General features: G+C 41.5%; 53 protein-coding genes and 2 tRNA genes (1 of these 55 running past the window's edge). 15 read left to right on the top strand and 40 right to left on the bottom strand.

Annotated features, from left to right (window positions below; translation table 11 throughout):
• Window positions 1-1,291 carry the 5' portion of a S9 family peptidase gene (locus AB5217_RS06165; protein ID WP_032843071.1) on the bottom strand. It extends 920 nt beyond the left edge of the window, so 1,291 of the gene's 2,211 nt are visible here — the first part of the coding sequence; its start codon is at window positions 1,289-1,291; the stop codon falls past the left edge of the window.
• A gap of 154 nt (window positions 1,292-1,445) precedes the next feature.
• Here AB5217_RS06165 and AB5217_RS06160 point away from each other — a divergent pair, with 154 nt between their 5' ends.
• The 3 genes from AB5217_RS06160 (at window position 1,446) to AB5217_RS06150 (ending at window position 4,397) form a co-directional block, all read left to right on the top strand.
• Complete coding sequence (locus AB5217_RS06160) at window positions 1,446-1,748, top strand: hypothetical protein (protein ID WP_004304524.1); 303 nt, start codon at window positions 1,446-1,448, stop codon at window positions 1,746-1,748.
• 139 nt (window positions 1,749-1,887) lie between these two features.
• A complete protein-coding gene (locus AB5217_RS06155) occupies window positions 1,888-2,256 on the top strand; it encodes a BlaI/MecI/CopY family transcriptional regulator (protein ID WP_009000503.1) in 369 nt (122 codons plus the stop codon).
• Window positions 2,257-2,279: 23 nt separating this feature from the next.
• Window positions 2,280-4,397 carry a M56 family metallopeptidase gene (locus AB5217_RS06150; RefSeq protein WP_032843072.1) on the top strand — a complete coding sequence of 706 codons (2,118 nt, stop codon included), beginning with the start codon at window positions 2,280-2,282 and terminating at the stop codon, window positions 4,395-4,397.
• A gap of 6 nt (window positions 4,398-4,403) precedes the next feature.
• Here AB5217_RS06150 and miaA read toward each other — a convergent pair whose 3' ends face one another.
• The 19 genes from miaA to AB5217_RS06055 form a co-directional block, all read right to left on the bottom strand.
• Window positions 4,404-5,306: a tRNA (adenosine(37)-N6)-dimethylallyltransferase MiaA gene (miaA, locus tag AB5217_RS06145; RefSeq protein ID WP_032843074.1), complete on the bottom strand. Its 903-nt coding sequence runs from the start codon at window positions 5,304-5,306 to the stop codon at window positions 4,404-4,406.
• Between the two features lie 143 nt (window positions 5,307-5,449).
• Window positions 5,450-6,004 (bottom strand): IS1096 element passenger TnpR family protein, encoded by a 555-nt coding sequence (locus AB5217_RS06140; protein WP_008650842.1) that lies wholly within the window; start codon window positions 6,002-6,004, stop codon window positions 5,450-5,452.
• 21 nt (window positions 6,005-6,025) lie between these two features.
• Window positions 6,026-6,793, bottom strand: coding sequence for an acyl-ACP--UDP-N-acetylglucosamine O-acyltransferase (gene lpxA / locus AB5217_RS06135; protein ID WP_032843076.1), 768 nt, complete (start codon window positions 6,791-6,793; stop codon window positions 6,026-6,028).
• Between the two features lie 19 nt (window positions 6,794-6,812).
• Window positions 6,813-8,198 (bottom strand): bifunctional UDP-3-O-[3-hydroxymyristoyl] N-acetylglucosamine deacetylase/3-hydroxyacyl-ACP dehydratase, encoded by a 1,386-nt coding sequence (locus tag AB5217_RS06130; protein ID WP_004304529.1) that lies wholly within the window; start codon window positions 8,196-8,198, stop codon window positions 6,813-6,815.
• Window positions 8,199-8,209: 11 nt separating this feature from the next.
• The gene (lpxD, locus tag AB5217_RS06125; RefSeq protein WP_004304530.1) at window positions 8,210-9,250 is read right to left on the bottom strand and encodes a UDP-3-O-(3-hydroxymyristoyl)glucosamine N-acyltransferase; all 1,041 of its coding nucleotides are present in this window, start codon (window positions 9,248-9,250) and stop codon (window positions 8,210-8,212) included.
• 82 nt (window positions 9,251-9,332) lie between these two features.
• Complete coding sequence (locus AB5217_RS06120; RefSeq protein WP_004324970.1) at window positions 9,333-10,562, bottom strand: HD domain-containing protein; 1,230 nt, start codon at window positions 10,560-10,562, stop codon at window positions 9,333-9,335.
• A gap of 30 nt (window positions 10,563-10,592) precedes the next feature.
• Entirely contained in the window at window positions 10,593-11,417 is an 825-nt protein-coding gene (gene pyrF / locus AB5217_RS06115) for an orotidine-5'-phosphate decarboxylase (RefSeq protein ID WP_004304532.1), read from the bottom strand.
• Between the two features lie 76 nt (window positions 11,418-11,493).
• On the bottom strand, window positions 11,494-12,606 hold the full coding sequence (gene prfA, locus AB5217_RS06110) for a peptide chain release factor 1 (RefSeq protein ID WP_004304534.1): 1,113 nt from the start codon (window positions 12,604-12,606) through the stop codon (window positions 11,494-11,496).
• 3 nt (window positions 12,607-12,609) lie between these two features.
• Complete coding sequence (locus tag AB5217_RS06105; RefSeq protein ID WP_004304535.1) at window positions 12,610-13,776, bottom strand: AIR synthase-related protein; 1,167 nt, start codon at window positions 13,774-13,776, stop codon at window positions 12,610-12,612.
• A gap of 268 nt (window positions 13,777-14,044) precedes the next feature.
• Window positions 14,045-14,626 carry a LemA family protein gene (locus AB5217_RS06100; RefSeq protein ID WP_032843082.1) on the bottom strand — a complete coding sequence of 194 codons (582 nt, stop codon included), beginning with the start codon at window positions 14,624-14,626 and terminating at the stop codon, window positions 14,045-14,047.
• 48 nt (window positions 14,627-14,674) lie between these two features.
• On the bottom strand, window positions 14,675-15,592 hold the full coding sequence (locus AB5217_RS06095; protein ID WP_004304539.1) for a TPM domain-containing protein: 918 nt from the start codon (window positions 15,590-15,592) through the stop codon (window positions 14,675-14,677).
• A 72-nt stretch (window positions 15,593-15,664) separates the two neighbouring features.
• On the bottom strand, window positions 15,665-16,615 hold the full coding sequence (locus AB5217_RS06090) for an alpha/beta hydrolase (RefSeq protein ID WP_004301723.1): 951 nt from the start codon (window positions 16,613-16,615) through the stop codon (window positions 15,665-15,667).
• Window positions 16,616-16,633: 18 nt separating this feature from the next.
• A complete protein-coding gene (locus AB5217_RS06085; RefSeq protein ID WP_004304542.1) occupies window positions 16,634-17,380 on the bottom strand; it encodes a shikimate dehydrogenase family protein in 747 nt (248 codons plus the stop codon).
• Window positions 17,381-17,386: 6 nt separating this feature from the next.
• Entirely contained in the window at window positions 17,387-18,415 is a 1,029-nt protein-coding gene (locus AB5217_RS06080) for a hypothetical protein (protein WP_004320901.1), read from the bottom strand.
• Window positions 18,416-18,432: 17 nt separating this feature from the next.
• Window positions 18,433-19,170, bottom strand: coding sequence for a bifunctional demethylmenaquinone methyltransferase/2-methoxy-6-polyprenyl-1,4-benzoquinol methylase UbiE (gene ubiE / locus AB5217_RS06075; protein WP_004320899.1), 738 nt, complete (start codon window positions 19,168-19,170; stop codon window positions 18,433-18,435).
• Window positions 19,171-19,332: 162 nt separating this feature from the next.
• Window positions 19,333-20,277, bottom strand: a complete 945-nt coding sequence (locus tag AB5217_RS06070) for a phosphoribosylaminoimidazolesuccinocarboxamide synthase (RefSeq protein WP_004301731.1) — start codon at window positions 20,275-20,277, stop codon at window positions 19,333-19,335.
• A 71-nt stretch (window positions 20,278-20,348) separates the two neighbouring features.
• Window positions 20,349-21,365 carry a PhoH family protein gene (locus AB5217_RS06065; RefSeq protein WP_004301740.1) on the bottom strand — a complete coding sequence of 339 codons (1,017 nt, stop codon included), beginning with the start codon at window positions 21,363-21,365 and terminating at the stop codon, window positions 20,349-20,351.
• 101 nt (window positions 21,366-21,466) lie between these two features.
• A complete protein-coding gene (locus AB5217_RS06060; RefSeq protein ID WP_004301742.1) occupies window positions 21,467-22,144 on the bottom strand; it encodes a DUF5715 family protein in 678 nt (225 codons plus the stop codon).
• A gap of 84 nt (window positions 22,145-22,228) precedes the next feature.
• Window positions 22,229-23,089: a hypothetical protein gene (locus tag AB5217_RS06055; protein WP_004308557.1), complete on the bottom strand. Its 861-nt coding sequence runs from the start codon at window positions 23,087-23,089 to the stop codon at window positions 22,229-22,231.
• 191 nt (window positions 23,090-23,280) lie between these two features.
• On the opposite strand from AB5217_RS06055, the gene AB5217_RS06050 reads away from it, so the two are divergent.
• Window positions 23,281-23,718 carry a DUF6078 family protein gene (locus AB5217_RS06050; protein ID WP_004320897.1) on the top strand — a complete coding sequence of 146 codons (438 nt, stop codon included), beginning with the start codon at window positions 23,281-23,283 and terminating at the stop codon, window positions 23,716-23,718.
• A gap of 629 nt (window positions 23,719-24,347) precedes the next feature.
• Here AB5217_RS06050 and AB5217_RS06045 read toward each other — a convergent pair.
• On the bottom strand, window positions 24,348-26,000 hold the full coding sequence (locus AB5217_RS06045) for a flotillin family protein (protein ID WP_004304550.1): 1,653 nt from the start codon (window positions 25,998-26,000) through the stop codon (window positions 24,348-24,350).
• Window positions 26,001-26,020: 20 nt separating this feature from the next.
• Complete coding sequence (locus AB5217_RS06040; protein ID WP_004301750.1) at window positions 26,021-26,518, bottom strand: hypothetical protein; 498 nt, start codon at window positions 26,516-26,518, stop codon at window positions 26,021-26,023.
• A 129-nt stretch (window positions 26,519-26,647) separates the two neighbouring features.
• Between AB5217_RS06040 and truA the strand changes: the two genes are divergently transcribed.
• The 3 genes from truA to AB5217_RS06025 are packed head-to-tail and all read left to right on the top strand — an operon-like array spanning window position 26,648 to window position 29,078.
• Window positions 26,648-27,451: a tRNA pseudouridine(38-40) synthase TruA gene (gene truA / locus AB5217_RS06035; protein ID WP_004320895.1), complete on the top strand. Its 804-nt coding sequence runs from the start codon at window positions 26,648-26,650 to the stop codon at window positions 27,449-27,451.
• Between the two features lie 29 nt (window positions 27,452-27,480).
• Complete coding sequence (locus AB5217_RS06030) at window positions 27,481-28,383, top strand: DMT family transporter (RefSeq protein WP_004301754.1); 903 nt, start codon at window positions 27,481-27,483, stop codon at window positions 28,381-28,383.
• A 44-nt stretch (window positions 28,384-28,427) separates the two neighbouring features.
• Window positions 28,428-29,078, top strand: coding sequence for a DUF3256 family protein (locus AB5217_RS06025; RefSeq protein ID WP_368112665.1), 651 nt, complete (start codon window positions 28,428-28,430; stop codon window positions 29,076-29,078).
• Here the strand turns inward: AB5217_RS06025 and AB5217_RS06020 are convergent.
• From AB5217_RS06020 to AB5217_RS05980, 9 genes are all read right to left on the bottom strand, one after another.
• Window positions 29,070-30,158, bottom strand: a complete 1,089-nt coding sequence (locus AB5217_RS06020; RefSeq protein WP_004301757.1) for a phosphotransferase enzyme family protein — start codon at window positions 30,156-30,158, stop codon at window positions 29,070-29,072. The genes AB5217_RS06025 and AB5217_RS06020 overlap by 9 nt on opposite strands.
• Before the next feature lie 30 nt (window positions 30,159-30,188).
• Window positions 30,189-33,530 carry a glycoside hydrolase family 2 TIM barrel-domain containing protein gene (locus tag AB5217_RS06015; RefSeq protein WP_371260251.1) on the bottom strand — a complete coding sequence of 1,114 codons (3,342 nt, stop codon included), beginning with the start codon at window positions 33,528-33,530 and terminating at the stop codon, window positions 30,189-30,191.
• Between the two features lie 72 nt (window positions 33,531-33,602).
• A complete protein-coding gene (locus AB5217_RS06010; protein WP_004301761.1) occupies window positions 33,603-34,493 on the bottom strand; it encodes a YitT family protein in 891 nt (296 codons plus the stop codon).
• Window positions 34,494-34,607: 114 nt separating this feature from the next.
• Window positions 34,608-36,017, bottom strand: coding sequence for a Gfo/Idh/MocA family protein (locus tag AB5217_RS06005; protein WP_004304575.1), 1,410 nt, complete (start codon window positions 36,015-36,017; stop codon window positions 34,608-34,610).
• Between the two features lie 306 nt (window positions 36,018-36,323).
• Window positions 36,324-37,583 (bottom strand): Gfo/Idh/MocA family protein, encoded by a 1,260-nt coding sequence (locus AB5217_RS06000; RefSeq protein ID WP_004320892.1) that lies wholly within the window; start codon window positions 37,581-37,583, stop codon window positions 36,324-36,326.
• Between the two features lie 62 nt (window positions 37,584-37,645).
• Window positions 37,646-37,718: transfer RNA gene (locus tag AB5217_RS05995), tRNA-Gly, on the bottom strand.
• Window positions 37,719-37,726: 8 nt separating this feature from the next.
• Window positions 37,727-37,809: transfer RNA gene (locus tag AB5217_RS05990), tRNA-Tyr, on the bottom strand.
• A gap of 50 nt (window positions 37,810-37,859) precedes the next feature.
• The gene (gene ribH / locus AB5217_RS05985; protein WP_004301766.1) at window positions 37,860-38,354 is read right to left on the bottom strand and encodes a 6,7-dimethyl-8-ribityllumazine synthase; all 495 of its coding nucleotides are present in this window, start codon (window positions 38,352-38,354) and stop codon (window positions 37,860-37,862) included.
• A gap of 156 nt (window positions 38,355-38,510) precedes the next feature.
• Entirely contained in the window at window positions 38,511-39,194 is a 684-nt protein-coding gene (locus AB5217_RS05980) for a tetratricopeptide repeat protein (protein WP_004320891.1), read from the bottom strand.
• 160 nt (window positions 39,195-39,354) lie between these two features.
• On the opposite strand from AB5217_RS05980, the gene recF reads away from it, so the two are divergent.
• A complete protein-coding gene (gene recF / locus AB5217_RS05975; RefSeq protein WP_032843094.1) occupies window positions 39,355-40,473 on the top strand; it encodes a DNA replication/repair protein RecF in 1,119 nt (372 codons plus the stop codon).
• Window positions 40,460-40,747: a DUF721 domain-containing protein gene (locus tag AB5217_RS05970; RefSeq protein ID WP_004301769.1), complete on the top strand. Its 288-nt coding sequence runs from the start codon at window positions 40,460-40,462 to the stop codon at window positions 40,745-40,747. Before recF ends, AB5217_RS05970 begins: the two co-directional genes overlap by 14 nt.
• On the opposite strand, the gene AB5217_RS05965 is transcribed toward AB5217_RS05970, so the two are convergent.
• From AB5217_RS05965 to gap, 7 genes are all read right to left on the bottom strand, one after another.
• Window positions 40,734-41,525, bottom strand: a complete 792-nt coding sequence (locus tag AB5217_RS05965) for a histidinol-phosphatase (protein ID WP_368112664.1) — start codon at window positions 41,523-41,525, stop codon at window positions 40,734-40,736. The two genes, AB5217_RS05970 and AB5217_RS05965, sit on opposite strands and share 14 nt — an antisense overlap.
• Entirely contained in the window at window positions 41,470-41,997 is a 528-nt protein-coding gene (locus tag AB5217_RS05960; protein WP_004301771.1) for a 5-formyltetrahydrofolate cyclo-ligase, read from the bottom strand. The genes AB5217_RS05965 and AB5217_RS05960 overlap by 56 nt, the downstream gene beginning before the upstream one ends.
• Entirely contained in the window at window positions 41,975-43,723 is a 1,749-nt protein-coding gene (locus tag AB5217_RS05955) for a S41 family peptidase (RefSeq protein ID WP_032843098.1), read from the bottom strand. The genes AB5217_RS05960 and AB5217_RS05955 overlap by 23 nt, the downstream gene beginning before the upstream one ends.
• 30 nt (window positions 43,724-43,753) lie before the next feature.
• Window positions 43,754-44,203, bottom strand: a complete 450-nt coding sequence (locus AB5217_RS05950) for a dCMP deaminase family protein (RefSeq protein WP_004301773.1) — start codon at window positions 44,201-44,203, stop codon at window positions 43,754-43,756.
• A gap of 8 nt (window positions 44,204-44,211) precedes the next feature.
• Window positions 44,212-44,727, bottom strand: coding sequence for a DUF4847 family protein (locus tag AB5217_RS05945; protein ID WP_004301774.1), 516 nt, complete (start codon window positions 44,725-44,727; stop codon window positions 44,212-44,214).
• Window positions 44,728-44,751: 24 nt separating this feature from the next.
• Window positions 44,752-46,812, bottom strand: coding sequence for a M3 family metallopeptidase (locus AB5217_RS05940; RefSeq protein WP_032854618.1), 2,061 nt, complete (start codon window positions 46,810-46,812; stop codon window positions 44,752-44,754).
• 172 nt (window positions 46,813-46,984) lie between these two features.
• Window positions 46,985-47,995, bottom strand: a complete 1,011-nt coding sequence (gene gap / locus AB5217_RS05935; RefSeq protein ID WP_004301776.1) for a type I glyceraldehyde-3-phosphate dehydrogenase — start codon at window positions 47,993-47,995, stop codon at window positions 46,985-46,987.
• Window positions 47,996-48,137: 142 nt separating this feature from the next.
• Between gap and mscL the strand changes: the two genes are divergently transcribed.
• Complete coding sequence (gene mscL, locus AB5217_RS05930; protein ID WP_004301777.1) at window positions 48,138-48,584, top strand: large-conductance mechanosensitive channel protein MscL; 447 nt, start codon at window positions 48,138-48,140, stop codon at window positions 48,582-48,584.
• Between the two features lie 131 nt (window positions 48,585-48,715).
• The gene (gene guaA / locus AB5217_RS05925) at window positions 48,716-50,239 is read left to right on the top strand and encodes a glutamine-hydrolyzing GMP synthase (RefSeq protein ID WP_004304584.1); all 1,524 of its coding nucleotides are present in this window, start codon (window positions 48,716-48,718) and stop codon (window positions 50,237-50,239) included.
• A gap of 93 nt (window positions 50,240-50,332) precedes the next feature.
• On the opposite strand, the gene AB5217_RS05920 is transcribed toward guaA, so the two are convergent.
• A complete protein-coding gene (locus tag AB5217_RS05920; protein WP_004304586.1) occupies window positions 50,333-51,001 on the bottom strand; it encodes a Crp/Fnr family transcriptional regulator in 669 nt (222 codons plus the stop codon).
• Between the two features lie 137 nt (window positions 51,002-51,138).
• Here AB5217_RS05920 and AB5217_RS05915 point away from each other — a divergent pair, with 137 nt between their 5' ends.
• Window positions 51,139-51,738 (top strand): MarC family protein, encoded by a 600-nt coding sequence (locus tag AB5217_RS05915; protein ID WP_004301781.1) that lies wholly within the window; start codon window positions 51,139-51,141, stop codon window positions 51,736-51,738.
• A gap of 128 nt (window positions 51,739-51,866) precedes the next feature.
• On the opposite strand, the gene AB5217_RS05910 is transcribed toward AB5217_RS05915, so the two are convergent.
• Window positions 51,867-52,523, bottom strand: coding sequence for a rhomboid family intramembrane serine protease (locus tag AB5217_RS05910; RefSeq protein WP_032843106.1), 657 nt, complete (start codon window positions 52,521-52,523; stop codon window positions 51,867-51,869).
• 214 nt (window positions 52,524-52,737) lie between these two features.
• Here AB5217_RS05910 and AB5217_RS05905 point away from each other — a divergent pair, with 214 nt between their 5' ends.
• The 3 genes from AB5217_RS05905 to AB5217_RS05895 are packed head-to-tail and all read left to right on the top strand — an operon-like array spanning window position 52,738 to window position 57,428.
• Entirely contained in the window at window positions 52,738-54,675 is a 1,938-nt protein-coding gene (locus tag AB5217_RS05905; RefSeq protein WP_032843100.1) for a glycogen debranching enzyme N-terminal domain-containing protein, read from the top strand.
• Window positions 54,676-54,691: 16 nt separating this feature from the next.
• Window positions 54,692-55,957 carry a glycosyltransferase family 4 protein gene (locus AB5217_RS05900; protein WP_004309013.1) on the top strand — a complete coding sequence of 422 codons (1,266 nt, stop codon included), beginning with the start codon at window positions 54,692-54,694 and terminating at the stop codon, window positions 55,955-55,957.
• A gap of 16 nt (window positions 55,958-55,973) precedes the next feature.
• Complete coding sequence (locus tag AB5217_RS05895) at window positions 55,974-57,428, top strand: glycoside hydrolase family 57 protein (RefSeq protein ID WP_032843102.1); 1,455 nt, start codon at window positions 55,974-55,976, stop codon at window positions 57,426-57,428.
• The last annotated feature ends 243 nt before the right edge of the window (window positions 57,429-57,671 follow it).

The raw sequence follows: 57,671 nt of genomic DNA, 5'->3' as shown, positions 1-57,671 counted from the left end.
CTGCCTGTTGAGACAATTTAATCTTTTTGCCTTTTTTGTCTATTTTATAGACAGCCTTGCGCAGAGGACTCTCTTCGTTGCTGGTATAATAGAAAGAGCCGTCTTCCTCATCATATCCCAGAAAATCTTTCACTTCGAACTTACCGTTAGTAACCTTTTTAATCAAGTTACCTCCCATGCTATACCAATAGAGATGACTGTAACCGTCACGTTCGCTAAGCATGCTGAAATATTCCGGATAGAACTGGATATTATCGAAAATATTCTCCTTTATGTAATAAGGAGATTCATCACGGAGCATTAGTTTGCAAAGTGTTGAACGAGGATCGGCAAAGTAGAGATCGAAACGGTCTTGATGACGGTTTAATGTCATGATAGCCAATTTGTTGGCATCCTTTGTGAAGCGGATACGTGGAATGTATCCATCTGCATCCAGCGGGAGTTTCATCGTACGGGTGACATGTGACTTGATGTCATACGTGCGTACTTCTACTTTCGAGTTCGGGTATCCGGCTTTCGGATACTTGTAGGTATATTCACCCGGATAATCCTTTAAGGCATCAATACGGGGTGCCTGTCCGGCAAATACCGGAAAAGAGTAGGAGGGAACTTCTGATTCATCGAAGCGGATGAAAGCGATCAGTGTATTATCAGCGCTGAATTCCAAAGCACGGTCGAAACCGAACTCTTCTTCATATACCCAGTCGGGGATGCCGTTAATTACAGAGTTCTGTTTGCCATCCTCCGTAATTTGGCTTTCACTGTTGCCATAAAGCAACTTAACAAGAAATATGTTATTGTTGCGGACAAAAGCAATCATTGTACCGTCTGGAGAAAAGACGGGGACCTGTTGAGGTCCACCGTCAGACAGCCGTTCAATAATGTTGTTTGTCGTAACGCCCTTATCATTTCGTTTCAAAGGGTAAATGTAATGTACAGCTGTGTATGAATGCCTATATATAGGTGTCGTTTTAGTAGCAATCAGCAATTTCTGACCGTCGGGCGAGAACTGGTAACTGTCGAAGTTCTTGAAGTCACATTCGCGTGCAGTGCTTACATCGAAGATCACTTCTACTTTCTCGCCTGTCTTGAAAGAGTATTTAATGATTTGCGTGCCGTCAGCGTTCATCTGCGTGTAGTGTTCACCATCAGGCATAGGGATTACTCCCTGGATATTTTCCGGGCGGAAACGTCCGGAGGTGATATCTTTTAAATCGAGTGCCTTTTGTCCTTGTGCCATTCCGGTCAGACAGAGAAGGCAGAGTAATAAAGTGATGCTGATCTTTTTCATCTGCTTTTATAATCGGTTTTGGTTTTAATTCGTACTTGCAAAAGTAACAATAAACTTAGATTCAACAAAGCCTGACCGATTTTTATATAGATTTGATAAGGATTATTGGGTGAGATTCAATATCTTTGTGAAAAGGACTTTAAACATTACCACTATGAATTCAAAAAGAAAAGACTTGCAATATGCTTCTGTCTTCTTATTGGCCGTGGCATTGACATTCCTGTTGGGGAAGGGGGATAATCTGTGGTTGGTATCGTGGGGTGACTTGATACCGAGTTTGTTTGTGCTGTTCATAGCAGGTGATTGTTTGCATAGTTCCCTGCTTCGTATCAAACGCGGGGAAGAGGATGGAGGAGCCCGGTGGAGTACTTGTTTCACTTTTCTGGTATTCAGCATTGTTTTTATGGGCGACTTATTCTATATCGGCAACTTTATTGTGAATAAACTGTGGGGCTAAAGGGGTAGTAGAAATTCTGTTTCACAGGTATTTAATAGTAAGATTTTCTTCTTAACTATAGCTTTTAGTTTACTTTAACTAGATAAATTAGTTTATGAACTAAAACTTTTCGTTATTTGCAGTAAACAAAGTTGCAGATATGAAAGGATTAACAGCAAAAGAAGAAGAAATCATGGGCTTTTTCTGGGAAAAAGGCCCCTTGTTCGTGAAAGAAATGTTGGCTTTCTATGAAGAACCCAAGCCGCATTTTAATACATTATCTACGATTGTGCGCGGGCTGGAAGAAAAAGGCTTTTTAGCTCACTATACTTTTGGGAATACTTATCAATACTATCCTGTAGTCAGCGAAGAGGATTTTCGTAAAGGAACATTGCGAAATGTGATTAGCAAGTATTTTAATAATTCTTATCTGAATGCTGTTTCTTCTTTGGTTAAGGAGGAAGATATTTCGTTGGATGAATTGAAGCAACTCATTCACGAAGTGGAACAGGCCGATAAGAAACACTAATCTTTTTAACGAAAATCTATGCTATGGGAGTTTTCTTCATCTATATATTAAAATCGTCAGTTTGTCTTGTTTTGTTTTATCTGTTTTTCAGGTTATTACTTAGCAAGGAAACTTTTCATCGTTTCAATCGAATGGCTTTATTGGGAGTGTTGTTCTTTTCATTACTCATTCCTTGTATCGAAGTAACTACCCGGCATCAGGTTGAGGTGCAACAGGCTATGCTTTCCATCGAGCAGTTGCTACTGATGGCAGAATCGGAACCTACCCCTGTTGAAGTCGGTGCAGTGCAGGAGACGCCGGCCATATCTTGGGTACAGATTGTTCTGCTGGTCTATCTGGCGGGTATTCTGTTTCTTGTCTGTCGCAATATCTATTCTTTGATTTGTCTCTTCCGGTTGGTACATTCCGGCAAACATGAGAAGTTGGAGAAAGGGGTTACACTTGTGGTGCACAATCAGGAGATAGCTCCGTTCAGTTGGATGAAGTATATTGTCATCAGCCGGAAAGACCTGGAGGAAAACGGGAGGGAAATCCTTATTCATGAAATGGCTCATATCCACCATCGTCATTCAGTAGATTTATTGGTGGCGGATATTTGCATCTTTTTCCAATGGTTCAATCCTGGTGCATGGTTGTTGAAACAGGAGTTGCAGAACATTCACGAATATGAAGCGGACGAGACCGTCATTAATGAGGGTGTAAACGCGAAAGAATATCAACTATTATTAATAAAAAAAGCCGTTGGCACAAGGCTCTACTCTATGGCCAACAGCTTTAATCACAGTAAACTTAAAAAACGTATCACTATGATGTTAAAAGAAAAATCGAATCCGTGGGCACGGTTGAAGTATTTGTATGTACTTCCGTTGGCAGCTATTGCAGTAACTGCTTTTGCCCGTCCTGAAATCTCTGAAAAAATGGAAGAGATTTCTGCTGTCAAAGTTAATGATTTGGCGGAAATTGTGCAAGAAAAGGTGCTGCAAGATACAGTAAAAGTATCTAAAGACGAGAAGAGAGATGATTTGGTGGTGTCCGGTGTGAAATCGAAAGAGGAAGAAGAAATTGTTATTTTTGAGGTTGTAGAGCAGATGCCGGAATATCCTGGTGGTATGAGTGCACTGCAAAAATATCTGTCGGAGAAAATAGCTGGTTCTCCGATGAAGGGTAAAGCGGGCGGTAGAGTGATGGTAGGTTTCACTGTGGCTGAAACCGGGAAGATAAAAGATGTACGTACACTTCAGTCGGATGAAGCGTCATTAAATCAGGAAGCCGAAAGAATTGTCAGTGAAATGCCGGATTGGATTCCCGGAAAGCAACGAGGCAGACCTGTACCAGTGAAATATACTGTCCCTATAAGATTTGGGAATATCAGATTTGCAGAGAATAAGCAGCCTTTGATTTTTGCTGATGGCATGGAGATTAGTATGGATGCTATGGAAAAGCTGGACCCGTCAACAATAGAAAGTATATCTGTGTTGAAAGATTCTACTTCGATAAAAGTGTATGGTAAACGTGGTGCGAACGGGGTGATACTTGTAAATACTCAACGAGGCAGTAAGACTAAAATACAGAATAAGGAAATCAGTTTTTCACAAAAAACAACCAGTACAGATGCTGTTCCCGATTTTCCGGTTAGTGGAACTGTTGTTGACGAGCAGGGGCGTCCGAAGGCTGGAGTCAGCATTATTGTGCCTAATACAAATCATGGTACGATAACGGATATAAATGGTCATTTTAGTCTGAAAGCAATGAAAGACGGCAATCTGTGGTTCTCATTTATTGGATATAAGCCAGTAAAAGCTTCTGTATCTTCTACGATGAATATACGAATGGAGCAGGAAGTGGTTGACCTGTTTCCTGAACTTTCAGGCAGTGTGAAAAATGGAAATACAGGGTTTAAGGTGAATAATGGTGTAACTGTGCATGGGATAAAAGGCGAAGAGCCTTTAGTCATTATAGACGGGAAAGAAGCTATGGAGAAAGATGCGTTGTCTAAGCTTGCGCCGGACCATATAAAAAGTATTTCTGTGCTGAAAGATAAATCAGCACAGGTTGTCTACGGAGACAAAGGAAAGAATGGGGTGATTATTGTAGAAATGTTGACGGATGATGAATATCAGACCCGTCAGAACAAAAGATAAGAGAAATCATGTATTGATTTGTTGACGGAGGTACGCTAGTATCTCCGTTTCTTGTTCCGGGTGGAACCATTTTATTTCTTCATCTCTTTTGAACCAGGTCATTTGTTTACGCGAATAAATGCGGGAGTTTTGCTTGATTTTGTCTATAGCAAAGGGGAGTTCCCATTCTCCGTCCAGATATTTGAACAGTTCTTTATAGCCTACTGTATTGAGTGAATTGAGGTGACGATAGGGAAGTACGGAACGTACTTCTTCCAATAATCCTTCCTCCATCATCTGGTCTACCCGACGGTTGATACGGTCATAAAGTTCTTCCCGATCACGAGTCAGGCCGACTTTCAGAATACGGAAAGGACGCTGTTTTTTTTGTTGGGTGCGAAAAGAAGTATAAGTGCGTCCGGTCATATAGCAAATCTCCAACGCATGAATCACTCGCTTGGGATTCTTCAGATCTACAATCCGGTAATATTCCGGATCTAACAGTCGAAGTTCTGCGCAGAGTTGTTCAAGGCCTTCCTCTTCATACTTTTGTAACATGATTTGACGGGTTTCCGCATCAACGGTAGGAATATCGTCAATTCCCTTACAGATAGCGTCTACGTACATCATTGAGCCACCAGTGAGAATCACGACTTCGTGTTGCGTGAATAATTTCTCCAGAATCTCCAGTGCTTCTGTTTCGTATTGGGCAGCGCTGTAATAGTCTGTGAGGTGGAGCGTGCCGACCAGTTGATGGGGGACACGTTTGAGTTGGTCGGGAGTAGGAGCTGCCGTACCTATTTTTAATTCGGCATAAAGCTGTCTCGAATCGGCAGATACAATGCTTGTCTGAAATGTTTCTGCCAAGCGCAGGCTCAACTCCGTTTTCCCCACACCTGTAGGGCCTATAAGAACAATGAGAGTAGGCATAGATTTTTAAGTATTAAGTATAGAAATATTAAGTATTAAGTATAGAAATATTAAGTATTAAAGCGTACGGGACTAAAAAAATATTAGGTATTAACTGCTTGACACTACATAGCAATTAATACCTAATACTTGATGCTTAATACTTAAAATTTTTCTTCTTCGTATGGGCTGCTAGTGTCACCACCTATGTCAAATCCTTCCTGATCGAAGTCTTCCATGTCGAAGTCCTGGTCTCCATAGAAGTTTTCATCCAGATCAAGAGAACCGCTGGCAGCGGCCATTTCTTCAAAATCTACCGTTTGTTTAGGAGCATCTCCTGATTTCTTGGTACATTTGGCGCCATCCATATCTTTTCCGGTGATAATTTCGGATAGTTCGATGAAGAAACAACGTTCTGTTATGTAATCGAATACATATAGCAGTTTCTGTTTTTCATCTTCTACCAGTTCACTGATAGTAGTGTCTTTCATTACCCAGCTATCTATTTCCGGATTGTCGTCCATTTCTTCCAAGGTTACTTCTTTTCCTTTTTCCCAATCGTCATCGCAGATAAAGAAAGAAGTCATCTGGTCGTTTGTGTACCCTACTGATTTCAGTATTGCTTCATGGAAGTCATAAAAAGTAGCTTCCGGATCAATTTGTATTTCTCTGACAAAATCGTCAACTTCATCAGATATGATAGTAAATCTGTATATCATAATATGACTATTTTGAACTGTTTATTTAATGATACCACGTTCTGAATTACGGATGAAATCGATAATATAGTCAATTTCCGGACTTTTTTCAAATTCATCTTCTATTTTTTTCAATGCTTCTGTCGTGTTTAAACCACTTTGATAAATGATACGATATGCATTGTGAATACTTTCGATCACTTCATTGGCAAAACCACGACGACGCAGGCCGATGATGTTGATTCCACTAAAAGCAATCGGTTCGCGTCCTGCGATGATGTAAGGAGGAATATCTTTACTGAAGCGGCATCCGCCCTGAATCATTACATGACTCCCTACATGACAGAATTGGTGCATCAATACATTGGCGCTGACAATCGCGTTATCATCAATGACGATTTCGCCTGCCATCTTGGTAGAGTTACCGATGATACATCCGTTACCAACCAATGCGTCGTGTGCTACGTGTACACCCTCCATCAATAAATTGTTATTTCCCACAATCGTGCGCCCTTTAGCTGCCGTACCACGGTTGATTGTTACATTTTCACGAATCAGATTATTATCCCCGATTTCGGCTGTCGATTCCTCACCGCGAAACTTAAGGTCCTGCGGGATGGCTCCGATTACGGCACCCGGAAAAATAGTGTTTCTGTTACCAATACGTGAACCATATAAAATATTGGCGTTAGCCATAATTTTATTGTTGTCGCCGATAACTACGTTCTTATCTATAAATACAAAAGGCGCAATTTCTACATTTTCCCCAATTTTAGCTTCGGGATGAATATACGCTAAAGGACTTATCATGCTTTTAATATATCAATTATTACTTATTTTTCACTATTTGTGCCATGAACTCTGCTTCGCAAACAACTTTCTCGCCAACAAATGCATATCCTTTCATAGTAGAGATGCCACGGCGGATAGGTGCCAGCATTTCTACACGGAAGATAATAGTATCTCCCGGCACTACTTTCTGGCGAAATTTTACTCCATCTATTTTCATGAAATAGGTAGAATAACGTTCAGGTTCGTCTACTGAATTCAAAACGAGTAAACCACCGACTTGTGCCATTGCTTCTACTTGAAGTACTCCCGGCATAACAGGTTCTTGTGGGAAATGTCCCTGAAAGAAAGGTTCGTTAGCTGTGATATTTTTGATACCTACAATGTAATTAGCACCAATCTCAATCACTTTGTCAACCAGTTGGAAAGGATAGCGGTGTGGCAATAATTCGCGGATACGGTTTACATCCATTACCGGCTCACGGTTACAGTCGTAACTTGGCGCCTGTATTTCGTGCAAACGGATTTCTTTCCGCATTTGGCGTGCAAACTTATTATTGATAGTATGTCCGGGACGGGTAGCAATGATCCGGCCTTTTATCGGTTTACCGATTAAAGCAAGGTCACCGATCACATCCAACAATTTGTGGCGGGCACATTCGTTTGCCCAAACCAACGGTTTGTGATTGATATAGCCTAATTGTTCAGCGTCCATGTGAGGTACTCTCATCACATCTGCCAACTTGTCGAAACTTTCCTGTGACATCTTACGCTCGTAGATTACGATTGCATTGTCCAGGTCACCCCCTTTAATCAATCCAGCGGAGAGCAGCGGTTCTATTTCGCGAACAAAGACGAAAGTACGGCTGGCGGCCACTTCGTCTTTGAAATTATGCATATCCTCAAGTGTAGCAAACTGATTCGGAATAATGGTTGAATCGTAAGAAACCAGTACATTCAGACTGAAATTCTCGTCAGGAAGTACGATGATAGAAGAACCAGTCGTTTCATCCCGGAACTCAATTTTAGACTTGATAATATAAAAGTCTTTGACGGCATTTTGTTCTACTGTTCCTACACGTTCTATTTCTTGTACATAATATTGTGCACTACCATCTAAAATAGGAAATTCCGGTCCGTTAACCTGAATAAGGCAGTTATCAATGCCCAATGCGTAGAGGGCTGCCATACCATGTTCAACGGTGCTTACTTTGACTCCATTCTTCGACAATACAGTACCACGAGTGGTTTCTGTCACATTGTCGGCTACTGCATCGATAGTTGGTTGTCCTTCTACGTCAATGCGCTGGATTTTATATCCATGATTGTCCGGAGCAGGATTAAATGTTACAGTGAGATCAAGTCCAGTGTGAAGACCTTTCCCGCTCAGTGAAAAGCTATCTTTCAGCGTTTTTTGTTTCAGCATTGGTTACTTATTTACTTATTTAATAGTTGTTTTAATTCTTCTATTTCTTTGCGCAAATTACGCAATTCTTTCTGCATATCCGGTAAGCTTCTTTGTGCGACGGATGCTTTGAAGTATTGCTTCAGTTCCATAGGAGGAGTTCCGATAAGCTGGCTACCGGATTTAATGTCTCCGGGTACACCTGACTGTGCACCTAAACCAACTTTGTCTCCTATTTTGGAATGTCCTGCAATACCTACCTGACCTCCGATCATACACCATTCACCAATTTTGGTAGAACCGGCAATTCCGGCTTGTGCAGCCATTACGGTATGTGAACCTATTTCATCATTATGTGCTATTTGTATCAGATTGTCTAATTTGACACCACTATGCACTACCGTAGCTCCCATTGTAGCACGGTCTACACAAGTATTAGCACCTATATCTACTTTATCTTCCAGAATAACAATTCCGATTTGCGGAATCTTATCGTATCCATTCGGAGTGGGAGCAAAACCAAATCCGTCAGCTCCAATCACTGCACCCGAGTGCAGGATACATTCGTTACCTATGCGGCAATCATGATAAACATTTACATTGGAGTACAGCAAGCAACTGTTGCCTATCTTCACGCCGTCTCCAACAAAAGTGTGTGGATAAATTTGGGTATTATCTCCAATCACGGTATTTTCACCAATATAGGCAAATGCACCGATGTATACGTTCTCACCAATTTTGGCGCTGGGTGCAACGAAAGCTAATGAATCTATACCTTGTTTCTTAGGCTTGCTCATCTCATAAAGATTGAGCAATTTAGCCAGACTTTCATATGCATTGTCTACTTTTATCAGAGTAGTTTTAATTTCGTGCTCGGGAGTGAAGTCCTTATTAACCAGGACAATGCTTGATTGTGTCTCGTAGATGTAAGGTGTATATTTGGGATTTGACAGGAAAGAAATTGCTCCGGGCATTCCCTCTTCAATTTTAGCGAATGTGTGTACCGTAGCGTTTTCGTCTCCAATGATTTCCCCTTGGATAAATGCTGCAATTTGCTTAGCCGAGAACTCCATGTCTTTAATTTAAAATTTAATTAGTTCACAAATAACGGATTTTTTTTTCAGATTTCCGTGTTATTGCATGAATATTTTATACTTATCTGTGTAATCTCTGATAGCAGAGATAGTATTTCTTTACCTTTTTGGACAATAATGAGATGTTCAGCATGTCCGATGCTTCGGCAATATTTTTGATAGTGCCGTCTTTGTAGATAATGTCAATACTGTCATCTGCCGGGTCATACATATTCTTTTCGATGCTGGGGGTAGAGACAAAATAGTTCGCTTCGGAAAGGGTTATACCTAATTGCTGGCTGATGTGCAAAGTTAATTCTTTTTTTCTGTCCTCACTAATCGGTTCCGATGAAATTTCTACTTTAAAGATATTTCGGTTTATCATTCCCGTGCTTAAAGTAGAAAGTACCTTGTCTGTATGGGTGCTCCACACTTTCAAGGCTGTCCATATATCATTGTCGTCTAGCTGGATAAAATTCTCCAGACAGTCGGGGTTATGATAGAATTCCGTAGGATTGATATCATTGTAAAGGAAAAAACGCAATGCGGGTGATGCAAACAGTTCCACTCTTTGGGAAGCTAATTCTTTGGCACGTAATAGAGTACTAATCAGCATCTTTTCGTATGCGACGGATGTCTTATGCAGGTATACTTGCCAGTACATCAAGCGACGTGCCGTGAGGAAATTCTCGATAGAATAGATCCCTTTGGATTCGATAACGAGTCGGTCATCCGCTACATCAAGCATTTTGATAATTCGGGCGGAACCGATGTTTCCTTCTGTCACGCCTGTATAAAAGCTGTCACGGCGAAGATAATCAAGTCTGTCCATATCCAACTGACCGCTTACGAGTTGATGCAGAAAGCGTTTCGGATATTCGTCCTTGAAGATTTGGATGGCAAGACTAAGCTGACCGTTCATCTCTTTGTTCATCCGTTCCATCAGCATGAGGGAAATCTCTTCGTGGGAGACTCCTTTTACTATAGTATCTTCCAGTACATGTGAGAAGGGACCATGTCCTATATCATGTAACAGGATGGCCGCCTGTACAGCTTCCGCTTCGCTGTCAAAAATAAAATTACCTTTAGAAGCCAGTTGGGTGATAGCTTCACTCATCAGGTGAAAAGCACCTAAAGAGTGTTGGAAGCGGGTGTGTTGCGCACCGGGGTATACAACAGATGATAATCCTACCTGCTTGATGCGGGTAAGACGCTGCAAAAGGGGATGCCGTACTATATCGTACAGTAACCCCTTTGGAATATTGATGAACCCGAATACGGGGTCGTTAATTATCTTTCTTTCGTAAGGCATTCGTTTTCTTTAGAGATCCTTTTTCTCTTTTCAGAGAATTGCTTTGAGTTGTTCAGCCATTTGCGCCTGTACTTCTTGTGCGGCGGTGCGGGCAGCTTCTGCAAATTTCTCTGTTTTATCTACGTAGATGATACCACGTGAGGAATTAACAATTAATCCGCATGTACTGTTCATTCCGTATTTACAAACTTCTTCGAGCGAGCCGCCTTGTGCTCCTACACCTGGTACGAGAAGGAAATGGTTCGGAACAATTTTACGAATATCTTCGAAAGCACGTCCTTGAGTGGCACCTACCACATACATCATACGGTCGTCACTAGCCCATTCTTGTGATTTACGTAATACTTTCTCGAACAGACGTTCACCGTTTACATCTTCTGTTAGTTGGAAGTCATGTGAACCTTTGTTGGAAGTCAATGCCAACAGAATCACCCATTTACCTTCATAGGTAAGGAACGGAGTAACGCTGTCTTCGCCCATATAAGGAGCTACCGTTACAGAGTCGATATTAAGTTCTTCAAAGAAGGTGCGGGCGTACATTGCAGAAGTATTTCCGATGTCACCACGCTTTGCATCAGCGATGATGAATTGATCGGGATAGTTATCTTTGATGTATTTTACTGTCTTTTCAAATGCGATCCATCCTTTTACGCCCATGCTTTCATAGAAAGCCAGATTGGGCTTATAGGCGATGCACAAATCAGCTGTCGCGTCAATGATGGCTTTGTTGAATGCAAAGATCGGATCTTCTTCTTTCAACAGATGCTCCGGGATTTTCTTGATGTCAGTATCAAGTCCTACACAAAGGAATGATTTTTTGCGCTTTATGTTTTCAAATAATTGTTGCTTATCCATCTTATTATTTACTATTATACAATTTACTATTGACTATTTCTAAGAAATCATTTTCAACTATCAACTCTTCATTTTTCTAAAGTTCGCTTTCTTTCAAGCGTTCCGCGTTTTCTGCTACGATCAGGTGGTCGATACAGTCTTGAATATCCCCGTCCATGAATGCAGCAAGATTATAAATCGTGTAATTGATGCGATGGTCGGTGATTCGTCCCTGTGGATAGTTGTAGGTGCGGATTTTAGCAGAACGGTCTCCGGTCGATACCATTGTTTTGCGCTTGGAGGCAATGTCATCGATGTATTTCTGATGTTCCTTGTCATAGATAAATGTACGGAGACGGGCCAAGGCACGTTCCTTATTTTTCGGTTGGTCACGTGTTTCGGTACATTCAATAAGTATTTCTTCGGCAATGCCTGTATTCGGGTTCTTCCAGATATAACGCAGACGTACTCCGGATTCTACCTTATTTACATTCTGTCCACCGGCACCACCACTTCGGAAAGTATCCCATTTGATTTCTCCTTCGTTGATGACTACATCGAATTCTTCAGCTTCGGGAAGTACCGCCACTGATGCGGCAGAAGTATGAACACGTCCTTGTGTTTCGGTAGCAGGAACGCGCTGTACGCGGTGTACTCCCGATTCATATTTTAAAATTCCATATACATTATCGCCCGTGACACTACAAACAACTTCTTTGAATCCTCCTGCTGTTCCTTCGTTTGCATTGGAGACTTCCATCTTCCAACCTTTGGTTTCACAGAATTTGGCATACATACGAAAGAGGTCACCGGCAAAGATAGCTGCTTCATCACCTCCTGCACCGCCACGGATTTCAAGAATTGCGTTCTTGCTGTCTTGCGGATCGGCAGGGACAAGCATCAGTTTGATTTCTTCTTCCAATACCGGAAGGCGCTCTTGACTATTGTCCATTTCTTCTTTCGCCATCTCGCGCATTTCAGCATCCGATTCATTAGCAAGGATATTTTTAGCTTCTTCAATATTACCCAGTAATTGGATATATTCTTTCCTTGCTTTCATCAAGTCGTCTAATTCCTTATATTCTTTAGTCAACTTGACATAACGTTTCTGATCGGCAATCACTGCCGGGTCTGTGATAAGGGTAGATATTTCTTCAAAACGGGCTACGAGTCCGTCTAATTTTTCTAATATGGTACTGTTATCTGCCATTCTTTAGTATCTAAATTCTCCGAATTCGCTCTTAATGATTAATTCTGTTTGCTCACATGCTTCAACACGTCCTACAATCTGTGCCGGAATACCGAATGACTCGGAAATAGCAATTACTTCTTCTGCATGTTCCGGTGACAAATAAACTTCGAGGCGATGTCCCATATTGAATACCTTGTACATTTCTGCCCAGTCCGTACCACTTTGTTCTTGAATAGTTTTGAATAAAGGAGGAACAGGGAAAAGATTATCCTTTACTACACGAACGTTTTCAACAAAGTGTAAAACTTTGGTTTGTGCACCACCGGAGCAGTGCACCATTCCGTGGATTTCCGGGCGCAGTGCATCGAGTAATTTCTTCACTACTGGTGCGTATGTACGAGTAGGGGAGAGCACTAACTTGCCTGCATCAATTGGAGAGTCTTCTACACTGTCTATCAATTTTAACTTGCCGGAGTAAACTAATTCTTCAGGAACTGCGGCATCATAGCTTTCCGGATATTTTTCAGCAAGATATTTTCCGAATACATCGTGACGGGCACTTGTCAAACCATTGCTGCCCATACCGCCATTGTATTCTTTTTCGTAAGTAGCTTGTCCGTAAGAAGCCAAACCAACGATCACGTCACCCGGACGAATATTGGCATTGTCGATAACGTCTGAACGTTTCATGCGACAAGTTACGGTAGAGTCAACGATGATCGTACGAACCAAGTCGCCGACATCAGCAGTTTCACCACCGGTTGCGTATACCCCTACACCCATTTCACGGAGTTCGGCCAGCAATTCATCTGTTCCATTGATGATGGCGGAGATTACTTCTCCGGGAATCAACAGTTTATTACGTCCAATGGTAGAAGAGACAAGAATATTGTCTACGGCACCTACACAAAGCAGGTCGTCGATATTCATAATCAATGCATCCTGCGCAATACCTTTCCAAACGGACAAATCACCCGTTTCTTTCCAGTACATATAAGCGAGAGATGATTTGGTTCCGGCACCATCGGCATGCATAATATTGCAATATTCCGGGTCACCTCCCAATATGTCCGGGATAATTTTGCAAAACGCTTTTGGAAAGATTCCTTTGTCGATGTTCTTGATGGCGTTGTGCACATCTTCTTTTGATGCGCTTACTCCACGCATCATGTATCGTTGATTACTCATGAGTTATAGAATTATATTGTATACGGCTGCAAAAGTACAGCTTTTTTTTGGTACAGCCAACTAGGTACTGGCAAATGTTAATCATTAACTGTTTTACTTTAGAATATTCTCTTGAAAAGGAGAATAATAATAGAAAATTAAGAGTTAAAATCATAGTAATGAAAACTGTGATTTTAACTCTTATATATATAAGGGTTTTATCTAATGAAAAAATGTCAGAATAAATATTTCAGATAATATCTAGTCTCTCTCTTTGTAAATCATTTTTTTAGAATTCTACTTTCGGAGCCTTCTCACTACCTTCCTCTGCTTCAAAATATGCTTTCTTATCGAAACCGAACATTCCCGCGAAAATATTCTTCGGGAAACGGCGGATATTGGTATTATAAGCTTGTGCTGCATCATTGAAGTCTTTGCGTGCTACATTGATGCGGTTTTCTGTTCCTTCCAGTTGAGCTTGAAGTTCCAGAAAGTTCTGGTTAGCTTTCAGATCCGGATAATTCTCGGTAATAGCTAATAATTTGCCTAGTGCTGATGTTACAGCACCTTGTGCCTTTTGATATTGCGCTAACTTTTCCGGTGTCAGATCGGCAGCGTCTACTTTGATTTGAGTAGCCTGGCTACGTGCGGCAACAACTCCTTCCAATGTTTCCTTCTCATGTGTCGCATATCCTTTCACTGTGTTTACCAGATTAGGAATCAAGTCGGCACGACGTTGGTATTGAGTTTCTACATTTGCCCATTGACCACTTACATTCTCGTCCATAGTAACCAGACCGTTATATACACTTACTGCCCATATGACAAGGATAGCCACAACGGCTAAGATGATAATAATTGACTTCTTCATGTTTCTTGTTTTTATTGAATTTGATAATTTGTTTTCTACTTATTTTCTTTAGAAACGAGAACCGGCACCGCCGCCACCGCCCATTCCTCCGCCAAAGCTGCCTCCACCGAAACCGCCTCCGCCTCCGAAACTACCTCCGCCGAAGCCTCCAATAAATGGACCACCTCCGCCACCTCCCCGGTGGTGGTAATCATTATCATAACTTTGTTGGCGGCGTATGATGGTATGTCCGCAGTTTCTACATGTATAGGTAACATCCTCGGTTTTCACCCCGTTAATTCGGGATACGACAGCACTTCCGCTTCTCTGTAATTGATGTTTACCACAATTCGGACAACGGCTTTGTTTGCGTGCCGAAAAGAAAGCAAGACCTCCGCCAATAGCAATAAAACAAAGAATGGCAAGAACAAAATCAAAAGAACCACCGCTGTTCGAATCGGAGAGAGCATCATTTTCCATAGAACCGTCAAGCCGCTGACAAGTCGCTTTTAGGCCGGCCACCATTCCGGCATCCCAATTTCCGTCTTTCAGGTAAGGAATCATATATCTGGTTTGAATCCTTTTACAGATCGCATCGGGGAGCACTCCTTCCAAACCATAACCGGTATAAAACTGGATACAACGTTGATCTGTAACCAACAAAATAACCAATCCGTTATTTTTATCTTTCTTCCCTACACCCCATTTATTAAGTAACTGATGGCAGAAGTTGAAACAATCTTCTTCTCCGATTGATGGAACTACGGCAACCACCGTTTCAATTCCTGTTTGTTGTTCCAAGGCATAAAGCATGGAGTCTATACTGTCACAAGCTGCCTGTGAAAGTATGCCGGCCGGGTTGCAAACATATTGCATTTTGTTTTGCAGGTGAACTTTTGGGAGGTTGTCCACCGTGTATACTTTCTCTTGAGCTTGTAGTGGGAACAGAAGAAAAGTAGCTAATATAAAAGTCAATATTGATTTCATAACGATTATTTTACGTTTGCAAATATAGAAACTTTTTCTGTTATGAATCTAAAACTCCTTGTTATAATAGGTTTAATGAATGTATCGCCCGACGAATGCACGGACTCGGTCGGTGTATTCCTGTTTATTCTCTTTGTATGAAACTGCATGAGCCGCTCCTGGAACAATCCATAGTTCTTTGGGTCCCGGTTTGGCTTCGTAGAGCGAATATACCATCCAGGTAGGCACATACGTGTCTTTATCCCCGTGAATAAACAGCATCGGAAGCTGTGATTTGGCTACTTGTTTCAGTGAGGAAGCCTCTTTAAAATTCCATCCATATTTCTTCTCGCAAAGCCAGCTTGTGGTATACATGAGTGGAAAAGGGGGAAGGTGGAAACTAGCTTTAAGCTCATGTGAGAATTCGTCCCATACACTGGTGTAGCCGCAATCTTCCACAAAGCATTTAACAAATGGTTTCTGTTCCTCACCGGACACCATCATGGTTGTCGCACCTCCCATTGAAATGCCGTGTACAACCATTTGTGTACTATCTCCGAAAATCTCATTGGCAATGTTCATCCATTGCAATACGTCCCAACGGTCTTTCCATCCCATCTGGATGGCTGGGCCTTCACTTTCTCCCTGATGTTGCAGGTCGGGAAGTAATATGTTATATCCTAAATCTCGATTATACAGATAACCAATCATAAACATACGGATAGCATTATCTGTATGTCCATGCACAATGACTGCTGTCTTACTGGTGGGTTGGGGAGCAGCAACATAATACGCATGAAGTTGTATTCCGTGCGGATTGATGATGAATGTATCTTTCAGTGCATCCACTTGTTTCAGGCTGTCCACCCATGGACGTAGGAAAGGGTAGTTTCTATACATGAAGGGATAAGAGTCAGCATCTTTAGACAAAATCTTGGCATTCGGAGTCAATGAAAAGTTTAACATATAAAAACTTCCTCCGATGGTGCAGCCGGTCAATGCCAGCATGATAATAATGATGCTATATACAACTTTTCTCCTCATAAAAACTCTCTCTAATCCTTATTTATGCCATATCTCCCATGCGGCAAATGCCTGGAGCAGCAGCATTTCCAGACCGTTTTTAACAACAGCCCCTTGTGCTTCTCCTTTTTTCATGAACAGCGTAACATTCGGATTATATAACAAATCATAGAGCAAATGGTTTGGAGTCAGTAGCTCATAAGGAATATTAGGGCAGAAATCTACCTTAGGAAACATACCTACGGGAGTACAGTTGACGATGATTGTATATTCTGCCATAATTTCGGGAGTCAGTTCCTCATAAGTCAGCATATCATCGGCTTTGTGGGTGCGTGATACGAATATACTTTCAATACCCAGGTTTTTCAGCCCGTGGTAGACGGCTTTGGAAGCTCCGCCGGTACCCAGAATCAATGCTTTTTGGTGATGAGGCTGCAATAAAGGTTGAATGGATTGAGTAAATCCGATGATGTCGGAGTTGTAGCCAACCAGTTTGACTTTTCCTTTCTGCTGGCGGATGATTTTAATGACATTCACAGCACCTATCTTTGCGGTATCACGGTCGAGTTCATCCAAAAAAGGAATCACTTGTTCTTTGTAGGGGATAGTCACATTAAGCCCGCATAAATTGGGATTCTCTTCGATAACTTCCATGAAGTTATTAATGCTGGGAATTTCAAAATTCACATACTCTGCATTGATACCTTCGGATTTGAATTTCTCATTAAAGTATCCGATAGAAAAAGAATGTCGCAGAGGGTAGCCGATTAAACCATATTTTTCCATAATCATTTATTGCTTAGTTGGGTTATTGGGTTTACTTTTTAGAAGACGTACTATTTCTTTTACTTTACCGTCAGGGTATTTGTCTTTATAGTATTCCGTCAAATCTTCGTATATCCAGAAATTATAAGGGCGGCCGATAAAGATATTGAAAGTGTTAGATGACTTCTCGCCGTCAATGCCTAATTTCAATTTTATATGGTTGTATATTTGGTCGTCAGGAGGAATAAGTCTGCAAGTTTTGGCTATTTCAGTCGTTATTCCATACATACCATGAGCTTCTGCTTCTTCGATTGCGAATTCCTTTTTTGTTATAGGAAAGCCATCAGAATTGAGTAATGTATATGTACCGGAGTTCTTTTCCTGAATAGATATACTGTATGATTCTCCATTGGTATAGGGAGATTTACTCTCTAAATCGGCTTTTATTTTTTCTTTAATTTCGTCCGTTTCTACATCTATGCCATATTCTACGGCAACGATATCGAATTTCTGTTCAGATTGAGAGGGGGGTCTGGTAATTACTAAACCTTGTTTCTGGTCAATTTCTTGTCCGTTCAGGCAGAATTTCCGGTCGAATACGGGTTCTTTCTTTGATTTCCAGGTCAGTTTACTGGAAAAAGTGATGACAGATGGTTCTTTTCCATCATTCCAGTCTATTTCTACTTTCTCATTATCGAATGTATGATCGCCATTGAATTCTCCGAAAGTCAGATAATATTTTCCGTCTTTGCTTACTCCTGTTTGCAGACCTGTGAAATAGGCCATATAAGCTCTGGTGCGTTCGTTTAGCGGAGCATCTTTTTCGTAAGTCTCCCCTTTGTAGATCGCTTTTATTCCTTGATTGGCAATAGAGCCTTTGGTGAGTGGATTCAGTAAGTCATTGCCTTGAGCATCCTGTACTGAAATGTAAAGAACTATGGGAGCAAAATCCCATATTAGGTCATCTCCTCCATTGTTTGCCGGATCACAAGAGGTGAAATTGATACAACAAAAAATGCAGAGTAGAAATAGTCCAATTGATTTTGTTGTTTTCATAAGGTTACATTATTAGGTTATTTGGTTGCGGTATAAAGAGTGCAGATACCAAAGGTCAGCCGTTTGAAGTTGACTTCGCTAAAACCGGCTCGGGCGATGACTCCTTTCATGACTTCCCCTTGAGGAAATACTTTGATGGTGTCCGGCAGATAGCGGTAGGCACTGTTATCTTTGGATAGAAGCTTACCCAATAATGGAATGACGATTTTAGAGTAGATGGAAAACAGTTGTTTCATCGGGAAGCGGTCCGGAGTGGTAAGTTCCAGAATTACAAGATGACCGCCCGGTTTCAGTACGCGGCACATCTCGGAGAGCCCTTTGTCGAGATCTTCGAAATTGCGGATACCGAAAGCTACAGTAATAGCGTCAAAATCATTGTCGGCAAAAGAGAGTGAAGTGCAGTCCTCCCGGGCAAAAGATATTTTATCCGACAGTCCTTCCTTTTTTACTTTTTCACGTCCCACATTCATCATACCTTCCGAGATGTCCGTGCCGATTAGTTCGGCAGGTTGCAGTTTGCGGCAGGCGAGGATGGCAAAATCCCCTGTACCGGTCGCTACATCCATCATTCGCTGCGGTTGAAAAGGGTGTAACCAGGCAATAGCTTTTTTGCGCCAGCTGCGGTCGATACCTAAAGATAAGGTATGGTTCAGCTTGTCGTAGGCATGTGCGATGTTGTCGAACATACGTTCCACTTGCTCGGTCTTTTTTCCTTCTTCGTCGTAAGGCTTGATATGTTGTTGCGGGTAATCCATTTTTTAGTTGATAGTTGATAAATGATAGTTGATAGTTGAAGAAGATAGTTGATAAATGATAGTTGGAAGATGACAGAGTTAATAGTTATATGCGATAAGCTGCATATTAACTATCATTTATCATCTATCAACTATCATTTATTATCTGTCATTTATCGCTTATCAGCTGTTCAAAAAAGTTTCGACGTTTTTGAATATACGTTCAGCGATATTGCTAGTATCTTCTTTCACGAATTTCTCACCGGTGATGTTTTCGAACAATTCGATGTAGCGGTCACTGATACTTTGTACGATAGCCGGAGTCATTTCCGGTACTTTCTGACCGTCTTTGCCTTGGAAGCCGTTTTCCATCAACCATTCGCGAACGAATTCTTTAGAAAGTTGTTTCTGCGGTTCGCCTTTTTCGAAACGTTCCTGATAACCTTCAGAGTAGAAATAGCGGCTTGAATCCGGAGTGTGGATTTCGTCCATCAGGTAGATAGTGCCATTGTGCTTACCGAATTCGTATTTTGTATCTACGAGGATCAGTCCGCGCTCTGCTGCGATTTCAGTACCGCGTTTGAAAAGGGCTAATGTATATTTTTCGAGAATTTCATACTCTTCCGGAGTAGCCAGTCCTTGTTTTAGGATTTCTTCTTTAGAGATGTCTTCGTCGTGCAATCCCATTTCAGCTTTCGTAGTCGGAGTAACGATGGGTTCCGGGAATTTCTGGTTTTCGCGCATTCCGTCCGGCAACTTCACGCCGCAAATTTCGCGTACGCCGCTTTTGTAAGTACGCCATGCGCTACCACACAGGTAACCGCGTACAATCATTTCTACCGGAAAACCTTCACACAATACGCCTACCGTTACCATTGGGTCCGGAGTAGCCATTTTCCAGTTCGGACAGATGTCAGTAGTGGCATCGAGGAATTTAGCTGCAATCTGGTTCAGCATTTGTCCTTTGTAAGGAATACCTTCAGGAAGTACTACGTCAAAGGCCGAAATACGGTCGGTTGCTACCATGACGAGTTTTTCGCCGTTGATGTTGTACACATCGCGCACTTTTCCGTGGTACACGCTTTTCTGTCCCGGAAAGTTGAAATCTGTTTTTGTTAATGCTTTCATTGTCTTTATTATAATTACAAATTACAAGTTACAAATAACAAGTCGCAATAGGATTCCGAATCTAAAGACGATTAGTCTTTGGCCAGTTTCACCGGACGTTCGCCGTTGATAACCAGTTGTTCGTTTTTCCGTTTCTCCCGTTCGGCTTTCGCTTCTTTGTCGAATTTTTCGTAAGCATCCACGATACGTTCCACCAGTTTATGGCGTACGATATCTTTTTTATTCAGTTCAACAAAACTGATACCTTTCACTCCCTTTAAGATGCGGAGAGCTTGCACCAATCCCGATGTTTGTGAAGCGGGGAGGTCAATCTGTGTCATGTCTCCCGTCACAATCATTTTGGTGTTCATACCCATACGGGTGAGGAACATTTTGATTTGCTGTGTGGTAGTATTCTGGGCTTCGTCCAAAATGACGACCGCATCATTCAGCGTGCGTCCGCGCATAAAGGCTAACGGGGCAATCTGGATAATGTTCAATTCCATGTATTCCTTTAACTTGGCAGCAGGTATCATATCTTGCAGGGCATCGTATAAAGGTTGCAGGTATGGGTCGATCTTATCTTTCATGTCGCCGGGCAGGAAACCGAGCTTTTCTCCGGCTTCTACGGCGGGGCGGCTAAGGATGATTTTTTTGATTTCTTTATTCTTCAATGCACGTACGGCGAGGGCGATAGCGGTGTATGTCTTTCCCGAACCTGCCGGACCGATGGCAAATACCATATCATTCTTGGCGAATCCTTCTACCAGTTTCAACTGGTTTTCACTTCGGGGGATGATAGGTTTTCCTGTGACACTGAACACAATCACGTTTCCTGTCTGTTCCGCTTGCGGCGCATTTCCTTTTATAATGTCAATGATAACTTCTTCTTTCAGTGAATTATATTCGGCGCAGTACTTTTCAAGTTTGGTGATATTTTCTTCGAAAGCACACATTTCTTCCTCGTCGCCCAGCACTTTGATGACATTGCCTCGGGCAACTATGCGTAGCTTTGGATATAAAGCTTTAATTAACTGTATGTTGGCGTTGTTTACGCCGTAAAAAATAACCGGATCAATGTCCTCAAGAACAATCAGCTTCTCTATCATTAAGTTGTATTAAAGAAAAATTTCTGCAAATTTAATGAAACGTTTTGGATTCTCTGATTGTTTGGAGGTGAATTTTACTGCAATTTACATTCATCTTCCGTTCATCGGGCAGTAATATGGAAACAACCTTGCTTCAGTTCGTATTTGATATAGCATTTTTCAGCTTGTCGTAGATCTCTTAAAACTTCGGATAGAACAAGTTTCAGTGTGTCGGCACTCACGTCCTGCATAGGGCGACCGTCTTTATCTTCCACTTTCTTAAAACGTTTCCAACTAACATCAAAAGTAGCCCCGAAACAATGTGCCGAGTTGGCGGAGGCATTTCCATTGCGACGGCGGAGACGTTTCACATCGTTTTCAGTACGTAGTACGGAGGTGATGATTACCTGATTGGGATTCAGCCCTTTGGCAGCCAATGAATCGAGAAAGTTGGAGCCGATTGTATCGAGCAATGCGCTGGCACGTGGAACGAGGTAGGGAATGGAATGTGTCAATGAATCCACTGCATAAAATTCATTATCAGTGATATGAGTCAACTTTTCTTTCATAGCTTCCGCTTCTTCTCGGTCTGCCAGCGGGCTAATACCTATCTTTTTAGCGACTTCCAGATGTGCATCGTTCAAATCAGGGAAAGAACGTTTGTAACTGACAACGCCACGAATATTGTGCGGCTTGTTCAATTTCAGTGACATGTCTTTCTTTTTGCAGCTTGAAGTAAGCGTTGTAAGCCCAATAACAAGTAAAAATAGCGGTAATATGCGAAGCTTGTAAGTAGTCATTTTGTATTTTTTGCCCGCAAATATACGCTATTTTTTCATACGTTCTATGCTTTGCATTATTTTCCGCCTCATATCTTTTACGGGTCACTCTAAAATATTTTCCGGTATTTCCGGACGGGTATCAAGAGTGCCTATAATGGTATAATCCGTGTTATCTATTGTTGTCTTCAGCGTTGGTATTATTAAATAATCACTTCTAGTAAGAGCCTTGTTAATAAGTTGCTCCCAATCTATCTTTAAATATCTTTGTATAAGATTGATAACTGCATTTACACTTGTAACTCCATCAAATAGTTCAAATCTTAATTTGTGAGGGGTGGGAGGGGTTGATGCATCCGTGAAATTTCCTTGTTCGTCAGATGCATAATTTAATGTTAAATAAGGTATGGCGTATGTAGGAGATGAGTTGCCGAAACCATTTTCTAATTTGACTGAAAAATCGTATGTTCCTTTGGCTATCGGATTTTGGGATAGTTCGTTTTTGGAGTCGCTATATCGGAAGAAATAGCAATCTTTAGATTCATTGTTAATCAAATAGACCACAGTGCCATTGGACAGTGCCGGATGATTACTTTCTTTTATTGCGTATGCCAAATAACTGTCTATAATTTTAATTTTTAATTCAACTATTTCGTTGGTGATATTATCTTTTACTTTCACCTTTGTTTCTCCTTTCTTTTTGGGGGTAACTTTTAAACTTCCCATTCCTATTGAGCTGGATAAATCTACATCGATGCTTAAAATATCAGTTTCTTCTACAGTCACGGTATAGTCTCTGTTTCCACCTCTAATGGTAATATCTGTTGCTCTTAATAAAGGTTGTTCGTAATACTCTTTTTCAAAGGATAAAGGATATATCTTTTCTTCATTATTATTGCCACAGCTAAAAAAGATAATTGTACAGAGGAATGAAAGTAGTGCTCCAAGTAAATGTTTTGTTTTCATGATTATTTTGTTTTATAGTTTTGCAGGAGAGATATAGTCTTATAAGTTCCTGTGTTGACGTTGGAGGCAAATATAAAGATTTTATCGATATGTTGAAGTAAATAGTGTATTTATTTCCTGTCCTCCAGCTATTTTCATACATTTGTAGCGGTTTATAAAAATAGGCCACTTTCCCACTAAACATAACACACATGAAAACAGATTTCGATTACAATTCTATGCCCGTTAGCTTCGCTCATTGCTTGAATGGACATTGTTTGCGTGCGGACAAATGTTTGCGGCGACAAGTAACTCTCCGAATGCCGAAACAGCGGGCTGCTGTAATGGTTATTAATCCCGAACATGTCACTTCCGATGGTGTAGACTGCACTTACTTTATTGATGAAAAGCCGGTGTTGTTTGCACGGGGTATGAAACATTTGCTGGATCGGGTGCCGCTTGCTGATGCCACCGTTATCAAACGACAGATGATAGCCTACTTTGGCAAAACGATCTATTACCGTTGTTGCAACAAGGAGCGGCTGATTAAACCGAAGGAGCAGGAATACATACAGGGACTTTTCCGCAGGCGGGGAGTTACAGAAACGCCTCAATTTGACGAATATATAGAATACTATGATCTTGGGTAAGTATATCCGTTAGTTCCGGTAGTCCCACATATTGTGGGAAAGTATTCTTTTATATTATGGGAATTTATTCCCGCAAAATAAGGGAATAAATTCCCTCCAGCTAGGGAATCTTTTCCCATAATATATGGGACTACCGGAGACTGTAATACCCTGATAATAGTTGACTGCCTTTTTTCTTATCTTCGGGTTGGGTTGACATTTATTATGTAGGTATTATATAGCAGTCCCGGTATGAGAAATGCATGATGAAAGTATGAGAAATACCGGTTTTTTATGACATTTCAGGCAAAATATTATGAGAAACAGCTTTTTGAAAAGTATTTCTCATAGTGCTATTGCTTTGAATTACAGGTAATTATTCTATGGATTATGAGAATATGAGAAATGATTTTGCAAAATCATTTCTAGTGGCGCGACATTCCGGGATTATTGTAATTGTATACAAAGAATGAGCGATATGGCTTCACGACTTATTACATATTTTGTGTTACATATTTTATGTAACATAAAGAACGTAATAAATCCGGAATGTTCAAAGAAGATTTATTCGAGTTATATATAAAAAACAAACGCTGATGAGAACAAGTAATCATGCTTTTCTCATCAGCGTATATTATGTTGGATTACAACTATTTCTTATCTTTTTTCTCGTCAGCTTTTGTTGCAGGCTTTTCCTCCGTTTTGCTTTCCGGATTGATAATACCCTTCACTGTTTCACCGATAGGAAGCTTGTCCAATACGCCAAGGCTCGGAGCTACTGTCTTTACTAATGTGTTCAGGAAATTGCTAGTTCCACCGTTTCCTCCGTCGAATACAGTGATATTTCCTAGGTTCATGTGTTCGAACGCCTTCACCTGTTCGCCGGCGATTTCCTTCCACTGGTCTACCATCTTATATTGGATAGCGATAGCTGGATTCGATTCAGCTGCTCTTACCATTGCTTCGAAACCTTCTGCTTCCGCAAGTAATGATTTCTTCTTACCTTCCGCTTCTGCTTCCAGTTTCAATTGGATAGCTTTTGCTTCCGCTTCGGCTTGTGCTAAAGTAGCCTTTGCGCGTGCTTCCGCTTCGCGGGTAATCTTTTCAGCGATGGCATTTGCTTGCAGGATAGCTTCCTGTCTGGCGATTTCCGCAGGAACAATCTTTTCAGCCTTCAATGAAGATTCCACTTTCCGTGCCTTAGCTTCTTCCACTTCCTTTTGCGCAATTTCGCGTGCAGTTTGTACGGCAGCTTCCGATTTTGCGGCAGCTTCACCTGCTTGCTTATCGGCATTAGCTTGTGTTACAGCTAGTTCTGCATTGGAGAGTGCTACCTCTTTCTGTGCGTCATTTCGTCCGATGGCAGCTTTCTTGGCAGCTTCCGCCTGTTTGATTTCCATATCCGAGTTTAGTTCGGCAACACGGCTTTCTTTTTCTGTATTTGCCTGCTCGATACGGATATTCTTTTCAGCTTCAGCCTTTGCTACTTGTGATTCTTTTTCTGCATTGGCAATGGCTACTTGTGAGATTCTGTCCTTATCTGCATTTGCAACGGAGATTTCTTGTAGTTTTTTGGTTTCTGCAATAGCAATATCCTGATCTTTGCGGGTTTCTGCTACTTTCGTTTCACGCTCCTTTATTTGATTAGCAATTTTGATAGCACCCAGCTTTTCCTGTTCTTCGATGTTAGCCTGTGCCTCGTTCAGTGCTTTACTTTCAGCTTCCTTACCTAAATTGACAATGTAGTTGGCAGCATCGCGAATATCACTGATGTTGATGTTCATCAGATACAAACCGAATTTGCGAAGTTCAGTATCAATATTATCTTTCACTTTAGCCAGGAACTTATCCCGGTCAGAATTTAATTCTTCGATAGTCATATCGGCGATCACCATACGCATCTGACCATATACAACATCAGTAATTAAGTTCTGCTTGTCATCCATCGTCAGACCCAGCATACGTTCTGCGGCATTCTGCATCACTTCGGGATCTGTGCTGATGGCTACGGTGATTGTAGTCGGCACATCTACACGAATATTCTGAGCGGATAGCGCACCGGTCAGTTTACATTCGATCTGCATGGGTTTCATGGACAGGAATTCGTAGCCTTGAATAATAGGCCATACGAAGGCTGCACCACCGTGGTATAGTTTTGCCGACTTTTTATCTCCTCCCGTTTTACCATATACGACGAGTACCTCGTCACTCTTACATTTGCGGTAACGGGAAAGGATACCAATGAAGGTAAGCAAAATGACTGCCACTAATATAGCAGCCATTATCAACATTTCTTGTGTCATAAAATTATGTATTTGAATAGTTATTGAATGAACAGTGTTCCGTCTTTGTAACTGGTGATGATTGTTCGGTCTCCAGTCTGGTATGTTTTTCCGGATTCGGAGATGACGTCTACTTCACGCATGGCTCCGTCCCGGGTGGTCTGTACAGTATATTTGCTGTCGCTTTGCTTGAAGTAGATGGTACATTCTCGTCCCACAAGTTGATCTGTCTGTTCAGAATGATTTACTTGTTGCAGTTGATAAGCTTTCTTATAGAGAAACCACACAGCGAGAACAAAGAAAAGACCCACCAGAATTCCGATGACATAACTTTGAATTTCAGTGTTTCCCGCTAAATACATGTACCAGCCGAATCCGATTCCAAAATGAGTTAGTCCTTTAAAAGAAACTACGCTACTGATGTCAGCATCTACGTCTACATCTGCATCTATGTCTCCGAAAAAGATGGATAGAACGAATTGGATTACAAATATTCCTGTTGTCACAAGGGCAATAATAAGGAAAATGGTACTACTCATAATTGTGAGGTATTAGTGAATCATGATTATTTTGTTCTCCAAATATACAGGTTTATGCGAATTATACAAAGATAAATGAGATAAAATGACTACTTTTGCGCGCGAAAACCCTAAAAAAGAGGAATTAGCGTGCAAAGGTATTTTATTTATTTGGCTTACGACGGAACCAACTATCACGGTTGGCAGATTCAACCGAATGGGATTAGTGTGCAGGAATGTCTGATGAAGGCATTGTCTACCTTTCTGCGTCGCGAAATTGAAGTAATAGGAGCAGGCCGGACGGATGCGGGAGTGCATGCCTCTCTGATGGTTGCTCATTTTGATTCCGATGAACTGTTGGATACTACTTCTGTAACTGATAAATTAAATCGTCTGCTACCTCCCGATATTTCCATTTATCGTGTTTGCCGGGTTCGGCCGGATACCCATGCCCGTTTTGATGCGACTGCGCGAACTTATAAATATTATGTGACGACATCGAAATATCCTTTTAACAGGCAATATCGCTGGCGTCTTTATAACCAGTTGAATTATGAACGCATGAACGAAGCAGCGCGTATCCTTTTCGAGTACAACGATTTTACGAGTTTCAGTAAACTTCATACGGATGTAAAGACCAATATTTGTCATATTACTCATGCAGAATGGACGCAGGAAGAAGATGCTACCTGGGTGTTTACCATTCGTGCCGACCGTTTCTTGCGGAATATGGTGCGAGCCATTGTAGGCACGCTCATTGAAGTGGGACGCGGGAAACTGACTGTTGAAGGTTTCCGGCGGATTATAGAACAGCAGGACCGTTGTAAAGCCGGGACATCTGCTCCGGGGCAAGCCCTGTTTCTGGTCAACGTGGAATACCCGGAAAGTATATTTGAATGTGATGACCAGCAATCATCCATAACCGGCGAACCGTCTGTCGCTGATAACTTATAATTGGTAATTAGTAAATAATAAATATTCTCATGTGGTTATTATTAGCATTCCTCTCGGCTACTTTGCTGGGCTTTTATGATGTATTCAAGAAGAAATCGTTGAAAGATAATGCAGTACTTCCTGTTTTGTTTCTAAATACATTCTTTTCCAGTCTCATCTTTCTACCGTTTATCCTGATATCCGTTTATCAACCGGACTTGTTGGGAGGAACAATATTCAATGTTCCCGTTGCTGGTTGGGAACAGCATAAATATATTATCATCAAGTCGTTCATCGTATTGTCTTCGTGGATATTCGGATATTTCGGAATGAAACATTTGCCCATAACCATTGTAGGACCTATCAATGCCACCCGTCCGGTGATGGTGCTCGTGGGAGCTATGCTGGTATTCGGTGAACGATTGAATCTCTATCAATGGATTGGTGTGATGCTGGCCATTGCCTCTTTCTTTATGTTGAGCCGTTCGGGAAAGAAAGAAGGAATTGATTTTAAGCATAACAAATGGATCTTTTTTATTGTACTGGCTGCCATTACAGGTGCTATCAGCGGATTGTATGACAAGTATCTGATGAAGTCTCTGAATCCGATGCTGGTACAATCCTGGTATAATGTTTATCAGGTGTTTATTATGTGTCCTATTCTGTTATTGCTTTGGTGGCCTAAAAGAAAGTCTACCACCCCGTTTCGCTGGGACTGGACGATTATCCTGATCTCCATTTTCCTTTCTGCTGCCGATTTTGTTTACTTTTACGCATTAAGTTACGACGATTCGATGATTTCTATTGTTTCGATGGTTCGTCGGGGAAGTGTGGTTGTTTCTTTCACTTTCGGTGCGCTTTTCTTCCGTGAAAAGAATTTAAAAAGCAAAGCGATTGACCTTATACTGGTGTTAATCGGAATGATATTCTTATATTTGGGGTCTAAAAGTTAAAACAGTTACACAAGACTGTTTGTCATAGGTTAAATAAGATAGATATGAAAATAAATAAACTTGTTATTACTATATTCTTCTCTGCTGTCGGACTTTTTGTTTCGACTGCTCTTCAGGCACAAGAGGCCAAAACGTTGTTTGTGAATATGCCGGATTCTCTAGGTCCCTTGCTTACAAAAGTGAATCGTGAAGATTGCATAGACTTTCTGGAAAGTAAGATGAAAGCGCAAGTAGAAAACCGTTTTGGCAAGAAGTCGGAGATGACTGATCTTAGCAAAGACTATATCCGTATGCAAATGTCAGCTCAATCGACCTGGCAGATGAAAGTGTTGGCATTAAATGATTCAACGAACGTAATCTGTACAGTCTCTACTGTTTGTGCTCCTGCCTGTGATAGCAGCATCCATTTCTATACGGACGACTGGAAACCGCTTACAACATCTCTCTTTATTACCCTGCCCCTGATGGATGATTTTCTGAATGCTCCCGATTCAGCAGGAGTTTATGAGTTTGATGAAGCACGCCGTTCGGCAGATATGCTATTGATGAAAGCCGATTTTAATAAAGAAAATACGGAACTGACACTTACGTTAACAACCCCCGACTATATGTCAAAAGAAACAGCAGAGAAACTGAAACCGTTTCTCCGCCGCCCTGTAGTCTACCATTGGAAAAATGGAGCATTCTCAATTTAATAAGCATTCGTTGATGAACGCTATCATTTCCGGTGTGTTTGCTTCCACACTTTGAAGTAATTTGAATTGTGCTTTGGTGCGAACGAGGTTATGTTCCGGATATTTGATTTTATAATAAGTATCTCCGTTGATATAATCTGCCAGGAACCGTACACACTGCATGTATGGGAATAAAGCCGCCGCATAAGGAAGATTCTCAATCTCGATCTGAGTCAGGAATGATTTGGCTCCTTTCAGATAGCCCTTGGTAAATGCTTTGAATATTTCCATATTGAAGTTTACACGATCAAGGTCTTTGTCGTCTTCATCACCTGTGTTGGCACCTGTACGTAAGAAGTCACCATAATCGGAGAATATAAAGCTAGGCATTACCGTATCCAGATCAATGACACAAAGCACTTTACCATCCTCGTCGAACATCATGTTATTCACTTTCGTATCGCAATGGCAAACGCGTTTGGGAAGTTTCCCTTCACGATATAAACGTTCAGCCTTACACATTTCATCTGCGCGTTTCTCTATTTCATCCAGATAGTACTTCACTTCTGCTACCCGTCCGGCAGCATCCTTCGCAACGGCTTCACGTAGTTGTTTGAGACGGAACTCCATGTTGTGGAAATCGGGTATGGTTTCACCCAATGTTTCCGGAATATCGGCCAGCATAGCCTGGAAGTTACCGAAGGCTTCTCCTGCATAATTGGAATATTCGGGATTTACCGTCTCATACGTTTTTGCACGTGGGATGAATACCATCACACGCCAATAACTGTCACCGTCAAACCAGTATGTTTTACCTTCTTCTGTTTCGAGGAAACTCAACACCTTGCGGTCTATATCCGATTCTCCGGCTTCCGTCAGTTTCTTGCGAATGTGATTGGTAACAGCGCTAATATTGGATTGAAGCATTTCTACATTCTGGAAAATGGCATGATTGATGCGTTGCAAAACATAGTCGGGAGCATCTGCTTCTTTGGTGTTTACTTTATAAGTGTCGTTGATAAGTCCTGCACCCAAAGGTTTGATTTCTTCTATCGTACCTTGGACTTTAAATTTAGCTACGATGCTAGATAAATCTTTCATGTTTTTTTTCTTTAAAAATTTATACTAAGGTTATCGATAATCATATTTAGCAGCTTCGTTGGCCTGGTTAGCCGAGCGAACGGGTACTAATGTGAAGCCCCACTGGTAATCACGGTTAGCCGGGATCTGGTGGAAAGGTTCCGGGCGAGCACCCCAACTGTCATATCCGCCTACTCCTTGTTGCTTCATATCTACACAAACCTCAACGAAATCTCTGGGAGTGATGTCGTTGACATGATGCATTCTCCGTAATACGTTGCGGGCAGCGTTCTCGTCGTGATTGGCAACCTCTTCCGGGCTGAAGTTATTCCATTGGTAAGGGTGGGGCAGAGCTTCTTCAGAGTCAAAGTCTTCGATAGAGTTGCGCAAGGCATTGAAACCGATAAGACTGTCCGCTACCAACACCAGGCCGTTTCCTTTATTAGGAGATAAAGCGATCCAACGGGTATCAGTGTGATGTCCGTTTTCCTGTGGACGCACATAGTTGAAGTACATTTGATCCGCTGTTGTCTTATATACGCCAACGAGCGTTCCGTGATTGCGGTCGATATAATTCTCTTCCGGGCCACGGCCAAAGTATTGTACATTGTTCATCTGTGCCGGCAAGCGGAAACGCACACCGATACGGGGGACTTCCAGTTTGGAGGCAGCCTTACGGGCAGCATCACTTCCGGGGGTAAATGTAGCCATGCGGGTAGCTTCGGAAACTTCTGTTTCTGTAGGCTGCATATCCGTTGATGTGAATTTGGCATTTACGTTAACTATTCCGTTCGGATAGATTTTGTAAGTGACAACATACAAGTTGCCGGCAGCCAGTAAGTAGGTTACATTTAAGGAGACTGCTTTATCTTCTGCTGTCATGGTGGCATCCGTTATGCGGAAGTTTTTGCTTGATTGTTTCCATACCTGCAAACGTTTAGGAGTGCTGTTACCATAGTCATTATCATTAGGAGCACGCCAGAAGTTAGGCTGAATACCAAATCCGTCTTTGAAATATTCTGTACCATCTACTTTATACGAGGTTACTAATCCGCTATTCTTGTTGAATACAAAGTTTACTTTGGAGGAAGAAACGATTAATTCATCTCCTTGAATCGTTGTTTTCAATGCCGGACCGTTTGCTTTATATATACTCTTCTCTGCCTGGATAGGAAGTTGGAACTGGTCGTATGCAATTTCATATCCGGTTGGAATCAACGGTTCAGGCTCTGTGGTTGTTACACTGAAGTTGACAAAATATTCTGTTCCCGGTTGGGCTTTCAGACCATTTACCGGTACGGTGAATTCTTTAGAGGCTTGCGGAGCAATATCCAAAGATACTTTTCCACCTTTTATTGTCTTTCCGTTAGCAAGTACATTGTAGTGAATCTGATATTTTTTCAGGTTAGTGAAATAGAAACGGTTGGTGATTTTGAATATACCGGCTGCGGCATCTACTGCTTCAAAACCTACATTCTGATGTACATATTTCACTTCAGCCATTGCCGGATGCGGACCACGATCCGGATTGACAAGACCGTTGCAGAGGAAGTTACCATCGCTAGGTGCGTCTACGCCGAAGTCACCTCCGTAGGCCCAGTATTCTCTTCCATTCTTATCTTTTTGGAGAAGACCTTGGTCTACCCAGTCCCAGATATATCCACCTTGGAGATTCGGATATTTGTAAATTGCCTGCCATTGTCCCCACAGGTTTCCCGTGGAGTTTCCCATGGCATGTGCATACTCCGAAGGAGCTACAGGACGGTCGCTACCATTCTTTCCGATATTTTCCAGCCAGTCGGCACCCGGATATTGCGGAACATACATATCGGAGTTCCATTCCCATTGAGCACGTTCGTAGTTGACCGGACGATCCATCAGATCTTTGTCTGCCTCTTTCAACCACAAATAAGTCTGATAGAAATTATATCCGTTTCCGGCTTCATTTCCCAGCGACCAGAATGTAACGCTCGGATAATTCTTATTACGTTCAAACATATTGATGGTACGATCCATGTGCGGTTTCAGCCATTCGGGATTGTTACCCAGTGAACCGCCTTTCCGGAGATCATAATACATTCCGTGGCTTTCCACGTTGGCTTCATCATATACATAAAGTCCGTATTCATCACAAAGCTCATAGAAACGGCGGTCTTGCGGATAGTGGCAAAGGCGTACACTGTTTAAGTTATGTTGTTTCATCAGTTCGAGGTCACGGCGCATTAAATCCTCTGTAACATAATGACCTGTTGACGGATTATGTTCGTGGATATTTACCCCTTTCAGTTTCAGAGGCTGACCGTTGATGAATAAGCAGACATACGGTTTTCCGTTAGCAGCCTTCTGTTCGATAGGCTTGATCTCAATCCGGCGGAATCCTACATTGAAAGGAATGATTTCATTGATTTTGCCATTCTCTTTTACTGTCATCAACAGTTTGTATAGATTCGGATGTTCGGAGGTCCATGTGCTGACATCTGTCAGATTCTTATCGAAAGAAAGTGTACGTACTTCGTTCGATGGAATATAGGCTGTCTTCTCTTCAGTAGCTACAACTTTTCCTTGTGCATCTAATAGTTCATAAACTAATGTAAGATTAGTTGCAGCCTTTTCGTGATTTCTCAAATCGACATTTAAACCGAAGATTCCATTTTTGTAACTGTCGTCCAGCGTAGACTTAATTCGGAAATCTTTGAGAGCTGCTTTAGGCTGTGAATACAGAAAAACATCGCGTTCAATACCACTCATACGCCAGAAGTCTTGACATTCAAGATAGGAACCGGTGCTCCAACGGAAGATTTTAACTGTAAGTATGTTCTTTCCCGGCTTCACGTAATTGTTGATAAGAAATTCTGCCGGATTCTTGGAGTCTTCGCTATATCCTACTTCTTGTCCGTTGATATATACATATACGCCGGACTTAGCTCCTGCCAAATGCAAGTAGATATCCCGCCCGTCCCAGTCTGCCGGAATATCGATGTCCCGGCGATAAACTCCTACCGGATTGGCTTCGGGAAGAGTAGGAGGTTGTGGATTGCGCGGTTTGAATTCATAACCATGATTGGTGTAGATGGCTATTCCGTGTCCTTGTACTTCCCAGTTGCCGGGCACCTGAATATCATCCCACGAATCTGTATTGGTGTTCGGATCGGTAATGTTTTCGGGAAGTTTTTTATAAGAGTCTACAAAGTAGAATTTCCAGGTTCCGTTCAGCAAGCGGTAATACTTGCTTCGTTCGAACTTGCCACTCAAGGCATCAGCGCGATTGTTGTATGTCATAAAAGAAGTACGTGGATACTCTTTGTTGACTTCAACTACCTGTACGTCCTGCCAATAAGGTTTCACGGCTTTCTCAGCCATTGTACTAAGTGTTGTCAGGGAAAATATTCCCATGAAAATGCCTGTTAATAAGTTGGGGGTTGGTCGAAATTTCATGTTTCTCAATATTGGTTTTTCATTTCTTTTTTATTTTACTTTGATATGATCGAATCCTTCTCCATATACTCCAATGACAGCACTCTGCGATACAAATGCATTCGGGTCTATGTCTTTTATCAACCGGAAGATGATAGGCGATTCCCTTTTCTTGGCTAATACAAACATCATCTTTACTTCTCGTCCTGTATAAAAGCCGGTTGCATTGATAATCGTTACTCCCCGGTGCGGATATTCGTTAATATGCCGTCCAATTTCTTCATATTTGTTAGATATGATAAAAAACTGTACGGATTGGCGGGCGCTATTCACTACCTGGTCGAGAACGAAACTACAAATATAAAGAGTTACAAACCCATACACCACTTTTTCCCAGTCTTTTAAGACAAAATAACTGGAAGAAATGATAATCATATCGCAGATGAGCACGACTCTTCCTAATGTGATGTCCCGGTATTTGTTGATGATGGCTGCAATAATATCTGTACCTCCCGTACTTCCATTAGCCGAAAAAGCAACACCTATGCCGCCTCCACAGAAGGATGCTCCGATGACACATGCCATAAAGGGCTGGTCGTGGAGAAGCCCGAAACCTGCCGTCAATTTTTGAATGACGGACAGAAAGAAGGTGAGGGTAAATACACCAAAAATAGTTTTGATGCAAAACTTTAGTCCCAGCAACTTGAGGGCCAGTAGTAGCAAGAAGAAGTTGATGCTGAAGTACGTATATTGTACCGGAAAACCTGTGGCCCAATATACGATAGAAGCAATACCCGGTACTCCCCCGGTGGTGATATCGTTAGGCAACAGAAAAACGGTCCAACCGATACCATACAAAATCATGCCGATGGCAATCATTACATAATCTCTGGCTTCACGGATAATGCTTTGCTTAGAAGGCTTTGGAATAGCTGTTTTCATAAACGTGATTATGATAATCTATAAAATGTTCAAACACGAACCCATGAATAATCCGGCTTTAGAGGAGAAGCCGGATTGGTTCATTATGCTCGTGCTAAAAGGAAATATGCTGTTTTATTTTGCAAAAGCGTGACGGTAGCCTTGTACTTTATTCCATCCGCCGCGAGTGAAGTCGGGTACTTCTACCGGAGCTGAATTGTTCTCGATAGAAAGTCTGGTAAGTTCAGCCATGCAACACCATTCTGCCAGGTCATAAACGTCCATATCCAATGGCAGTCCATTCTGCAAGCAATATGCCAGACGGTAGTCCATGATAAAGTCCATACCACCATGTCCACCTACTTTCTTGGCTGTTTCTTCCAACTCTATATGAATAGGATCTTTATATTTATCCATCAAGGCTTTTTTTACGTTTTCAGGTACAGAACCATGTGCATTCAGATTCTCATGATTAGGCACATCTTTTGAATCAACTTGTGAAGGTCGCAGGCAATATTCTTCAATCGGATATTTGCTTGCGTAACCATCGGCTCCCACTATCTGATACATACGGCTGTATGGGCGTGGAGTCATTACGTTGTGCTGAATCAACATTGTTTTACCGTTCTCTGTGCGAATCAGGGTAGAAGTCTGGTCACCATTCTGGAAGTCAGTCACCTCTTCTCCTGTTTGTTTCTTAATATAAGCCGGTCCGTTGACAGCTTTCGTATCCATCGATACCAATGTTTTCATGCGGTCACCACGGTGGATATTAAGTACCTGACAAGCAGGGCCCATGCCATGGGTAGCATATACATCACCGCGGTGTAGATGATTATAATCCATTCGCCAGTTATTCCAGTATTCAGGCCAGAAATCTTCCAGATTATGGATATATGAACCTTCTACATGAAGTACTTCTCCGAATACGCCTTGTTGTGCCATATTTAAAGAAGTCAGTTCAAAGAAGTCATATACGCAGTTTTCGAGCTGCATACAATGCTTACGTGTCTTTTCGGAAGTATTGATTAGCTGCCAGATTTCATCCAGTGTCATGGCGGCAGGAACTTCGATAGCTACATGCTTACCGTGTTCCATGGCATAAACACCCATTGCTGCATGATGTTTCCAGTCGGTGGCTATGTATACCAGATCAATATCGTCCCGTTCACAAAGTTGCTTCCATGCCTCTTCCGAGCCACTGTAAGAAGCAGCTTCAGGAAGTCCGGCATTCTTCAAAATTTCTTGTGATTTTTCAACACGTTCGGGAAGCAGGTCGCATAATGCTACAATCTTAGTTCCCGGGATATGGGTCCAGCGTGCCACGGCACCAGGACCACGCATTCCTAATCCGATGAAACCGACACGAACGGTATCAATTTTAGGAGTAACGAGTTGGATTACATCTTCTTGTCCGGCAGGGCGGGCAGGAGTTTCTACTTTGATAGGAGTAAAGGCTTCGGGAGCCTTTGGTTGTAGAGTACAACTGGTGTGCCAAGTTAACAAAGCCAAGCCGATAGCCGTGACTGTAAATAGTTTCTTCATCATATTTTAAAGTTTTTAATAGGGGTTATTCGATGTTTTTCATTTACGTGTCAAAAATAGTAATTAATTAGCCAACTATTTATATTTATAATCGATATTTTCATCATAAAAGTTTCTATTATGAGGTAAAAGATGAGTCTGACTTTTTCTACCTGATTTTGTGTAGGCTTATGTGATGTCAAATACATATAAAAGACATGCCATAAAAAGGCTCTTCCTAAAAAGAAGTCACCTTTTTAGAATTGCTTAACGTTTACTGCTCCTGTTGGGGTAAACTACCTACTTCGTCTGTACTTCTGATAGAACCTAGTATTTGTATTTTTTCCAGGCTCCCCTGGTGAAATCCGGTATTTCTACTGCCATGCTCTTATTCAGTACAGATTTTTCACTTAGTTCTGTGATACACGACCATTCGGCTGCATCGTATACATCCATATCCAGTGGAAGCCCGTTGCGCAGACAATGAATAAGGCGGTAATCCATAACATAATTCATTTCATTGGGTAGGCCTCTGCGATGTGCTTCTTCGCCAATGGTTGCGCTAAAAGGATGTTTATAGCGTGCCATCATTTTTTCTAGCAGTTCTCCTTCAAGTGGAGTGTCTCCATTAGGATCTAGGGCGATACAGGGGACAGGGTATTTTTGGGCGAATCCCAGTGTGCCGCATACTGTTTGAAGGCGGCTGTAAGGACGTGGGGTGGATATGTCGTATTGAAGCATGATTGTCTTCCCTTTGAGCGTGTGGATAAGAGTGGTGTTTACGTCTCCCAATTGATATTTCTGGTGGGCTTCCGGTGAATATTCGCCGAATAGTCTGCGGGCATACTCGCTCATTCCTGCCTGATGAGTAGACATGGACACGAGATATTCCATTCTGTCACTGCGATGAATATCCAGTATCTGGCAGGCGGGGCCCAACCCATGAGTGGGATAAGGATTGCCTGTATGTTCGATGCTGTATCTTTTTCCCCAATGGTTGTGATAGCCGCCTTCGCTCTCTTCGGCAAAGTACATTGAACGAAGATCGTGAATGTAGGCTCCTTCTACATGCATGATTTCTCCGAACAATCCTCGTTGGGCCATGTTGAGAATCATTAGTGCAAAGGGATCATAACAACAATTTTCGAGCATGATGCAGTGTCGCCTGGTTTTTTCTGCAGTGTCTACCAATTGCCAACATTCTTCCACGCTCATAGCAGCCGGAACTTCAATAGCTACATGTTTATTGCATTCCATTGCGAAAGTTGCCATTGGAGTATGCATTAACCAGTCGGTGCAGATGAATATTAAATCTACTTCATCCGATTCGCACATCTTCTTCCATCCCTCCACTCCGGTATATCCGGTGGCTTCGGAACGGTCGGCTTCTTTTAATAGTTGTTGGGCCTTACTTAGATTTCCTTCTCTTATTTCACAAAGAGCTTTGATTTCTACTCCTTCAATTTGCAGATAACGTTGTAAGGTGAGCAATCCTCGATTGCCCAGTCCTATAATCCCGATGTGGACAGTGGGGATAGGGGGATGTGCTAGTCGGAGTACATGCGATTGTACCGGAGAATTTTTCATAAGCTTAGCGGTCTAAAATAAAACAAAAAAAGAGAATCTAATTTCTCAGATTCTCTTTGGAGAGCGGAAGACGGGGCTCAAACCCGCGACCCTCAGCTTGGAAGGCTAATGCTCTATCAACTGAGCTACTTCCGCAATTTTTGTGGGCAAAGATGGATTCGAACCACCGAAGTCGAAAGACAGCAGATTTACAGTCTGCCCCATTTGGCCACTCTGGTATTTGCCCTTTTTTGCTTTTGAGGAGGTTTGTTTCTCAATTGCGGTGCAAAGATACAACTATTTATTTAAACTCCAAACAAAATCGATCATTTTTATTGCAGTAATTGCACATTCATCTCCTTTGTTACCCAGTTTGCCACCGGCACGATCCTCTGCTTGCTCCATTGTATTTGTGGTAATTAATCCGTAAATAACTGGTATATCGCCAGTTGCGTTTAATTCGGTAATTCCTTGGGTTGCTCCCATGCAAACATAATCAAAATGTGGGGTATCTCCTTTAATTACGCAACCAATTGCAATAATTGCATCAAGATCGCAATTTTCCATCATTTGGTTGGCTCCAAAAGTAAGTTCGAAACTTCCCGGTACAGTTTTCACCAGAATATTTTCGTCTTTTGCTCCATGTTTTTTTAATGTATCGACTGCGCCTTTCAGTAAAGCACCGGTAATATTGAAATTCCATTCGGATACGACGATACCAAATTTCATTGCTTCTGCATTCGGAACGGAATTGAAATCATATTCGGATAAGTTATGGTAAGCTGTTGCCATAGTTAATTAAAAGTTGAGAATTATAAAATGAAGATTTGAGAGTATGAGAGATTTAAGAAGAAAGGCACGGATTTCACGGATTCCACGGTTTTAATAGATAGTCCGCTTAATCCGGTGTAATCCGTGCCTCGATTTCCTTATATAATAGATGGTATATTATTTTTTCATCAATTTAGCTTGCTCGATATATTTGTCGATGTCCATAGCCTGATAAGATTGGAAATATTTATCCTTGATCTTAGTGTAAGCGTTTACAGCATCGTCATATTTTCCCTGTTTTACCAGGATTTCACCAGCTTGTATCAGGAAGATCGGGCTTAATGTGTTGTTGTCAGCTTTGTCTGCTGCCGACAATAAAGTAGAAGCCGCTTTGTCTAATTGGCCAAGTTGTGCGTAGCAGTTACCTGCAGCACCCAAAATTGCCGGAGCAACCATTTGGTCTTTTCCATTGAAGCTGTCCAGCATCTTCACTGCTTCTTCATATTTGCCAAGTTGTGCGTAGCAAATACCAGCATAAGCTTTTGCCAAATTGGCAGCTTTTGTTCCGCTGTAGTCATCAGCAACTTTTAGGAAACCTGTATAACCGATGCTGTCACCGTTCAAAGCCTGTTCAAAAGCATCCTGTTCAAAGTATTCCTGTCCTTTGAAAAGAGCTGCCTGTGCTTTTTCTTCACGTGGTTCAGCATAGAGGTTTTTGTACATGATAAAACCTGCTACAATAATAATCACAGCAACAACACTGCCAATAATTGCGTTTTTGTACTTGATAAGAAATGCTTCCGATTGTGTCAGTGCATCTTCTACGTTCAGATGTTCGTTCTGATTCTTTTGTTCTGCCATTTTATATGATTCTTTTTGTTATTATTCACAGTTTGATATTTCGACTCGCAAAAGTAGTTTTTTTATATCTACAAACGAAATTTAGAAGCATCTTTTTTTGTTTTACACCCGAAAACCACGAAAATCTTGCTACTTTTGTGAACAAATTAACGTGTACACAATGATACTGAAACGAATATCCATATTAAACTATAAGAATCTGGAAGAGGTAGAACTGGGATTCTCTGCTAAGCTGAATTGTTTTTTCGGACTGAATGGAATGGGAAAGACGAATTTGCTGGATGCGGTGTATTTCTTGTCTTTCTGTAAGAGCTCCGGAAACCCGATTGATTCTCAAAATATTCGTCATGAACAAGATTTTTTCGTGATTCAGGGCTTTTATGAAGCGGAGGACGGAACTCCTGAAGAGATTTATTGTGGGATGAAACGTCGTTCGAAGAAACAATTTAAGCGGAATAAGAAAGAATATAGCCGTTTTTCGGACCACATCGGTTTTCTGCCTTTGGTGATGGTTTCACCTGCCGATTCCGAATTGATAGCCGGGGGAAGTGAGGAGCGTCGTCGGTTTATGGATGTAGTGATTTCGCAGTATGATAAGGAATATCTTGAAGCGCTGATACGGTATAATAAAGCATTGGCGCAGCGTAACACATTGTTGAAGAGTGAGTTTCCGGTGGAGGAGGAGCTGTTTCTTGTATGGGAGGAGATGATGGCGCAAGCCGGTGCAATCGTATTCCAGAAACGTGAAGCGTTTATCCGGGAGTTTATTCCTATTTTCCAATCTTTCTATTCCTTTATCTCGCAGGATAAAGAGGTGGTGGGATTATCTTATGAGTCTCATGCGCGGGATGCTTCTTTGTTGGAAGTGTTGAAGCAAAGCAGGGAGAGGGATAAGATAATGGGATTCTCTTTGCGTGGGATTCATAAAGATGAGTTGAATATGTTGTTGGGTGAATTCCCGATAAAGAAAGAAGGTTCGCAGGGACAGAACAAAACGTATCTGGTAGCATTGAAACTGGCGCAGTTTGATTTCTTGAAGCGTACCGGCCGGACTGTTCCTTTATTATTATTAGATGATATTTTCGATAAGTTGGATGCTTCCCGTGTAGAGCAAATAGTGAAGCTGGTGGCTGGAGACAATTTCGGGCAGATATTTATAACGGACACGAACCGGGGACATCTCGACCGTATTTTACATAAGGTAGGCAGCGATTATAAAATATTTCGTGTAGAAGAGGGCACAATTCAAGAAACGGAGGCTAATAATGAAGCGCAATGATGCCGAACAAATAGGAAAACTGATTCAACAGTTTCTTCGTCAGGAGAGTTTGGAATCTCCGCTGAACGAACAAAGACTGCTGGATGCCTGGCCTCAAATCTTGGGACCGGCGGCGGCTTATACCAGCAATCTTTATATTCGTAATCAGACATTATATGTGCATCTGACTTCCGCAGCTCTTCGTCAGGAATTGATGATGGGGCGTGAGGTATTGGTGCGCACGCTGAATCAGAGAGTCGGAGCTACCGTAATTACAAATATTATTTTTCGTTGAAGAAAGATATTCTGTCTATAACCTTTATACCTAGCTTCCGGAATGTTTCGGTTGCACGGTTGTAATAAAAAGGGTTTTCCAAATATTGATTGTTATGGGCGTCTACGCCGATGATAGCGGTGCAACCTTCATGGGCGGCTATTTTCCAGAAATCCGGATGAGGAATGGTAGTAATACCATGAATATCATTGTACTCTTCATATCCGATATTATATTCCAACGGTAAGTTTAACCGTACTGCCGTCCGGCAGATATGTCTGCTGACTAGCTTACAATGACGATCGAACTCGGGGTAAGAACGTATAAATAAATCCGGATGGGCAAGGTAGGCAAATAGTCCGCTTTCCATTCCTTCAATAACACTCTCTTCATAGAGTTCGAGCATGTCTACCGAATCTGTATTCCGGCCGAAGTAGGGGAACTTCTCATCTGTGTGAAAATGGTGATTTCCAAAGATGATATAGTCCAGTTTATATTCTTTGATGATTCCTTTTAACCAGTGTATGTATTCAGGAAAGTATTCACATTCCAATCCTATTTTTATGCTGATTTGATTTTTATATTTCTCTTGCAGCGAACGGATACTTTCCACATATCCCGGTAACTCTTCGGGAAGCATCCGGATGTCGGATATATAATCAGTGTGATATTTCCACGGAGTGTGGTCAGAAAAGCCTAATTCTTGATAGCCGCCTTTGATGGCACTTAAAACAAATTCTTCGTCACTCCCTGTCGCATGATGGCAGCGGGTGGTGTGGGTGTGATAATTCGTCTTCATTGATTGTTATGATTATATCCATGCGGATGTCGAATGATTCCGCCGGAACTTCTTCTACTAATTGAAATGGGAAACAGATTCCTGCTTTATAGGCTGATGGTATGCGTGGCAGGAGACGGTCATAATATCCTTTTCCCCGCCCCAAACGGTTACCTTTAGCATCGAAAGCTACTCCGGGAACGACGATGAACTCTATGGCTGCATAGTCTGTGAATATTTCTCCGGTTGGTTCTGCTATACCGTAGATGCCGCTGATTGACATGTCTTCCGGCCCGGTGTATATCCGTAGTTCTAAATCATCGCCTACTACTACAGGGAGTAGAATCCGTTTTTCGCTACTCCATTTTTGAATAAAGGCATGTGTATCTACTTCGTCATTCAGCGAATGGTATAGTAATACAGTATTTGCCGCCCTGAAAGCCGGATGGGCTTCAAGGGCGGCAAGTATATTAGCTGATTGCAGTTTTCGCATAGTTGAATCCGCGTGTTGGGCCTTCAGTAATGCTATATGCTTGCGCAGTTCTTTTTTTCTTTCCATCTTTTTTATCCTTCGTCACTTCTTCTTCAACGGTTACCGGAGCTTTGGGGAAAGCTTCTCCTTTTTCAAGTATCTCAATACCTTTAATGACAGTAGCATCTGTCTTGTTGAAGTATTGGAGATAGGCTTCCAGTCCAAGCATATTGTAGATGATGTTGCCAAAGAGGTTCTTTTCCAATAGTTTGTATGATTTCTGAATGAGGATATTTCTTCTTTTCACTCCTTTACTGTCGGCAAAACGGACAAACTGTTCCACCAAACCTTGATGACGAAGATAGTTTAGTAATTCTTCCTCAGTTTCGTATTGGCTTAACTTCTTCCGGTTATTGTCGGTGTATTGGAATGTGAACTGAATAGTCAGTCCCCGGTTAATAACTGTCGATAGATAAGAAGTGACTCCCGTTGTATCCTGCGGTACGAATATATCCGGCATGATACCACCGCCGCCATACACAGTACGTCCCAAGCTGGTATTATAACGTTCGCTCTCATTCTGTTTGATACTATCACGTGAGAAAAATTCTCCATGTTCGTAACGGGTGTATAAATCCAGCTCGTAGTTACGGTCTTTACCGCTTTCGTATGGGCGTTGGATGCAACGTCCGGATGGGGTGTAGTAGCGGGCGATTGTCAGGCGGATAGCCGATCCGTCACTGAAATCGATAGGCTGTTGCACAAGTCCCTTACCGAAAGAACGGCGTCCTACAACTGTACCCCGGTCGTTATCTTGAATAGCTCCGGTGAAAATTTCACTGGCGGAAGCAGATCCTTCGTCAATCAATACAACGAGCGGCATTTTCTGACAACTACCCGTACCGTTGGCAAATTCTTCTGCACGTGGATATTTACGGCCTTGAGTATATACGATCAACTTACCTTCAGGCAAGAATTCATTTACCATGCGGATAGCAGCTTCCATATATCCTCCGGTATTACCGCGCAGGTCAATGATTAGACCTTTGCATTTTTTGTGGTTGAGTTGTGCTAATGCATTAAGCAATTCCACATGGCTGGTACGTCCGAATTTGCTGACTTTCACATAACCGATATCGTCGTTTACCATGTAAGCAGCATCTACGGTATTTTGAGGAATGTCTCCACGTGTGATGTTGAAGTGTAATAAGTCCTTTTCTCCTGTTCGTTTGATTCCCAATTTTACCTGTGAGCCTTTCGGACCTTTCAAGGTGCGCATAGCCCGTTCGTTCGTTACTTTCTTGCCGACAAACATGCTATCATCTACAGTAACAATGCGGTCGCCCGCCATTAATCCTATCTTTTCAGAAGGACCTCCCTGAACAACAGCATTGACATGAATGGTGTCATTCTGTATGGTAAACTGGATGCCAATTCCGCTGAAGCTGCCTTCCAGTTCAGAGTTGACTTCTTCGAGATTTTGGGCTGGGATATAAGTTGAATGCGGATCCAGTTCGGCTAGAATTTGCGGCATGGCTTTTTCTACCAAATCGGCCATGTTTACGGTGTCGACATATTGATCGTCTACAATGCGTAACAAAGCGTTTAGCTTATTGGAGGAACCATTAATGATACCCAAACGGTTGCCGGCAAAATGCTTGGCATAAAATGTACCGATAAGAATCCCGACTACCACACTGACTGCTATGATGACAGGTGTAAAACGTGAAGAGTTTTTTGTACTCATGTCTATTCCTTTTTTAAAACGTTCGTCTTCTTATTTATTTGGAGAGGAATTATCATCTAACTCTGTGTAGATAACTTCGATTCCCGCCCGTTTTAATAACTCTATTCCATCTTCCAGGCGATAATGCTCGGAATAAACTACCCGTTTGATTCCTGCCTGTATGATTAACTTTGCACATTCGATGCAAGGAGAGGCGGTGACGTACATGGTAGCACCGTCGCTACTGTTATTTGAACGCGCTATTTTGGTAATGGCATTGGCTTCCGCATGCAGAACGTATGGTTTTGTCAGGTTGTTTTCATCTTCACATACATTCTCGAATCCGGAAGGTGTTCCATTATATCCGTCGGAGATAATCATTTTATCCTTAACGATTAAAGCTCCTACTTTACGGCGTTGACAATAGGAATTTTCAGCCCATATACTGGCCATACGTATATAACGTTTGTCAAGTTCTAATTGTTTCTTTTCAGTGTCCATGTTGTTTACTATTTACTGCTTACTACCCGGAAAACCATACGGAAAGTTTGTTTACCGGATGCCGGTTTGTATAAAAGGTATAAGTTATTACTATCTCCTTCGTAAGATGTAGCTGCATTAAGCCCCTCTATAAAATTTTTGGCGAGTTTGTCGTCGCCATAACTACCTGCAGTGGTAACTGTAGCTTTGAAGCTATTGTTTTTGGCGTTGGCATTCCATTTTCCTTCAAAAGTACTGGTTGCAATTACAGTTCCTTTTATATTTCCGTTAATAACATCTCCATCTACTGTGCCATCAAATACAATATTATATGTACCGTTTTTATTAAGCTCTTTAATACTTGCTTTCTCTTGTTCTTCATTCTCCCAAAAGCCAAACATCTCATGACCTCCATCTACTGTGATATAATTTAGTTTCCAGGTTTTTCCTGTAAAGATAGCAGCTACATCGTCCGAATCATTACATCCTGAAAATAAAGGAAGCAATAAAAGCAATCCTACTATTTGAAATATACTTCTCTTCATATTTAATATCTAATAACTTAATACTTATTTCTTTATCCCATTTCTGATTAGCAAAGCATCAATGCTCGGTTCCTGTCCGCGGAAACGTTTATAAAGTATCATCGGATGTTCCGTTCCTCCTTTCGACAGAATATTATTGCGGAATGAGTCTGCCACTTCCTGATTGAATATCCCTTTTTGCTTGAATAATGAAAATGCGTCGGCATCCAATACTTCCGCCCATTTGTAGCTATAGTATCCGGCGGCATATCCACCGGCAAAGATGTGGGAGAATTGCGTACTCATACAAGCTTCTTGTACTACCGGCAATATTTGCGCATCCTTCCAGGCTTCTTGTTCATAAGCTTTCACATCTCCTTCAAAAGGAGTGTTGTGCGTATACCATGCCATATCAAGTAAACCGAAACTTATTTGTCGTAGACAAGCATACGCAACATTGAAGTTTGATGCATCTACAAGGCGTTTTATCAATTCATCCGGCAATACTTCTCCCGTCTGATAATGGCGGGCAAAGGTATTGAGGAAATCTTTCTCTATGGCGAAATTTTCCATAATTTGCGAGGGAAGCTCCACGAAATCCCAATATACATTGGTTCCACTTAAACTCCTGTAAGTAGAATTGGCAAACATACCGTGCAGACTATGCCCGAACTCATGCAAGAATGTTTCTACTTCATTGAAAGTCAATAAAGCGGGCTTATTCTCGGTTGGTTTGGTGAAGTTCATCACAACGGATACATGAGGGCGGCTGTTTTTACCGGTCTTTTTATCTATCCATTGGTCCTTATAACTCGTCATCCAGGCTCCGGCCCGCTTTCCCGGACGCGGATGGAAATCGGTGTATAAGACGGCTAAAAATTTACCGTCTTTATCAAACACTTCAAAGGCTTCTACCTCTTTATGGTAAACCGGAATTTCTGTATTTTTCCGGAAAGTGATTCCATATAACTTTTCTGCCAAGCCAAACACCCCTTTCTTCACTTGTTCCAGTTCGAAGTAAGGGCGGAGCATTTCTTCGTTAATATTGAATTTTTTGTCCTTTAGTTTATTTGAATAATAACTCCAGTCCCAAGGCATGACAACGAAATCAGCTCCCTGTTCTTCGCGAGCCAGTTCTTGTATCTCTTTATATTCTTGTTGTGCAGTAGGAGTGTATGCTTCCAGCAGTTGGTTGAGCAGCTTGTATACCGACTTGCTGTTTTCAGCCATTCTTTTCTTTAGCGTATATTCCGCATAATCTTTGTATCCCAGTAACTGGGCTATTTTCATGCGTGTATTGGCTATCTTTTTTACGATGTCGATATTATTGAATTCGTTATCGTGTGTACATTTGGTATTATAAGCCATATAGAGTTTTTGACGTAAATCCCGATTGTCAGAATACGTCATGAAAGGAATATAGCTCGGAGCGTGAAGTGTGAATGCCCATCCTTCTTTTTCTTCGTTCTTGGCCGTTTCTGCAGCTGCTTCTATGATAATTTCAGGTAGTCCGGCGAGGCTCTCTTTTTTCGTTAACAGCATTTGATAAGCATTCGTCTCTTTCAGGTTGTTTTCACTGAAGGTAAGCGTCAATTTACTCAATTCGGTAGTCAGACGACGGTATTCTTCTCGTGCTTCTCCTTCTAAATTGGAGCCATGACGAATAAAACTGTTATATGCATTTTCCAGTAACTGTTTTTGTTCCTGTGTTAGTTGCAAAGTCTCTTTTTGGTTATACACTTCCTTCACACGTGCGAATAGCTTTTTGTTCAGTGTGATATTATTGCTGTGTTCACTAAGCAACGGCATAATCTTTTGAGCGAGTTCTTGTAGATCGTCATTCGTTTCTGCGCTCAACATATTACCGAAGACGGCAACTACTTTGTCCAGTAATTCCCCTGACTCTTCGAAAGCTTCTATCGTATTGGTAAAATCAGCCTTTTCCGGATTCTGTATGATGGCCTCTATTTCAGCATTTTGTAGCTTGATTCCTTCGAGGATAGCAGGCTCATAATGTTCAGTTTCAATCCGGTCAAACGGCACGGTTTCGTGCGGCGTATGGTATTGCCCGTAGAAAGGATTCTGGGCATTTGTTATATTGTTCATAGTGCAAACTAGTATCAATGTTATTAATAATCTCTCCATAGAGTTACAAAGCTACTAAAATTGTAGCTTATTCAACGGATAACACGTTGCTTTTTAACAATATATAAAATGAAATGTATAAAAAAACCGCTACGGTTTCCCGCAGCGGTTTCTATATTGTTCAGGCTTCTAATTAAGCGTTAACTGATGCCATGTGAGCGATCAAGTCAAGAACTTTGTTAGAGTAACCGATTTCGTTGTCATACCAAGATACAACTTTAACGAAAGTATCAGTCAAAGCGATACCTGCTTTAGCGTCGAAGATAGAAGTACGAGCGTCACCCAGGAAGTCAGAAGAAACTACTGCATCTTCAGTGTAACCCAGGATACCTTTCAATTCGCCTTCAGAAGCTTCTTTCATTGCAGCGCAAATTTCAGCGTAAGTAGCCGGTTTAGCCAAGTTAACTGTCAAGTCAACTACAGATACGTCCAAAGTCGGAACACGCATAGACATACCAGTCAATTTGCCGTTCAATGCAGGGATTACTTTACCTACAGCCTTAGCAGCACCAGTAGAAGAAGGGATGATGTTGCCAGAAGCAGCACGACCACCTCTCCAGTCTTTCATAGAAGGACCGTCAACTGTTTTCTGAGTAGCAGTTGTAGAGTGAACTGTAGTCATCAAACCGTCAAGGATACCGAACTTGTCGTTCAATACTTTAGCGATAGGAGCCAAACAGTTAGTAGTACAAGAAGCGTTAGATACGAATTGAGTACCTTTTACATATGTTTTTTCGTTTACACCGCAAACGAACATCGGAGTGTCATCTTTAGAAGGAGCTGACATTACAACATATTTTGCACCAGCTTCGATGTGAGCCTGAGCTTTGTCTTTGCTCAAGAACAAACCTGTAGATTCAACAACGTATTCTGCACCTACTTCATTCCATTTCAAGTCAGCCGGATTTCTTTCAGCTGTGATACGGATAGCTTGACCGTTAACGATCAGTTTGCTGTTTTCAACATCTGCTTCGATAGTACCGTTGAACTGTCCGTGCATCGTGTCATACTTCAGCATGTAAGCCAAGTAATCAACCGGGCAAAGGTCATTGATACCTACGATTTGAATATCGTTTCTCTCCATTGCAGCGCGGAAAACGAAACGTCCGATACGTCCGAATCCATTAATACCTACTTTAATCATTTTGTTTAAACTTTTAAGGGTTTTATAATATTTGTTCAAATATCTCTCGACCTGCGCACTTGTTTTATTTTCAAATGCGGTGCAAAATTACAAAAATGTTTTTATATTCGCATATTAAATTCACATTAAATATTGAAAAAAGATGGGAAAGAGCACATTTTTACAGGACTTTAAGGCGTTTGCTATGAAAGGTAACGTCATAGACATGGCTGTCGGTGTAGTTATTGGTGGTGCGTTTGGAAAAATCGTATCATCATTGGTTGCTAATGTTATTATGCCTCCGATTGGTTTACTGGTTGGCGGTGTGAACTTTACGGATTTGAAATGGGTGATGAAAGCGGCAGAGATCGGTGCTGACGGTAAGGAGATAGCTCCGGCCGTGACATTGGATTATGGTCAGTTTCTGCAAGCCACTTTTGATTTTCTGATTATTGCTTTTGCTATATTCTTATTTATACGGTTGATTACGAAACTGACAACTAAAAAACAGGCAGAAGTGCCAGCTACTCCTCCGGCTCCTCCTGCACCAACGAAGGAAGAAGTCTTGTTGACGGAGATACGCGATTTGCTGAAAGAAAAGAATAGTTGATTCTAATTAAAATAAAGGAGATTCCAAGTATAAACTTGTGAATCTCCTTTATTTTTCTCTTCATTATTAATATAGATTGCGTACTTTTTTCTACTTTTGCAACTCAATTTATTCAAAATCCAACCATTGATATGCAGGAAAAAATAATAATTCTTGATTTCGGTTCGCAGACAACACAGCTTATAGGCCGTCGTGTACGTGAATTGGATACGTATTGTGAAATTGTTCCTTATAACAAATTTCCTAAAGAAGACCCTACTATTAAAGGAGTCATTCTCTCCGGAAGTCCTTTCTCGGTTTACGATAAAGATGCTTTCAAAGTAGATTTGAGTGAAATTCGTGGTAAATATCCGATATTGGGTATTTGTTATGGTGCACAATTTATGTCATACACCAATGGCGGGAAAGTGGAACCAGCCGGAACACGCGAATATGGACGTGCTCACTTGACTTCTTTCTGCAAAGATAATGTGCTATTTAAAGGTGTACGTGATGGATCGCAGGTATGGATGAGTCATGGAGATACGATTACTGCTATTCCTGATAATTTCAAGAAAATAGCTTCAACAGATAAAGTAGAGATTGCTGCTTATCAGGTAGAAGGTGAGCAAGTGTGGGGTGTTCAATTCCATCCGGAAGTATTCCATAGTGAAGACGGAACTCAAATCCTGAAGAACTTTGTGGTAGATGTTTGTGGTTGCAAACAAGACTGGTCGCCGGCTTCTTTCATTGAAAGTACGGTTGCCGAGCTGAAAGCGCAGTTGGGGGATGATAAAGTCGTTCTCGGTTTGAGTGGCGGAGTTGATTCTTCAGTTGCAGCAGTGTTGTTAAACAAGGCTATCGGTAAGAACTTGACTTGTATCTTTGTAGATCACGGTATGCTACGTAAGAATGAGTTCAAGAATGTGATGAAGGATTACGAGTGTCTCGGTCTGAATGTGATTGGTGTTGATGCCAGCGCAAAGTTCTTCGCAGAACTGGCTGGTGTGGCTGAACCGGAAAGTAAGCGTAAGATTATAGGTAAGGGCTTCATCGATGTATTTGATGTGGAGGCTCACAAGATAAAAGACGTGAAATGGCTGGCGCAGGGTACCATTTATCCGGATTGTATTGAGTCATTGTCTATTACGGGTACAGTGATAAAGAGCCATCATAATGTAGGCGGTCTTCCTGAAAAGATGAATCTGAAGTTGTGTGAACCGCTTCGTTTGTTATTTAAGGATGAGGTGCGCCGGGTAGGTCGTGAGCTGGGTATGCCGGAGCATCTGATTACTCGTCATCCGTTCCCGGGACCGGGATTGGCAGTGCGTATTTTGGGAGATATTACTCCTGAAAAAGTACGTATTCTGCAGGATGCTGACGATATCTTCATCCAGGGATTGCGTGACTGGGGATTGTATGATAAAGTATGGCAGGCAGGAGTTATCTTGTTGCCGGTACAGTCTGTGGGCGTAATGGGAGATGAACGTACTTATGAAAGAGCGGTTGCTTTGCGTGCTGTGACATCTACAGATGCTATGACAGCCGACTGGGCACATTTACCTTATGAATTTATGGGTAAGGTATCGAATGATATTATTAATAAGGTGAAAGGAGTGAACCGTGTAACCTATGATATCAGTTCCAAGCCGCCAGCAACCATTGAATGGGAATAATAACATTATCCATCATAAAAATAGCCTCAACAGGAATTTCCGTTGAGGCTATTTTTATGATGGATAGTTTTTTTTTGATTGCTCAGTCCGTATCTACTCGCTTACCAGCTTTTGTGCGTCCGGAATAAGAATCTCTTTCCGGCGTAACTCTAATAATCCTTTGTCTTGTAGCTCGTTGAGTGCTTTCGATGTATTCAACCGGGTATCATCTAAGTAGCGGGCAAGGTCGTCCATTTTTACTTTGAATATCTTTTCTCCCTGCGCCTTTTCACAATGTAACAGGAAAAAGCGAATGATTTTCTCTCTTAAATCCTGTGTCGGCTCTTCCCATAAACGTGAGTAAAGATTTTGTGCCCGGTTACTTACGATGTTCATATAGTTCAGCCGGAATATTTCATATTTGAACAGGTCGCTAAGTACGAATGCTTTGCTGATACTGACGGTATGCGCTTCCGTATGTGCCACATAAGCAGAAGTGTAATGGGTATTCATGCCAAACAACGACTGTGGTTCCAGCAGATAAGGTGCTTCCATCTGTTCGATGACGGTGTATATATTTTCTTTGGAACTTGTGACGATAGAAACCTCTCCTTTTAATAGGAAGCAGAGTTGTTTACACGGACTACCACTCTCTATGATAGTTTCTCCCACTTTATGCTTGATAAAGTGTAGCTTGACCTTATCCAGAATACTTGTGAAATCTTCATGACAAAGACCTTGAAATAAAGGCAATTGGAGCAAAGTGTCGAACATTGTTTCCATATGTTGTAATCTCTTGTTAATCGTACAAATTTACTCATAATACAATACTGCTGTCAACATCTGACCGTTCTTTTTGTTTTTTTTATTGTTTGAATGCATAAAAATAGAGTATATTTGCAGAAAAAAAGGAGGGAATTATGTTCGCAGGCTTCAATTGGCAGCAGATGATTAGTGCGTTTATCGTACTTTTTGCCGTGATAGATATTATCGGCTCTATACCTATTATAATTAACCTGAAAGAAAAAGGGAAAGATGTGAATGCAATGAAAGCTACTGTCATCTCTTTTGCTTTGCTGATCGGATTTTTCTATGCGGGAGATATGATGCTGAAACTCTTTCATGTAGATATTGAATCGTTTGCAGTAGCCGGTGCATTTGTCATTTTCCTTATGTCTTTGGAGATGATTCTGGATATTGAGATTTTCAAGAACCAGGGTCCTATCAAAGAAGCAACTTTGGTGCCGCTTGTCTTTCCTCTGTTGGCAGGTGCCGGAGCTTTCACCACTTTGCTTTCTCTTCGGGCAGAATATGCCAGTGTTAATATCATTATAGCTTTAGTCTTGAATATGATCTGGGTTTACTTTGTAGTGAGTATGACCGGTCGTGTAGAACGTTTCCTGGGAAAAGGAGGCATCTATATTATTCGTAAATTCTTTGGTATCATCTTATTAGCTATTTCTGTGAGGTTGTTTACAGCCAATATAACGTTATTGATTGAGGCGTTGCATCGGTCTTGATTTTCTTATTAAATTGAAAGCTATTGTATCGGATGTGCCATCGTGTTGGCACAACTGTGACATGTCTTTGTCGCAATCGTGCCACTTTGATGTCACAAGTGTGCCAATGTGGTGGCACGAGTTGGCATTTATAACGTTTCTTCTTCTTCTGCTGCTGCTGTTGTTTCTTCTTCTGTATTTTCTTCCTCTTCCATTTCGTCCGCAAAAGGTTCCGGGCGTTGCGGTCCGTGATTTACGAAAACGAAAGCACAGAGTGTTCCCATAATTCCTCCGCTAAGATGTCCTTCCCACGACATATTGGTGGGGGAGAAATAAGGAAACATATGCCATATAATCCCTCCATATAAAAAGGTGACAAGTAAAGAGATGGCAATGAGTGGAACATATTTGCGGAGAATACCACTGAAAAAGAGAAAGAAGGCAAGTCCGTAAATTAATCCGCTGGCACCAATGTGCCATCCCGGTTTTCCAATCAGGAAAGTAAGTAGTCCGCCTCCGAACCAGATTAGGATAAAAATCTTACCTGCTATCCCCCGGTAAAAGTAAAAAAGACACCATGACAAGAAAAATAAAGGAATTGTATTTGTCAGTAAATGACTAAATCCGCTGTGTATCAATGGGTGAGTTAAAATACCTACCAGCCCCCGTTTCTCCATAGGATATACCCCCAAGCGAGAGAAGTCCCAGTCCATTCCGACTTCCATAATCTTGAGTATATAGAGAATAAAAATAAGAAACAAAGGCTTTGCTGCAGCCAGCATGATACGCTGAATATCTTGCTTCATGACATTCTTTTCTTTAGATATTTTACGCAATACTACGAATATTTGCACAAAATCTGAAAATAAAAAGCCTTTTTATTTTTGTTTTTATCTATAATTTGTACATTTGGGCGTTATACCCGTTGTATATGATGCTACAGCCTATATATGCGGTATGTAACAATAAATAGATATATGATATAATGACCAATAAATTAACCTTTAATAATGCACAACTATGAGTTATTTACGATTTGACAAGACCCTCATGACGAATCTGGAAGAGTCTCTTCAAAGAGAAATCCTCCGGACGAACAAAGCAGGAGCTTATCATTGTACGACGATTGTTGATTGTAACACACGCAAATATCACGGCCTGTTGGTAATTCCAGTTCCCAATATCGACGATGAAAATCATGTGCTGCTATCTTCTCTTGATGAAACGGTAATTCAACACGGTGCGGAGTTTAACTTGGGATTGCACAAATATCAGGGAAACAACTTTAGTCCTAACGGACACAAGTATATCCGCGAGTTTGATTGTGAGCATATCCCGGCAACAACTTACCGTGTCGGAGGTGTTATCCTCCGCAAAGAAAAAATCTTTGTACATCATGAAAATAGAATCCTGATTCGTTATACTTTGCTGGATGCGCATTCGGCTACGACTTTGCGCTTCCGCCCGTTCCTTGCTTTCAGGAGTGTACGTGAGTACACACATGAAAATGCGCAGGCAAACCGCGAGTATCAACTTGTGGAAAATGGTATTAAAACCTGTATGTATCCCGGATATCCGGAACTATATATGCAGTTGAATAAAAAGTGTGAGTTTCATTTCATGCCTGACTGGTATCGGGGTATTGAATACCCGAAAGAACAAGAGCGTGGGTATGACTTCAATGAAGACCTTTATGTTCCCGGTTATTTTGAGGTGGATATAAAGAAGGGGGAGAGCATCGTATTCTCTGCCGGAACTTCAGAAGTGACTCCCCGTAGATTGAAACAAACATTTGAGGCTGAAGTGCTTGATCGTACCCCTCGTGATAGCTTTTACCATTGTCTGAAGAATTCCGCTCATCAGTTCCATAACCAGCAGGAAGACGAACATTATATTCTTGCCGGTTATCCGTGGTTTAAATGTCGTGCACGTGATATGTTCATTGCCCTGCCGGGACTGACGCTTGCGCTCGATGAGGTCGATCAGTTTGAGGATGTGATGAAAACGGCGGAAAAGGCAATTCGCAATTTTATAAATGAAGAACCAGTAGGCTACAAGATTTATGAAATGGAGCATCCTGACGTTTTGCTTTGGGCTGTCTGGGCTTTGCAGCAATATGCAAAAGAAACTTCCCGTGAGCAATGTCGTCAGAAATACGGAGAACTTCTGAAAGATATAATGGAGTTTATTCGTCAGCGGAAACATGAGAATCTTTTCTTGCATGATAATGGATTACTTTTTGCCAACGGTACGGATAAGGCGATTACATGGATGAATTCTACAGTGAACGGACATCCGGTGATTCCTCGTACGGGGTATATTGTTGAATTTAATGCGTTGTGGTATAATGCGTTGCGTTTTATAGCTGATTTGGTGCGCGAAGGAGGAGACGTATACTTGGCGGATGAACTTGATGCGCAGGCAGAAGTAACCGGAAAGTCTTTTGTCGAGGTATTCCGTAACGAATATGGTTATCTGCTTGATTATGTAGACGGTAATATGATGGATTGGAGTGTACGTCCTAACATGATATTTACCGTAGCGTTTGATTATTCTCCTTTGGATCGTGCACAAAAGAAACAGGTGCTTGATATTGTGACCAAAGAGCTGCTCACTCCGAAAGGAATTCGTTCGTTGAGTCCGAAGAGTGGCGGATATAATCCGAACTATGTAGGTCCGCAGATACAACGTGATTATGCTTATCATCAGGGAACGGCTTGGCCTTGGTTGATGGGATTCTATCTGGAAGCTTATCTTCGAATTTATAAGATGAGCGGATTGTCATTCGTTGAACGCCAACTGATTAGTTATGATGACGAAATGACAAGCCACTGTGTTGGTTCCATTCCCGAGCTATTCGATGGGAACCCGCCTTTCAAAGGACGCGGCGCAGTATCGTTTGCGATGAATGTAGCAGAAATACTGCGTGTCTTAAAGCTACTGTCTAAGTATTATTAAAAAAGGAGGAACGAAGATGAAAGTTTTAATGTTTGGATGGGAATTCCCTCCCAAAATATATGGTGGTCTTGCGGTTGCTTCTTATGGAATAACTAAAGGATTGAGTCTGCAAGGTGATATGGAGACGATTTTCTGTATGCCTAAACCGAGCGGTGAAGAAGAAAAGTTCTTGAAAATAATCGGTATGAATCAAGTACCCATCGTGTGGCGTGATGTCAACTACGACTACTTGAAATCCCGTTTGTTGGAAATGACACCGGAAGAATATTACTCTTTCCGCGATCATATTTATGCCGATTTTTCTTATATGCATGTGAATGATTTGGGGTGTATGGAGTTTGCTGGTGGTTATCCCGGGAACTTGCACGAAGAAATTAATAATTTCTCGATCATTGCCGGAGTAGTAGCCCGTCAGCAGGAGTTTGATATCATTCATGCGCATGACTGGCTGACTTACCCTGCCGGAGTACATGCCAAAATGGTTAGCGGAAAGCCGCTTTGCATCCATGTGCATGCTACGGATTTTGACCGTTCTCGTGGCAAAGTCAATCCTACTGTTTATTCGATTGAGAAGAATGGTATGGATCATGCCGATTGTATCATGTGCGTATCCGAGCTTACTCGTCGCACTGTTATTAACGAGTATCATCAGGACCCCAGAAAGGTATTTGCCATGCATAATGCTGTTTATCCATTGTCGCAGGAACTGCTGGATATTCCACGTCCCGATCACTCAAAAGAAAAGGTGGTCACTTTCCTTGGACGTATTACGATGCAGAAAGGACCGGAATATTTTGTAGAAGCTGCTGCGCTTGTATTGCAGCGTACTCGTAATATTCGTTTTGTAATGGCGGGGTCAGGCGATATGTTGAATGCCATGATTAACTTGGTTGCTGAACGTGGTATTGCCGATCGATTCCACTTCCCGGGCTTCATGAAAGGCAGACAGGTATATGAGGTTTATAAGAACAGTGATGTATTTGTCATGCCGTCTGTCTCTGAACCTTTCGGTATCGCTCCGCTGGAAGCCATGCAGTGTGGAACACCTTCCATCATTTCTAAACAGTCTGGGTGTGGCGAGATTCTTGATAAGGTGATAAAAACTGACTATTGGGATATTCATGCAATGGCTGACGCTATCCATTCTCTGTGTACCAATCCGTCTCTTTTCGAATATCTCAAAGAAGAGGGAAAGAAGGAAGTAGATGGGATTACGTGGGAAAAAGTTGGCTTGAGAATCCGTGCTCTCTACGAGTCTGTGTTAAGAAACTATGGTAAATAACAAAACAATAAATAAAATGAGAACTATCTGTCTTTATTTTGAAATACATCAAATTATCCATTTGAAACGTTATCGTTTCTTCGATATTGGTAATGACCATTATTATTATGATGATTATGCCAACGAAACGGGTATGAATGAGGTCGCTGAACGTTCGTATATTCCTGCTCTCAATGCGTTGATCGAGATGGCGAAAAACTCGGGTGGTGCTTTTAAAGTAGCACTTTCTATCTCGGGAGTAGCCTTGGAACAATTGGAAATTCATGCTCCGGCAGTCATTGATTTATTGCATCAGTTAAATGAAACTGGTTGTTGTGAGTTCTTATGTGAACCTTATTCGCATGGTTTGTCTTCACTGGCTAACGAGGATTGCTTCCGTGAAGAAGTACTTCGTCAACGTGATAAGATGAAACAGATGTTTGGCAAAGAACCGAAAGTGTTCCGCAACTCTAGTCTGATTTATTCTGATGAAATTGGTGGATTGGTAGCTTCTATGGGCTTCAAGGGGATGTTGACGGAAGGTGCTAAACATGTGTTGGGGTGGAAGAGTCCGCATTATGTTTATCACTGTAATCAAGCTCCAAGTCTTAAGCTCTTGTTGCGGGATTTCAAACTCTCTGACGACATCAGTTTGCGCTTTTCTAATTCGGAGTGGGCGGAATATCCGTTGTTTGCTGATAAGTATATTAATTGGATCGATGCATTGCCACAAGAAGAACAGGTCATCAATATCTTCATGGAATTGAGTGCACTTGGTATGGCTCAACCGTTATCTTCTAATATTCTTGAATTCATGAAGGCACTGCCTGAATGTGCAAAAGCTAAAGGAATCACATTCTCTACACCGACGGAAATCGTGACGAAGTTGAAATCTGTATCACAGCTTGATGTTGCCTATCCGATGTCATGGGTGGATGAAGAAAGAGATACTAGTTGTTGGTTGGGTAATGTCATGCAACGCGAGGCTTTTAATAAACTGTATAGTGTAGCCGAACGTGTTCATTTATGTGATGACCGTCGTATCAAACAGGATTGGGATTATTTGCAGGCTAGCAATAACTTCCGTTTTATGACAACTAAAAACAATGGTATGTGGTTGAACCGTGGTATCTATGATTCTCCTTATGATGCTTTCACCAACTATATGAATATTTTGGGTGACTTTATCAAACGGGTAGATGCACTATATCCTATCGATGTAGACAGTGAAGAATTAAATTCTTTGTTAACTACCATTAAGAATCAGGGAGATGAAATTACTGAATTGGAGAAGGTATTGGCTAAATTACAGGCAAAAGTAGAAGCGGCAAAGAAAACGGCAGCAAAAAAAGCTACAACTGCTAAAGAATCGGTAGTGAAAGAGGACCCTGCTGCTAAATCAAAACCTGTTGCGAAGAAAACTGCAGTTAAGAAAGCAACAGCAGAACCGAAGAAGGCTACGGGGAAAGCTAAGAAGGTTACAGTTAAATAAGATGTATAAGAATTATTATATATGGAACCGTGGGTGAGATAAAAGGCACTCACGGTTTTTTATGATAGAGATTTTAAGGGATTTCAATGAATGTCTTTTTTTGTATAATACAAAGGGTGAAATTTACCTTGGCTGCTTTCATCTGAATATATATCTATAAAATAATGAGGTTGTGTCAAAACGTTGGCACAACCTCTTTTATATTTTACAGTTCTGCTATATTTTCTTTTGGCTATGCTGCTT

Source organism: Bacteroides sp. MSSM.1001136sp1_RTP21357st2_D2_RTP21359_211015, from assembly GCF_040913205.1.
Lineage (GTDB): Bacteria > Bacteroidota > Bacteroidia > Bacteroidales > Bacteroidaceae > Bacteroides > Bacteroides ovatus.
This window is presented reverse-complemented; position numbering and strand designations above follow the sequence as displayed.

Coding starts and splice junctions, on each gene's coding strand:
- AB5217_RS06160 (WP_004304524.1), top strand. CDS start 1,446: ATGAATTCAAAAAGAAAAGACTTGCAATATGCTTCTGTCTTCTTATTG.
- AB5217_RS06155 (WP_009000503.1), top strand. CDS start 1,888: ATGAAAGGATTAACAGCAAAAGAAGAAGAAATCATGGGCTTTTTCTGG.
- AB5217_RS06150 (WP_032843072.1), top strand. CDS start 2,280: ATGGGAGTTTTCTTCATCTATATATTAAAATCGTCAGTTTGTCTTGTT.
- miaA (WP_032843074.1), bottom strand. CDS start 5,306: ATGCCTACTCTCATTGTTCTTATAGGCCCTACAGGTGTGGGGAAAACG.
- AB5217_RS06140 (WP_008650842.1), bottom strand. CDS start 6,004: ATGATATACAGATTTACTATCATATCTGATGAAGTTGACGATTTTGTC.
- lpxA (WP_032843076.1), bottom strand. CDS start 6,793: ATGATAAGTCCTTTAGCGTATATTCATCCCGAAGCTAAAATTGGGGAA.
- AB5217_RS06130 (WP_004304529.1), bottom strand. CDS start 8,198: ATGCTGAAACAAAAAACGCTGAAAGATAGCTTTTCACTGAGCGGGAAA.
- lpxD (WP_004304530.1), bottom strand. CDS start 9,250: ATGGAGTTCTCGGCTAAGCAAATTGCAGCATTTATCCAAGGGGAAATC.
- AB5217_RS06120 (WP_004324970.1), bottom strand. CDS start 10,562: ATGCCTTACGAAAGAAAGATAATTAACGACCCCGTATTCGGGTTCATC.
- pyrF (WP_004304532.1), bottom strand. CDS start 11,417: ATGGATAAGCAACAATTATTTGAAAACATAAAGCGCAAAAAATCATTC.
- prfA (WP_004304534.1), bottom strand. CDS start 12,606: ATGGCAGATAACAGTACCATATTAGAAAAATTAGACGGACTCGTAGCC.
- AB5217_RS06105 (WP_004304535.1), bottom strand. CDS start 13,776: ATGAGTAATCAACGATACATGATGCGTGGAGTAAGCGCATCAAAAGAA.
- AB5217_RS06100 (WP_032843082.1), bottom strand. CDS start 14,626: ATGAAGAAGTCAATTATTATCATCTTAGCCGTTGTGGCTATCCTTGTC.
- AB5217_RS06095 (WP_004304539.1), bottom strand. CDS start 15,592: ATGAAATCAATATTGACTTTTATATTAGCTACTTTTCTTCTGTTCCCA.
- AB5217_RS06090 (WP_004301723.1), bottom strand. CDS start 16,615: ATGAGGAGAAAAGTTGTATATAGCATCATTATTATCATGCTGGCATTG.
- AB5217_RS06085 (WP_004304542.1), bottom strand. CDS start 17,380: ATGGAAAAATATGGTTTAATCGGCTACCCTCTGCGACATTCTTTTTCT.
- AB5217_RS06080 (WP_004320901.1), bottom strand. CDS start 18,415: ATGAAAACAACAAAATCAATTGGACTATTTCTACTCTGCATTTTTTGT.
- ubiE (WP_004320899.1), bottom strand. CDS start 19,170: ATGGATTACCCGCAACAACATATCAAGCCTTACGACGAAGAAGGAAAA.
- AB5217_RS06070 (WP_004301731.1), bottom strand. CDS start 20,277: ATGAAAGCATTAACAAAAACAGATTTCAACTTTCCGGGACAGAAAAGC.
- AB5217_RS06065 (WP_004301740.1), bottom strand. CDS start 21,365: ATGATAGAGAAGCTGATTGTTCTTGAGGACATTGATCCGGTTATTTTT.
- AB5217_RS06060 (WP_004301742.1), bottom strand. CDS start 22,144: ATGACTACTTACAAGCTTCGCATATTACCGCTATTTTTACTTGTTATT.
- AB5217_RS06055 (WP_004308557.1), bottom strand. CDS start 23,089: ATGAAAACAAAACATTTACTTGGAGCACTACTTTCATTCCTCTGTACA.
- AB5217_RS06050 (WP_004320897.1), top strand. CDS start 23,281: ATGAAAACAGATTTCGATTACAATTCTATGCCCGTTAGCTTCGCTCAT.
- AB5217_RS06045 (WP_004304550.1), bottom strand. CDS start 26,000: ATGACACAAGAAATGTTGATAATGGCTGCTATATTAGTGGCAGTCATT.
- AB5217_RS06040 (WP_004301750.1), bottom strand. CDS start 26,518: ATGAGTAGTACCATTTTCCTTATTATTGCCCTTGTGACAACAGGAATA.
- AB5217_RS06030 (WP_004301754.1), top strand. CDS start 27,481: ATGTGGTTATTATTAGCATTCCTCTCGGCTACTTTGCTGGGCTTTTAT.
- AB5217_RS06025 (WP_368112665.1), top strand. CDS start 28,428: ATGAAAATAAATAAACTTGTTATTACTATATTCTTCTCTGCTGTCGGA.
- AB5217_RS06020 (WP_004301757.1), bottom strand. CDS start 30,158: ATGAAAGATTTATCTAGCATCGTAGCTAAATTTAAAGTCCAAGGTACG.
- AB5217_RS06015 (WP_371260251.1), bottom strand. CDS start 33,530: ATGGGAATATTTTCCCTGACAACACTTAGTACAATGGCTGAGAAAGCC.
- AB5217_RS06010 (WP_004301761.1), bottom strand. CDS start 34,493: ATGAAAACAGCTATTCCAAAGCCTTCTAAGCAAAGCATTATCCGTGAA.
- AB5217_RS06005 (WP_004304575.1), bottom strand. CDS start 36,017: ATGAAGAAACTATTTACAGTCACGGCTATCGGCTTGGCTTTGTTAACT.
- AB5217_RS06000 (WP_004320892.1), bottom strand. CDS start 37,583: ATGAAAAATTCTCCGGTACAATCGCATGTACTCCGACTAGCACATCCC.
- ribH (WP_004301766.1), bottom strand. CDS start 38,354: ATGGCAACAGCTTACCATAACTTATCCGAATATGATTTCAATTCCGTT.
- AB5217_RS05980 (WP_004320891.1), bottom strand. CDS start 39,194: ATGGCAGAACAAAAGAATCAGAACGAACATCTGAACGTAGAAGATGCA.
- recF (WP_032843094.1), top strand. CDS start 39,355: ATGATACTGAAACGAATATCCATATTAAACTATAAGAATCTGGAAGAG.
- AB5217_RS05970 (WP_004301769.1), top strand. CDS start 40,460: ATGAAGCGCAATGATGCCGAACAAATAGGAAAACTGATTCAACAGTTT.
- AB5217_RS05965 (WP_368112664.1), bottom strand. CDS start 41,525: ATGAAGACGAATTATCACACCCACACCACCCGCTGCCATCATGCGACA.
- AB5217_RS05960 (WP_004301771.1), bottom strand. CDS start 41,997: ATGCGAAAACTGCAATCAGCTAATATACTTGCCGCCCTTGAAGCCCAT.
- AB5217_RS05955 (WP_032843098.1), bottom strand. CDS start 43,723: ATGAGTACAAAAAACTCTTCACGTTTTACACCTGTCATCATAGCAGTC.
- AB5217_RS05950 (WP_004301773.1), bottom strand. CDS start 44,203: ATGGACACTGAAAAGAAACAATTAGAACTTGACAAACGTTATATACGT.
- AB5217_RS05945 (WP_004301774.1), bottom strand. CDS start 44,727: ATGAAGAGAAGTATATTTCAAATAGTAGGATTGCTTTTATTGCTTCCT.
- AB5217_RS05940 (WP_032854618.1), bottom strand. CDS start 46,812: ATGAACAATATAACAAATGCCCAGAATCCTTTCTACGGGCAATACCAT.
- gap (WP_004301776.1), bottom strand. CDS start 47,995: ATGATTAAAGTAGGTATTAATGGATTCGGACGTATCGGACGTTTCGTT.
- mscL (WP_004301777.1), top strand. CDS start 48,138: ATGGGAAAGAGCACATTTTTACAGGACTTTAAGGCGTTTGCTATGAAA.
- guaA (WP_004304584.1), top strand. CDS start 48,716: ATGCAGGAAAAAATAATAATTCTTGATTTCGGTTCGCAGACAACACAG.
- AB5217_RS05920 (WP_004304586.1), bottom strand. CDS start 51,001: ATGGAAACAATGTTCGACACTTTGCTCCAATTGCCTTTATTTCAAGGT.
- AB5217_RS05915 (WP_004301781.1), top strand. CDS start 51,139: ATGTTCGCAGGCTTCAATTGGCAGCAGATGATTAGTGCGTTTATCGTA.
- AB5217_RS05910 (WP_032843106.1), bottom strand. CDS start 52,523: ATGAAGCAAGATATTCAGCGTATCATGCTGGCTGCAGCAAAGCCTTTG.
- AB5217_RS05905 (WP_032843100.1), top strand. CDS start 52,738: ATGAGTTATTTACGATTTGACAAGACCCTCATGACGAATCTGGAAGAG.
- AB5217_RS05900 (WP_004309013.1), top strand. CDS start 54,692: ATGAAAGTTTTAATGTTTGGATGGGAATTCCCTCCCAAAATATATGGT.
- AB5217_RS05895 (WP_032843102.1), top strand. CDS start 55,974: ATGAGAACTATCTGTCTTTATTTTGAAATACATCAAATTATCCATTTG.